Origin of the sequence: Streptomyces sp. NPDC048258 (genome assembly GCF_043201995.1) — a bacterium.
Taxonomy (GTDB): Bacteria; Actinomycetota; Actinomycetes; order Streptomycetales; family Streptomycetaceae; genus Streptomyces.
Genome location: NZ_JBICZH010000025.1, coordinates 1 through 57671 on the forward strand (window position 1 = coordinate 1; position 57671 = coordinate 57671).

General features: G+C 72.7%; 49 protein-coding genes (1 of these 49 running past the window's edge). 25 read left to right on the forward strand and 24 right to left on the reverse strand.

The window, feature by feature from the left end; genetic code table 11:
• A partial coding sequence (locus ACGFYQ_RS36115; RefSeq protein ID WP_393750557.1) for an AMP-binding protein occupies nucleotides 1-1085 on the reverse strand: 1085 nt, incomplete at its 3' end.
• 109 nt (nucleotides 1086-1194) lie between these two features.
• Nucleotides 1195-2595: a serine hydrolase domain-containing protein gene (locus tag ACGFYQ_RS36120; RefSeq protein ID WP_393750559.1), complete on the reverse strand. Its 1401-nt coding sequence runs from the start codon at nucleotides 2593-2595 to the stop codon at nucleotides 1195-1197.
• A 233-nt stretch (nucleotides 2596-2828) separates the two neighbouring features.
• On the opposite strand from ACGFYQ_RS36120, the gene ACGFYQ_RS36125 reads away from it, so the two are divergent.
• Both ACGFYQ_RS36125 and ACGFYQ_RS36130 read left to right on the forward strand, forming a co-directional pair.
• On the forward strand, nucleotides 2829-3608 hold the full coding sequence (locus ACGFYQ_RS36125; protein ID WP_393750561.1) for an ABC transporter ATP-binding protein: 780 nt from the start codon (nucleotides 2829-2831) through the stop codon (nucleotides 3606-3608).
• Between the two features lie 11 nt (nucleotides 3609-3619).
• Nucleotides 3620-6178: an FtsX-like permease family protein gene (locus ACGFYQ_RS36130; RefSeq protein ID WP_393750563.1), complete on the forward strand. Its 2559-nt coding sequence runs from the start codon at nucleotides 3620-3622 to the stop codon at nucleotides 6176-6178.
• A 129-nt stretch (nucleotides 6179-6307) separates the two neighbouring features.
• On the opposite strand, the gene ACGFYQ_RS36135 is transcribed toward ACGFYQ_RS36130, so the two are convergent.
• On the reverse strand, nucleotides 6308-6535 hold the full coding sequence (locus ACGFYQ_RS36135; protein ID WP_393750565.1) for an MbtH family protein: 228 nt from the start codon (nucleotides 6533-6535) through the stop codon (nucleotides 6308-6310).
• 153 nt (nucleotides 6536-6688) lie between these two features.
• On the opposite strand from ACGFYQ_RS36135, the gene ACGFYQ_RS36140 reads away from it, so the two are divergent.
• The 6 genes from ACGFYQ_RS36140 to ACGFYQ_RS36165 all read left to right on the forward strand — a co-directional run bounded on the left by ACGFYQ_RS36140 (nucleotide 6689) and on the right by ACGFYQ_RS36165 (nucleotide 12776).
• Nucleotides 6689-7495, forward strand: a complete 807-nt coding sequence (locus ACGFYQ_RS36140; RefSeq protein ID WP_393750567.1) for an alpha/beta fold hydrolase — start codon at nucleotides 6689-6691, stop codon at nucleotides 7493-7495.
• Nucleotides 7496-7508: 13 nt separating this feature from the next.
• Entirely contained in the window at nucleotides 7509-8150 is a 642-nt protein-coding gene (locus ACGFYQ_RS36145; protein ID WP_393750569.1) for a hypothetical protein, read from the forward strand.
• Nucleotides 8151-8306: 156 nt separating this feature from the next.
• Nucleotides 8307-8501 (forward strand): hypothetical protein, encoded by a 195-nt coding sequence (locus tag ACGFYQ_RS36150; protein WP_393750571.1) that lies wholly within the window; start codon nucleotides 8307-8309, stop codon nucleotides 8499-8501.
• Between the two features lie 28 nt (nucleotides 8502-8529).
• Nucleotides 8530-10830 (forward strand): TOMM precursor leader peptide-binding protein, encoded by a 2301-nt coding sequence (locus ACGFYQ_RS36155; RefSeq protein WP_393750573.1) that lies wholly within the window; start codon nucleotides 8530-8532, stop codon nucleotides 10828-10830.
• Nucleotides 10831-10900: 70 nt separating this feature from the next.
• Nucleotides 10901-12145 carry a sensor histidine kinase gene (locus ACGFYQ_RS36160; protein WP_393750575.1) on the forward strand — a complete coding sequence of 415 codons (1245 nt, stop codon included), beginning with the start codon at nucleotides 10901-10903 and terminating at the stop codon, nucleotides 12143-12145.
• Between the two features lie 19 nt (nucleotides 12146-12164).
• A complete protein-coding gene (locus tag ACGFYQ_RS36165; protein WP_328928121.1) occupies nucleotides 12165-12776 on the forward strand; it encodes a response regulator transcription factor in 612 nt (203 codons plus the stop codon).
• 105 nt (nucleotides 12777-12881) lie between these two features.
• Here the strand turns inward: ACGFYQ_RS36165 and ACGFYQ_RS36170 are convergent, their stop codons facing one another.
• Nucleotides 12882-13535, reverse strand: a complete 654-nt coding sequence (locus tag ACGFYQ_RS36170; RefSeq protein WP_393750578.1) for a response regulator — start codon at nucleotides 13533-13535, stop codon at nucleotides 12882-12884.
• A complete protein-coding gene (locus tag ACGFYQ_RS36175) occupies nucleotides 13523-14689 on the reverse strand; it encodes a sensor histidine kinase (RefSeq protein ID WP_393750580.1) in 1167 nt (388 codons plus the stop codon). Before ACGFYQ_RS36175 ends, ACGFYQ_RS36170 begins: the two co-directional genes overlap by 13 nt.
• Before the next feature lie 178 nt (nucleotides 14690-14867).
• On the opposite strand from ACGFYQ_RS36175, the gene ACGFYQ_RS36180 reads away from it, so the two are divergent.
• From ACGFYQ_RS36180 to ACGFYQ_RS36195, 4 genes are all read left to right on the forward strand, one after another.
• Nucleotides 14868-15041 carry a hypothetical protein gene (locus tag ACGFYQ_RS36180; RefSeq protein WP_393750582.1) on the forward strand — a complete coding sequence of 58 codons (174 nt, stop codon included), beginning with the start codon at nucleotides 14868-14870 and terminating at the stop codon, nucleotides 15039-15041.
• Nucleotides 15042-15361: 320 nt separating this feature from the next.
• Nucleotides 15362-15556, forward strand: a complete 195-nt coding sequence (locus ACGFYQ_RS36185; protein ID WP_393750584.1) for a hypothetical protein — start codon at nucleotides 15362-15364, stop codon at nucleotides 15554-15556.
• Complete coding sequence (locus ACGFYQ_RS36190) at nucleotides 15547-16479, forward strand: Gfo/Idh/MocA family protein (protein ID WP_393750586.1); 933 nt, start codon at nucleotides 15547-15549, stop codon at nucleotides 16477-16479. Before ACGFYQ_RS36185 ends, ACGFYQ_RS36190 begins: the two co-directional genes overlap by 10 nt.
• Nucleotides 16480-16526: 47 nt before the next feature.
• Nucleotides 16527-17096: a response regulator transcription factor gene (locus tag ACGFYQ_RS36195; RefSeq protein ID WP_393750588.1), complete on the forward strand. Its 570-nt coding sequence runs from the start codon at nucleotides 16527-16529 to the stop codon at nucleotides 17094-17096.
• A 40-nt stretch (nucleotides 17097-17136) separates the two neighbouring features.
• Here ACGFYQ_RS36195 and metK read toward each other — a convergent pair whose 3' ends face one another.
• From metK to ACGFYQ_RS36210, 3 genes are all read right to left on the reverse strand, one after another.
• Entirely contained in the window at nucleotides 17137-18351 is a 1215-nt protein-coding gene (metK, locus tag ACGFYQ_RS36200; protein ID WP_393750590.1) for a methionine adenosyltransferase, read from the reverse strand.
• Between the two features lie 130 nt (nucleotides 18352-18481).
• Nucleotides 18482-18877 carry a hypothetical protein gene (locus tag ACGFYQ_RS36205; protein WP_393750592.1) on the reverse strand — a complete coding sequence of 132 codons (396 nt, stop codon included), beginning with the start codon at nucleotides 18875-18877 and terminating at the stop codon, nucleotides 18482-18484.
• Between the two features lie 71 nt (nucleotides 18878-18948).
• Nucleotides 18949-20487, reverse strand: coding sequence for an amino acid adenylation domain-containing protein (locus tag ACGFYQ_RS36210; protein ID WP_393750594.1), 1539 nt, complete (start codon nucleotides 20485-20487; stop codon nucleotides 18949-18951).
• Nucleotides 20488-20709: 222 nt separating this feature from the next.
• Here ACGFYQ_RS36210 and ACGFYQ_RS36215 point away from each other — a divergent pair, with 222 nt between their 5' ends.
• The 11 genes from ACGFYQ_RS36215 (at nucleotide 20710) to ACGFYQ_RS36265 (ending at nucleotide 32050) form a co-directional block, all read left to right on the forward strand.
• Nucleotides 20710-21459, forward strand: coding sequence for an alpha/beta fold hydrolase (locus ACGFYQ_RS36215; RefSeq protein WP_393750596.1), 750 nt, complete (start codon nucleotides 20710-20712; stop codon nucleotides 21457-21459).
• Complete coding sequence (locus tag ACGFYQ_RS36220) at nucleotides 21456-22694, forward strand: MFS transporter (RefSeq protein ID WP_393750598.1); 1239 nt, start codon at nucleotides 21456-21458, stop codon at nucleotides 22692-22694. Before ACGFYQ_RS36215 ends, ACGFYQ_RS36220 begins: the two co-directional genes overlap by 4 nt.
• Nucleotides 22695-22767: 73 nt before the next feature.
• The gene (locus tag ACGFYQ_RS36225) at nucleotides 22768-23865 is read left to right on the forward strand and encodes a thioesterase domain-containing protein (RefSeq protein WP_393750600.1); all 1098 of its coding nucleotides are present in this window, start codon (nucleotides 22768-22770) and stop codon (nucleotides 23863-23865) included.
• Nucleotides 23866-23892: 27 nt separating this feature from the next.
• The gene (locus ACGFYQ_RS36230; protein ID WP_393750602.1) at nucleotides 23893-24393 is read left to right on the forward strand and encodes an SAM-dependent methyltransferase; all 501 of its coding nucleotides are present in this window, start codon (nucleotides 23893-23895) and stop codon (nucleotides 24391-24393) included.
• A gap of 59 nt (nucleotides 24394-24452) precedes the next feature.
• Nucleotides 24453-25925, forward strand: coding sequence for a radical SAM protein (locus ACGFYQ_RS36235; protein ID WP_393750604.1), 1473 nt, complete (start codon nucleotides 24453-24455; stop codon nucleotides 25923-25925).
• A complete protein-coding gene (locus tag ACGFYQ_RS36240; protein WP_393750607.1) occupies nucleotides 25922-26992 on the forward strand; it encodes a PLP-dependent transferase in 1071 nt (356 codons plus the stop codon). The genes ACGFYQ_RS36235 and ACGFYQ_RS36240 overlap by 4 nt, the downstream gene beginning before the upstream one ends.
• Nucleotides 26986-28134: a hypothetical protein gene (locus ACGFYQ_RS36245; protein ID WP_393750609.1), complete on the forward strand. Its 1149-nt coding sequence runs from the start codon at nucleotides 26986-26988 to the stop codon at nucleotides 28132-28134. Before ACGFYQ_RS36240 ends, ACGFYQ_RS36245 begins: the two co-directional genes overlap by 7 nt.
• Nucleotides 28124-28873 (forward strand): class I SAM-dependent methyltransferase, encoded by a 750-nt coding sequence (locus ACGFYQ_RS36250; protein ID WP_393750611.1) that lies wholly within the window; start codon nucleotides 28124-28126, stop codon nucleotides 28871-28873. The genes ACGFYQ_RS36245 and ACGFYQ_RS36250 overlap by 11 nt, the downstream gene beginning before the upstream one ends.
• Before the next feature lie 185 nt (nucleotides 28874-29058).
• Entirely contained in the window at nucleotides 29059-30333 is a 1275-nt protein-coding gene (locus ACGFYQ_RS36255; RefSeq protein ID WP_393750705.1) for an ATP-grasp domain-containing protein, read from the forward strand.
• 74 nt (nucleotides 30334-30407) lie between these two features.
• Nucleotides 30408-30890, forward strand: a complete 483-nt coding sequence (locus ACGFYQ_RS36260; RefSeq protein WP_393750613.1) for an SAM-dependent methyltransferase — start codon at nucleotides 30408-30410, stop codon at nucleotides 30888-30890.
• Between the two features lie 161 nt (nucleotides 30891-31051).
• Nucleotides 31052-32050 carry a helix-turn-helix domain-containing protein gene (locus ACGFYQ_RS36265; RefSeq protein WP_393750615.1) on the forward strand — a complete coding sequence of 333 codons (999 nt, stop codon included), beginning with the start codon at nucleotides 31052-31054 and terminating at the stop codon, nucleotides 32048-32050.
• Nucleotides 32051-32254: 204 nt separating this feature from the next.
• Here ACGFYQ_RS36265 and ACGFYQ_RS36270 read toward each other — a convergent pair whose 3' ends face one another.
• From ACGFYQ_RS36270 to ACGFYQ_RS36345, 16 genes are all read right to left on the reverse strand, one after another.
• Nucleotides 32255-33805 (reverse strand): hypothetical protein, encoded by a 1551-nt coding sequence (locus ACGFYQ_RS36270; protein ID WP_393750617.1) that lies wholly within the window; start codon nucleotides 33803-33805, stop codon nucleotides 32255-32257.
• Nucleotides 33806-33811: 6 nt separating this feature from the next.
• Nucleotides 33812-36298, reverse strand: a complete 2487-nt coding sequence (locus ACGFYQ_RS36275; protein ID WP_393750619.1) for a GTPase-associated protein 1-related protein — start codon at nucleotides 36296-36298, stop codon at nucleotides 33812-33814.
• Nucleotides 36295-37485 (reverse strand): hypothetical protein, encoded by a 1191-nt coding sequence (locus ACGFYQ_RS36280; RefSeq protein ID WP_393750621.1) that lies wholly within the window; start codon nucleotides 37483-37485, stop codon nucleotides 36295-36297. Before ACGFYQ_RS36280 ends, ACGFYQ_RS36275 begins: the two co-directional genes overlap by 4 nt.
• Nucleotides 37485-39575 (reverse strand): Hsp70 family protein, encoded by a 2091-nt coding sequence (locus tag ACGFYQ_RS36285; RefSeq protein ID WP_393750623.1) that lies wholly within the window; start codon nucleotides 39573-39575, stop codon nucleotides 37485-37487. The genes ACGFYQ_RS36280 and ACGFYQ_RS36285 overlap by 1 nt, the downstream gene beginning before the upstream one ends.
• A complete protein-coding gene (locus ACGFYQ_RS36290) occupies nucleotides 39572-41671 on the reverse strand; it encodes an AAA family ATPase (protein ID WP_393750625.1) in 2100 nt (699 codons plus the stop codon). Before ACGFYQ_RS36290 ends, ACGFYQ_RS36285 begins: the two co-directional genes overlap by 4 nt.
• Nucleotides 41668-43107 carry a hypothetical protein gene (locus ACGFYQ_RS36295; protein ID WP_393750627.1) on the reverse strand — a complete coding sequence of 480 codons (1440 nt, stop codon included), beginning with the start codon at nucleotides 43105-43107 and terminating at the stop codon, nucleotides 41668-41670. Before ACGFYQ_RS36295 ends, ACGFYQ_RS36290 begins: the two co-directional genes overlap by 4 nt.
• The gene (locus ACGFYQ_RS36300; protein WP_393750629.1) at nucleotides 43104-43754 is read right to left on the reverse strand and encodes a 4Fe-4S single cluster domain-containing protein; all 651 of its coding nucleotides are present in this window, start codon (nucleotides 43752-43754) and stop codon (nucleotides 43104-43106) included. The genes ACGFYQ_RS36295 and ACGFYQ_RS36300 overlap by 4 nt, the downstream gene beginning before the upstream one ends.
• Entirely contained in the window at nucleotides 43742-44842 is a 1101-nt protein-coding gene (locus tag ACGFYQ_RS36305; RefSeq protein ID WP_393750707.1) for a hypothetical protein, read from the reverse strand. Before ACGFYQ_RS36305 ends, ACGFYQ_RS36300 begins: the two co-directional genes overlap by 13 nt.
• 2 nt (nucleotides 44843-44844) lie before the next feature.
• A complete protein-coding gene (locus tag ACGFYQ_RS36310) occupies nucleotides 44845-45666 on the reverse strand; it encodes a protein phosphatase 2C domain-containing protein (protein ID WP_393750631.1) in 822 nt (273 codons plus the stop codon).
• Complete coding sequence (locus tag ACGFYQ_RS36315; protein WP_393750633.1) at nucleotides 45663-46433, reverse strand: hypothetical protein; 771 nt, start codon at nucleotides 46431-46433, stop codon at nucleotides 45663-45665. The genes ACGFYQ_RS36310 and ACGFYQ_RS36315 overlap by 4 nt, the downstream gene beginning before the upstream one ends.
• Complete coding sequence (locus ACGFYQ_RS36320; protein WP_393750635.1) at nucleotides 46430-46678, reverse strand: hypothetical protein; 249 nt, start codon at nucleotides 46676-46678, stop codon at nucleotides 46430-46432. Before ACGFYQ_RS36320 ends, ACGFYQ_RS36315 begins: the two co-directional genes overlap by 4 nt.
• A gap of 135 nt (nucleotides 46679-46813) precedes the next feature.
• Nucleotides 46814-47926, reverse strand: coding sequence for a hypothetical protein (locus ACGFYQ_RS36325; RefSeq protein ID WP_393750637.1), 1113 nt, complete (start codon nucleotides 47924-47926; stop codon nucleotides 46814-46816).
• A gap of 75 nt (nucleotides 47927-48001) precedes the next feature.
• Entirely contained in the window at nucleotides 48002-48673 is a 672-nt protein-coding gene (locus ACGFYQ_RS36330) for an RES family NAD+ phosphorylase (protein WP_393750639.1), read from the reverse strand.
• A gap of 14 nt (nucleotides 48674-48687) precedes the next feature.
• Nucleotides 48688-49410, reverse strand: coding sequence for a hypothetical protein (locus ACGFYQ_RS36335; protein WP_393750641.1), 723 nt, complete (start codon nucleotides 49408-49410; stop codon nucleotides 48688-48690).
• A complete protein-coding gene (locus tag ACGFYQ_RS36340; protein WP_393750643.1) occupies nucleotides 49407-52829 on the reverse strand; it encodes a CHAT domain-containing protein in 3423 nt (1140 codons plus the stop codon). Before ACGFYQ_RS36340 ends, ACGFYQ_RS36335 begins: the two co-directional genes overlap by 4 nt.
• A gap of 106 nt (nucleotides 52830-52935) precedes the next feature.
• On the reverse strand, nucleotides 52936-53496 hold the full coding sequence (locus ACGFYQ_RS36345; RefSeq protein WP_393750645.1) for a hypothetical protein: 561 nt from the start codon (nucleotides 53494-53496) through the stop codon (nucleotides 52936-52938).
• Between the two features lie 279 nt (nucleotides 53497-53775).
• On the opposite strand from ACGFYQ_RS36345, the gene ACGFYQ_RS36350 reads away from it, so the two are divergent.
• Together ACGFYQ_RS36350 and ACGFYQ_RS36355 are read left to right on the forward strand one after the other, a co-directional pair.
• A complete protein-coding gene (locus ACGFYQ_RS36350) occupies nucleotides 53776-57147 on the forward strand; it encodes a CHAT domain-containing protein (protein ID WP_393750647.1) in 3372 nt (1123 codons plus the stop codon).
• Between the two features lie 138 nt (nucleotides 57148-57285).
• Nucleotides 57286-57671, forward strand: the 5' portion of a protein-coding gene (locus ACGFYQ_RS36355; protein WP_393750649.1) for an ASCH domain-containing protein. It continues 367 nt past the right edge of the window; the window shows 386 of its 753 coding nt (coding positions 1-386); its start codon is at nucleotides 57286-57288; its stop codon lies off the right edge, out of view.

Sequence of the window (57671 nt, forward strand, 5' to 3'; positions counted from 1 at the left end):
CGGCCGCCATACCCATGCGCCAGCCCGATGCCCGACACGTACAACTCACCCTCGACCCCCACACCCACCGGCCGCAGCCCGCCATCCAGCACGCGAAGCCGCGTATCCGGCGTCGGACCACCCAACAGCACCGGACCCTCGATCACATGCGAAGAGGCCGTGATGGACACCTCGGTCGGTCCGTACGCGTTCACCAGCCGCACGCCCGGCACCTCGTCCAGGACCTTCCGGCAGTGCCGCGGCGACAGCGCGTCGCCCCCCGACATCACCAGCCGCAGCCCGGACAGCACGCTCACATCGGCGTCGACGACCTCGTGGAACAGCCCCGCCGTCAGCCACAGCACACTCACCCCGTGCGCCCGCACAAACGCACCCAGCTCGTCCACCGACAGCATCCGCTCGACGGAAACCGCCAACGCCGCACCATTCAGCAGCGCATTCCACATCTCCAACGCACCCGCGTCAAAAGACAGCGTGCTCAGCTGCGAAACCACATCCTCCGGACCCACACCGAAATTCGGATCACGCACCACCCGCACAAAACCCTCATGCGGCAGCACCACACCCTTCGGACGACCCGTCGAACCCGACGTGTAGAACACATACGCCGCACTCTGCGGAAACACCCCCACCACCGGCGCCGTCCCCGGCCGGGTGTCCAGGTCCAGGTCCTCCCGGAGCAGCACCCGGCCGCCTGCGGCGGCTGCCGCCACCGGGCCCGTCCCGGCGGAGGCCAGCACCACGGCGGCGTCCGAGTCGTCCACCATGAACCGCAGTCGCTCCACCGGGTATTCGGGGTCCAGCGGCACGGCGGCCGCGCCCGCCTTCAGGACGGCGAGCAGGGCCACGACCGGCTCCACGCCGCGCGGCAGGCAGACACCCACGCGTGATCCGGGCGCGACCCCGTGCGCGCGCAGCGCGTGCGCGAGCCGGTTCGCCCGGGCGTCGAGCTCCGCGTACGACACCCGCTCGCCGGCGCACACCACGGCGAGCGCGTCGGGCGTCCGCGCCACCCACTCGCCGAACACCTCGGGAAGCACCGCATCCCCGAAGCCGCCACCCTGCGAAGCCCACGACCCCAGCACCCGAACCACTCCCCCACGCATCGAAACCACAACCATCCAGACGAACGAAAAGACAACCCGGGCGCGCAAAACGCATACGCACCGGAAACCGGAAACCGGTACGGGGAAATCAGCCGAGCAGGCCGATTCCCTCCCGCACCTGGAGCCGTCCACCGCTCATGTACATGCCGCCGACCTGTCCGGTACGGGAATCCCGCACGAAGCGGTACAGGTCCTTTGATTCATCACTGCCGTGTCCGCCCTCGGCGGCACCGCTTTTCAAACGGAATTCCAGGCCCTGGTGGATTTCCAGCCGGACCGGCACGAGTCCGCCCCGCTCCAGGAGGAGTTCCCCGTCTCCGCCGGAGCGGCGCACGGTGTGCAGATCCGCACCCGCCCGGTAAACCCCGCACACTTCGTCGGCGACGGCGGTCAGTGCGTCACCGGAAAGCGGGCTGCCGAGTTCGGGCTCGCGGTGGCGGCCGATGTCCCAGCCCTTTGCGGCCAGCGCCTCGAAGAAGGCGTTGCCCATCTGCCGGCCGGACGTGGCGTTCGCCATCAGGGCGACGGCGATCCGCCGCTCCGGGTCCAGGCGCAGCGCGCAGCTCGCCCCTCCGGTGTTGCCGTCGTGGCCCAGCCAGCGCCGCCCCTCGCCGTCGGTGTGGACGGCGAGTCCCAGGCCCCAGCCGTCGGCCAGTCCGAAGGCCTGCGAGCCGGGCACCGGGGTGCGAAGTTCCGCGAGCAGACGCGGTTCCAGCACCGCAGTGCCGTCCGCCGCCAGGTGCACCTCGGCGTAGCGCAGCAGGCCGGCGGCGCTGGAGGTCAGCGCCCCGGCCGGTACGAGCGCCTTGGGCAGTCCCGGTTCGTCGACCACGTGCACCGACCCGGTCGGCAGGTGCACGGCGTGCTGGCCCGCGACGGGCCCCGGGGAGGTGGCGCCGAGGAAGCCGGCCGCCACGCCGAGCGGGCTCAGCGCGAAGTCCCGTACCGCCTCCCACCAGGTCACTCCCGTGACGGCTTCGAGGATCCGGCCGGCCAGGACGTAGCCGAGGTTGGAGTACGAGAACAGCCGCCCGGGCTCGCACAGTGCCGCCGCCCCGGCCGACGCGGCCACGCAGTCGCGCAGGGACAGGTCGTCCTCGACCGGCGGCATGTCGGGCAGGCCGGCGGTGTGGCTGAGCAGCCCGCGCAGCGTGGCGGTGTGGAGGGGGCTGTCGGGTGTCCGCGCCAGTTCCGGCAGCAGCGGCCCGACCGGCTCGTCCAGTTCCACGTCGCCGTCGCTGACGAGCTGTGCCAGCAGCAGCGCGGTCGCGGACTTCGTCACCGATCCCCACGGGAAGACCGTGTCGGCCGTCACCGGCCGGCCCGACCCGCGGGTCTCTTCTCCGTACGTGAAGGTCGTGATCTCACCGCGGTCGTAGACGGCGAATTGCACACCGGGTACGAGGTATTCACGGGCGAGTGTTTCCAGCAGGCCGGCCACTTCGCCGTGCGCGGGCAGCCCCATGGGAAAGTCAGCGGATTCCGTCATCAAGTCCACCCAGGTCAATGAATAACGGCCAGCGTAGTGATGCCCCTATGTCAGGACCAAAGAGCTAAAGTCTGGGGTTAAACGGCCAGGTGGAAAGGGGGGCCCGCGCAGTGGACCGAACGGAACCGGCCATGGTGTAGCTGGCTCCACCTTCAATACGGGATTCTGGGGGTTCGCCGCACATCATCTCTTCCCATAGTCTGATCCGGCTGACGAACGGGAGGGCGAGAAATATGACATCGGTTTGGCGCCGGTCGGCGACGGCCAAGGAGCAGAGTCAGGGAACGGCTGCCGCCATGCGGCTGGCCTCGGTGAGCAAGACCTACGGTGAAGGAACGGGCGCTGTCACCGCTCTGGACGACGTCTCGTTCGATGTGCCGCGGGGTTCCTTCACCGCCGTCATGGGCCCTTCCGGCTCGGGCAAGAGCACGTTCCTGCACTGCCTGGCCGGGCTCGATCGCCCGTCCTCCGGTCATGTCTACCTCGGGGACACCGAGTTGGGCGGCCTGAAGGAGTCCGCGCTGACGGCCGTGCGCCGCGAGCGCATCGGCTACGTCTTCCAGGCGTACAACCTGATGTCGGCGCTGACGGTGAAGCAGAACGTGACGCTGGTGCCGCGGCTGTCCAACACGGCGGTGGACGAGTCCTGGCTGCGCGAGATCCTGGAGCGCGTCGGCATGCTCCAGTACGCCGACCGGCGGCCCAACCAGCTCTCCGGCGGCCAGCAGCAGCGGGTGGCCATCGCCCGCGCGCTGGTGACCCGGCCGGACGCGGTGCTCGCCGACGAGCCGACGGGGGCCCTGGACACCCGGAGCAGCCAGGAAGTCCTGCGCCTGTTCCGGCAGATCGTCGACGAGACGGGCCAGACCGTGGTGATGGTGACCCACGACCCGGTGGCGGCCTCGTTCGCCGACTCGGTGGTCTTCCTGGCGGACGGCCGGCTGGCGGGGCAGTTGCAGCGGCCGACCCCCGACCAGGTGGCCGACCGTATGACGCACCTCGGCAACTGGTAGGGCGGCCGGACATGTTCGACATCGCGTGGAGCACCATCAAGAACCGCAAGGGCGGTTTCATCGCGGCGTTCATCGCCGTCTTCTGCGGATCGGCGGTCGTGACCGCCTGTGGCGTCCTGCTCATGTCCGGGCTGCTGTCCGGGGTTTCGCCGGAACGCTACGCGGGCGCCGCGGTGATGGTCGGCGGCAACCAGACCAAGCCCGTCAAGGAGAACTTCGACCCGCACTTCGCCGAGCGCGTCACCCTGCCCGCCGGCCTGGCCGGCGAGATCGCCGAGGTGCCCGGCGTCCGTTCGGTGGTCGGCGACCGCACCGTGGAGATGAGCGTCACCGGTCCGCAGGGCGGCACGGTGGCCCTCGACCACCCGCTGTTCGGGCACGGCTGGGCCTCGGCGGCCCTCGGTCCGTTCCCGCTGGCCGAGGGCCACGAGCCGCGGTCCGCCGAGGACGTGGTCCTGGACTCCGCCGTGGCCCGGCGGGCCGGGGTGAAGACCGGCGACACCGTCCGGTTGTCGGTGGGCACCACGCCCGCCTCGTACCGGGTCTCCGGCCTCGCCGCGCAGCCCCCCGGCGGTCTGGACCGGCAGTCGGCGGCGTTCTTCACCGACGAGCGGGCCGCGCAGCTGTCGCAGCGCCCGGACCGGCTCACGGCGATCGGCGTGCTCGCCGAGCCGGGTACGGACGCCGGCGCGCTGGCCACGCGGATCGAGAAGGCACTCGCCGACTCCCCCGAGGCGGTCGCCGTGTACACGGGCAAGCAGGTCGGCGACCTGGAGTTCCTGGACATGGGGCAGTCGCGCGGCTTCCTGGTGGCGCTCTCCGCATCCTTCGGCGGCACCGCGCTCGCCGTCGTCATCTTCGTGGTCTCCTCCACGCTCGGCCTGACGGTCCACCAGCGCCGGCGCGAACTGGCCATGCTGCGCGCGATCGCCGCCTCGCCCCGCCAGATCCACTCGCTGATCGGCAGCGAGATCCTGATGGTCGCCGCCGCGGGCGCGCTGCTGGGCGCCGCGCCCGGCTTCCTGATCGCCGGGGCGCTGCGCGACGCGTTCGCCGCGGTCGGGGTGCTGCCGGGTGACTTCGAGCTGTCGTACAACCCGGCGCCGGCGGGCGCGGCCGTGGTGCTGTGCGTCCTGGGCGCGCGGCTGGCGGGCTACGTCGCGGCGTTCCGCACCGCGCGGATCCAGCCGGTGGAGGCGCTGCGCGAGTCGCAGGCGGAGCCGCCGCGGCTGGGCCGGCCCCGGCTGATCGCCGGCCGGGTGCTGATCGTGCTCGGCCTCGCGGCGGCGGTCGTCCTGCCGATGGTGATCCCCGGGCAGCTGGCGATCGCGGGCGCCGCCGGCTCGCTGCTGATCCTCATGTTCGGCTGCGCGCTGATCGGTCCGCAGCTGGTGAAGATCACCACCCGGGTGATGGCCCCGCTGCTGCGCCGCTTCCGGGTCAGCGGTTACCTGGCCGCCGCCAACAGCAGCGCGAACTCGCGCCGGCTCAGCAGCGCCGTCGTCCCGCTCGCGCTGGGCGCCGCCCTGGCCCTGATGCAGCTGTCCACCCTCTCGACCGTCGAGGCCACGGCCGAGCAGCAGGCGGCGACGGGGGTCGTCGCGGACTACGTCCTGACCAGCGACGCCACCGGGCTGTCCCAGGACCTGACCGGCACCGTCCGCGCCGTGCCCGGTGTCGGCGCCGCCACCCCGGTGGCCCGCTCCCAGGTGATGCTCACGTACGTGGAGATCGACAAGCAGGCCTCGCGGCCCTTCAGCGCCCAGGGCGTCGACCCGCGCGGACTCGGCCGTACGCTCGACCTGGACGTGCGCGAGGGCAGCCTGGACGAGCTGACCGGGGACACCGTGGCGCTCAGCTGGATGGCCGCGGGCACGGCCGGACTGGGCGTGGGCGACACGGCCGACGTCAGCCTCGGCGACGGGACCGGGCAGAAGCTCAAGGTCGTGGCCGTCTACGGCAACGGCCTCGGCTTCGGCGACGTCACGCTCCCCCACGACGTGCTGGCCGCGCACACCACCCAGGGCCTCGACTCGGCCCTGCTGGTGACGGCTTCGGGCCCCGGGGACCGCGACCGGGTGGGGACGGCGCTGGCCGAGCTCGCCCAGCGCACCCCGACGCTCCAGGTGCAGGAGCCGGACCGGTTCGCGGCGGTTCAGCAGGGGCAGTTCGCCCAGCAGTCCTGGACCAACCTGATCGCCAACTCGCTGCTCCTGCTCTACGTGCTGATCGCCGTGGTGAACACCCTGGTGATGGCGACCATGGCGCGCAGCCGCGAGTTCGCCATGCTGCGCCTGATCGGCACCAGCCGCCGCCAGACCCGCCGGATGATGTTCATGGAGTCCTGGGTCGTGGTGGTCACGGCGATCGCCGTCGGCGTCTTCATCGCCATCCCGCCCACCGTGGGCAGCAGTCTGGCGATGACCGGCCAGGCCGTCCCGCACCTGGAGCCGGCCGTCTGGCTTGGCATCGCGGGCTTCATCGCGCTGCTGGGCTGGCTGTCCATCGCCCTGTCCACGCGCTCGGCGCTGCGCACCAAGCCGATCGACGCGGTGTACACGGGCGAGTAGCCGGTCCGGCCTGCCGGTCCCGGCGCCTGCCGGTCCCGGCGCCTGCCGGACACACGTCAGGGCGGGTGCCCCGGATCTCTCCGGGGCACCCGCCCTGACGCTGTGGGGGGGGTGGGGGGTTCCTGACGGTCAGGCAGCTGCCCGGGCCGTCTGCTCCATCGCCTCGATGAGGCTGGCGGGCCGCATGTCGGTCCAGTTCTTCTCCACGTAGTCCAGGCAGGCCTGGCGGCTTTCCTGGCCGAACACGACGGTCCAGCCTTCCGGGACCTCGGCGAAGACGGGCCACAGCGAATGCTGGTTCTCGTCGTTCACCAGTACGTAGAAAGTGCCGTTGTCGTCGTCGAACGGATTGTCCATGAGTCTCCCCTTCGGTCGTGCCGATCGTGACCCGCCCCCGCGGCCCGGCGCAACGATTTAAGGCAGGGCCGAAACTCCTGGTCCACCGGTATCGGGCCGACTAATTTCCGAGCCGGAGCCAGCCGGTTCCACCGTGCAGAGGAGGACAGGGCCGTGCCGGTCAGCACAATCAACGGAATCAGCCTCGGCTATGACGTCACCGGCCGCGGGGAACCCGTGGTGATGGTCATGGGGACCGGAGCGAGCGGCCGCGCCTGGCATCTGCACCAGGTACCGGCGCTCGTCGCGGCGGGGTACCAGGTCGTCACCTTCAACAACCGCGGGATCCCGCCCACCGACGCCTGCGCGGACGGGTTCACGATCGACGACCTGGTCGCGGACACCGCGGCCCTGGTCGAGCACCTGGGCCTGGGCCCGTGCCGCTTCGTCGGCACCTCGCTCGGCGCGCACATCACGCAGGAGCTGTGCCTGGCCCGCCCCGACCTGGTGACCGAGGCCGCGCTGATCGCGACCCGCGGCCGCAAGGACGTGATGCGGCGCTTCCGCGACCTCGCGGAGCGGGAACTGCACGACAGCGGGGTCAGCCTGCCGCCGCGCTACGCCGCGACCGTGCGGGCGATGGAGTTCCTCTCCCCGGCCACGCTGAACGAGGACAAGGAGATACAGGACTGGCTGGAGCTGTTCGAGGTGTCCCCGGCGAGCGCGGCACCGGGATACCGGGCGCAGCTCGGAGTCGAAATGGCGGCGGACCGGCTCACCGCCTATCGGGGTATCCGGGCGCGCTGTCTGGTCATCGGTTTCGCCGACGACCTGGTGCTGCCGCCGCATTTGAGCCGGGAAATCGCCGACGTCATTCCGGACTCCCGGTACGTGGAGATCGAGAATGCCGGTCACTACGGCTACATGGAACGCCCGGACCGTGTGAACGCCGAACTCCTGAGTTTCTTCGGGCAGAACTGACCGCGGAGGAACCGTGATTGTCCGAACGACCGGTGGAGCCCGATCCCTGGGCCTGCGCCACCCTCGCGTCTGGCGGCTGACCGCCGGCCGGCCGCTGTTGTCGGCCGAGGGGCTGACGGCAGAGGAGGCGCACTCCCGGTACGCCGCGCAGCAGCCGATTCCGGACGGATACCGAAAACTTCTGGCCGAATTGGGATACCCGTCGGTGATCCCGGCGGGCGAACGTCTGCGTGAACTCGTGGCCACGCGCGGCTGGAAGTCCCACGGCGCCGTCGTGGACGCCGTGACCGTCACAACGCTGCGACACGGTGCGGGAATCGGCCTCCACCAGGCCCCACCCCCGGGTGACGGCCGGGACCTGGTCGTCACCCGGGCCGCCGGCGGCGAACGGATCGTCCCGGCCTTCTCCACCAAGTCCCGGCCGATTCCCGCCGGAGACCTCGTCTACGGCCTGGCACGGGCCGGCGAGCCCCTCGACCCCCTCGCCTGGCTGGGAAAACGCGACTGTGACGCGGCCGACCACCAGCTCGCGCCGGACAGCCGCGAGGCCCTGCTCGTGGTCCTCGGCTGCCCGGCGAGGACGCCGGGCACAGTGAGGAGATCGGGGCGACGGTCGCCCGGATACTGGCGGAAGCGCGTTTCGAAGTGGTCATGACACCTGTTCCACTCGCACCGACACCGTGAATCACGCTTCCCGGTTCATGAGAAGTTCACGTCTTCACGGTGATTGCGGCACTGCCTGTAGGGTGCTGGCGCCGTGCAGAATTATCAGAGAATCAATCGAGTTCAATCCTTGGGGGAATGAAGCACCATGACGAACACCGTTGCCTCGCACAGCCGATTCGGTGAGCAGTCCGCCGCGGACACCATGCGCTCCGCCGCCCGCGCCCTCGTGATCGAGGACCTCGACGTGTCCGGCGACGTGGGCGCCGCACTGCTCTCCGTGTGCGTCGTCGCCGTCCCGGCGGGCACCGCCGTCGCGTCGGCTCCCATACGGTTCGAGTAGGAAAAGAGACGGGGGGGAACGCATGTCCATGGGGGACGCAGACCACAGAGCACCGTCCGACGGCGAGGACGAGGCGCGGCTCGGCTTCAAGAGCCACCTGCGCGCCACGCTCGTCCCCGGGGAAGCCGCCTACCTCGTCTCGCACCGCGGCGTCACGGCCCTGCACGGCCCGCCCGCCGAGGTACTCGTCCCGCTCCTGGACGGCAGCCGCACCCCGGCCGCCGTCGTACGGGACGCGGCCCCGTCGCTGACCCCGGCGGAGGCCGACGCGTCCCTGCGCGCCCTCGACGCCTCGGGCCTGCTCCGGCTGCGCGCGCCCGGGGCGCCCGACGGCCCGCGCCCCGACCCGGCGGCCGAGGCCTACTGGGACCTGGCCGGCCTCGACGGCGGCCAGGTCCACGGCGCGCTGGCGCGGCGCACCGTGCGGGTGGTCACCCCGGCCGGCGTGGACCCGGCCGAGGTCCGCGCCGCCTGCCGGGCCTCCGGCCTCGTCCTCGCCGCGCCCGGCGAGGACGCCGACCTCACCCTCGTCCTGTGCGAGGACTACCTCTCCCCGCTGCTGGCGGAGATCGACGCCGAGCACCGCGAGTCCAAGCGGCCCTGGATGCTCGCCGGACTCGGCTCCACCGCCTCCTGGGTGGGGCCGGTGTTCCAGCCGTACGAGGGCCCGTGCTGGCACTGCCTGGCGACCCGGCTGCGCGGTCACCGGCACTCGGAGGAGCCGCTGCGGCGGGCGCTCGGCCTGGCCGGTCCGCCGCCCCGGCCGCAGGCCACGCTGCCCGCGGGCCGCGCGCTGACCGTGCAGCTGGCCGTACTGGAGGCCGCCAAGTGGCTGGCCGGCGTACGCAACGACGCCCAGCACGCCGTACACGTCCTGGACACCCTCGGGTGGCAGAGCGCGGCGCATCCGGTCGCGCGGCTGCCGCAGTGCGCGGCGTGCGGGGATCCCGGCCTGGTGGCCCAGCGGGTCACCCGGCCCTTCGTACCGCGCTCGCGCCCCAAGGCCGTACAGGACCTCAACGGCCACCGGGCGCTCACCCCCGCCGAGATGCTGCGGCGGTACGCCCCGCTGGTCGATCCCGTCACCGGGATCGTCCGCGAGATCCGCCGGGCACCGGGCAGTCCCGACTTCGTCGACGCGTTCGTCGCGGGCGAGAACCTCGCCATGCGCAGCCCCACCCTGGCGGGGCTGCGCGCCGGTCTGCGCTCGCTCAGCGGCGGCAAGGGCCTCAGTGCGGAGGAGGCCCGTACCAGTGCCCTCGGCGAGGCGGTGGAACGGTACAGCGCGACCCGGCAGGGCGACGAGCCGGTGGTCCGCGGCACCTACCGCGCGCTGGGGTCCGCCGCACTGCACCCCAACACCGTCCAGCTGTACGCCGACCGGCAGTTCGCCGACCGCGACCGGATCAACGCGCGCGGCGACCGGCTGCAGTACGTGCCGCCGCGGTTCGACGAGGACCGGCCCACCGACTGGACGCCGGTCTGGTCGCTCACCGAAGGCACCCAGCGGCTGCTGCCCACCGCCCTGCTGTACTTCAGCGAAGAGCCGTCACCGGACGGCCTGTTCGCCGACTCCAACGGCAACGCGGCCGGCAGCAGCCCCGAAGACGCCCTGGTGCAGGGATTCCTGGAGCTGGTCGAGCGGGACGCGGTGGCCCTGTGGTGGTACAACCGCACCCGCCGGTCCGCCGTCGACCTCGACGCCTTCGCGGAGCCGTACATCGACCGGCTTCGCGATGGCTACCTTTCGGTAAGCCGCGAAGTGTGGGCGCTGGACCTCACCTCGGACTTCGGGATCCCGGTGGTCGCGGCGCTGTCGCGGCGCACGGACAAGCCCGCCGAGGACATCGTCTTCGGCTTCGGCGCGCACTTCGACCCGCGCCTCGCGCTGCGCCGCGCGCTGACCGAGATGGGCCAGCTGCTGCCCCTGGTGGCCGGGGCCACCGCGCGGGGCACGGGCTACCGGGTGGCCGATCCCGAGCCCCTCGACTGGTGGCTGCGCGCCACCGCCGCCAACCAGACCCACCTACGGCCGGACGCCAACCGGCCGCGCGGGCCCCGGGACTGGGCCTACGCCCCGACCTCCGACCTGCTCGACGACGTGGCCCTGATCACCGAGGCCGTCCGGTCGCGGGGCATGGAGCTACTGGTCCTGGACCAGACCCGGCCCGACCTGAAACTGCCGGTGGTCAAAGTGCTGGTGCCGGGGCTGCGGCACTTCTGGCCGCGGTTCGCCCCGGGCCGCCTCTTCGACGTTCCTGTGGCTTCGGGGCACTGTCCGGCCCCGACTCCGTACGAACACCTGAACCCCGTCCCTCTGTTCGTCTAGCCCGTATGATCTTTACGAACGCACCGGGGTTCGACGGACGAGACAGACAAGGCTGCAGACCCAGACGACCATGCCACGCCATGACGAGAACGATCCCTTGCATTCAGCTCCCGAGACGGGCGGTGGCAACAGCCAGCCGCCCGACGTGCCGGACCTGCCCGCACCCCGGCTGGCCCGCATCATCCTCACGGTCGCGCTGATCAGTTACCTGGGCATCACGGTCCTCAACCTGCTGGGCACGAAGCTGCCCACGCCGTCACTGCTGACCTCGCTCGTCTGCCTGGGCCTCATCTTCGTTCTCCAGCTGCGGCATTCGGGTGTCGCCGCGCGCCGGGCCCCGGTCTGGCAGCGAAGTGCGACGCTCGGCGCGCAGGCCCTGCTGACGTACCTGCCGATCGCCGTCTTCCACTCCCAGTGGGGCGCGATGGCCGGCTTCCTGGCCGGTTCGCTGCTGCTCCTGCTGCCGGCCCGCTGGGCCTGGCCGGCGTACGGCCTGGTGGGCTTGAGCATGTTGATCCCGCCGACCCTGGACAACCTCTCCATCCAGGAGACGGTCTACCTGTGCCAGTCGACGCTGCTGACCGGTCTGGTGGTCTTCGGACTGTCCCGGCTGGCCTCGCTCGTACAGGCCCTGCACGACACCCGCAGCCAGCTCGCGGGCCTGGCCGTCACCAGGGAACGGCTGCGCTTCGCGCGGGACCTCCACGACCTGCTGGGCTACAGCCTGTCGGCGATCACCCTCAAGGGCGAGCTGATCCACCGGCTGATCCCCTCCCATCCGGGGCGCGCCCTGGAGGAGGTCGGCGAAGTGCTCGCCATATCCCGGCAGTCGCTCGCCGACGTGCGCGTGGTCTCCAGCGGCCTGCGCAGCATGTCCCTGGAACAGGAGATGCGCTCGGCCCAGTCCCTGCTGGAGGCCGCGGACGTCGAGGTGCGGGTGGAGATCCGGCTGGACGGCACCGTGGACCGGCAGGTCGACTCCGTACTGGCCGCCGTCCTGCGCGAGGCGGTCACCAACCTGCTGCGGCATTCCCGCGCCACCACCTGCACGATGACGGCGACCCAGGACGACCACTGGGTGCGCCTGTCCGTTTCCAACGACGGTGTGGATCCCTCCTACCGTGATGTGTCGCCCCACAGCGGCAGCGGTCTGGGCAACCTGCGCGAACGGCTGCTGTCGGCCTCCGGCGTGCTCACCGTCACCCGCGGCTCCGGCGACACCTTCGAGCTGGTCGCCCAGGCCCCGGCGCGGCCGCTGCGCAGACTCGCCGACCCCGACGACACCGAGCTCGGCGTCCGGGACCCCGCCGCCTGAACCGGGAGGACCCTTCCCCATGACGATCCGCATCCTGCTGGCCGAAGACATGAACATGGTGCGCGGGGCCCTGGTGGCCCTGCTGAACCTGGAGGACGACCTGGAGGTCGTCTGCGAGGTGGAGCGCGGCGACCAGATCCTCGACGCCGCCGTCCTGCACGAGCCGGACGTCGCCATCATCGACATCGACCTCCCCGGTATCGACGGGCTGACCGCCGCCGAGCGGCTGCGCAAGCGGCTCCCGGAGTGCCGTGCGCTCATCCTCACGAGCCTCGGGCGGCCCGGCGCCCTGCGCCGCGCCCTTGCCGCGCAGGTCTCCGGCTTTCTGCTCAAGGACGCCCCTCCCCGCGAACTGGCCGCCGCCGTAAGGAACGTCGCCGCGGGGAAGCGGGTGATCGACTCCCAGCTCGCCCTCTCCGCGTGGAACAGTACGGAGAGCCCGCTGACCAGCCGCGAGACCGAAGTGCTGCGACTGGCCGCGGACGGACTGGAGCCGGTCGAGATAGCCAGACACCTCCAGCTCTCCCTCGGCACCGTTCGCAATTACCTGACCACCACGGTGACCAAGCTGCAGGCCCGGAACCGGGTGGACGCCATCAAGATCGCGCGTGACGCCGACTGGTTGCTGTAGTCGCTGCCCGCGGTGGTCGCCGTACCGCGCGATCATCAAGAACGAGTATGGGGGCGTGACTTCAGCGGGCGGTAGCGCCAGACTCACGTTTCCGGCATGAATATTTCACGTACGGAACCTCTTGTTCAGGTAGGCGAGGACCGCCAGGACCCGACGGTGGCCGCTGTCGCTCGGCGGGAGCCCGAGCTTCAGGAACACGTTCCCGATGTGCTTGCTCACCGCCCGCTCCGTGACCACCAGGTGCGCGGCGATCGTGGCGTTGTCCCGCCCCTCCGCCATCAGCTGCAGGACCTCGCGCTCGCGCGGGGTGAGGGAGTCGATCGGATCGTCCCTGCGCTTCGCGAGGAGTTCCGCCACCACCTCCGGGTCCAGCGCGGTACCGCCGGCGGAGACCCGGTCCAGGGCGTCGAGGAACTCGTCGACCCGGCCGATCCGGTCCTTGAGCAGATAGCCCACGCCGCTCGCGCCGCCGCCCAGCAGTTCGGCCGCGTAGGTCTCCTCGACGTACTGCGACAGCACGAGCACCGGGAGCCCCGGAATCTCCGCCCGCGCCGCGAGCGCCGCGCGCAGTCCCTCGTCCCGGAAGCCGGGCGGCATCCGCACGTCCAGCACGGCCACGTCCGGCCGGTGTTCGAGCAGGGCAGGGAGCACCTCGGGGCCACTGGCCGCGACGGCGACCACCTCGTGGCCCGCGGAGGTGAGCAGCAGCACGAGTCCTTCCCGCAGCAAGGCGTTGTCCTCGGCGATCACCACACGCACGGAAGCTCCACTTCGATCACGGTCGGCCCCCCGACGGGACTCGACACCTGGACGATGCCGTCGAGCGCCGCGATCCGCCGCCGCATGCCGAGCAGCCCGCTGCCGCCCGCCTCGTCGGCGCCCCCGTGCCCTTCGTCGCGCACCAGGATCTTCAACGCGCGGGGGGCCCGGGACAGTTCCACCCGGGCCCGCTGGGATCCGCTGTGCTTGGCCGCGTTGGTCAGCGCCTCGGCGACCGCGAAGTACGCCGCCGCCTCGACCGCGGCCGGCGGGCGCGAGCCGCCCTCCAGGCCCTCCTCGGCCACCTCGACCTCCAGCGCGCTGCCCGCGGCCAGCGCCCGTACGGCGCCGGTGAGGCCGCGGTCGGTGAGGATCGGCGGATGGATGCCGCGCACCACGTGGCGCAGTTCGGTGAGCGCTTCCTGGACCTGGTCCTGCGCGTCGTCGAGCAGTTTGCGGGCGGCGTCCGGGTTGTTGTCGTACGCCCTCCTGGCCAGCCCCACCCGCATCGACAGGGCCACCAGGCGGGCCTGGGTCCCGTCGTGCAGGTCACGCTCGATGCGCCGCAGTTCGGCGCCGTGCGCGGCGACCGCGCCGGCCCGGGTGGCCGTCAGCTCCTCGACGCGCTCGGCGAGTTCCGCACTGCGCCGGGCGTCCGGGGAGGGTTCCAGCAGGGTGCGGGACCAGGCGGCGTCCAGGGCGGCCAGCCGCCCGATGTGGGGCAGCAGCACGGCCCGGTGGCCCAGCACCCCGCACCAGATCCCGTCGACCATCAGGCCGAAGATCCAGACGAGCAGGGCGGCGTAGGCCAGCAGCCAGCCGTAGAGGAAGTGCGCGGCCAGCCAGCGCAGATCCCGGTAGGTTCCAGGATCTGCGATCGCCGTCCGTACGCGTACGGAGAGCCCGCCGACGATCGGTACGTACGCCTCCGGGACCGGCTCACCCGTCCAGTTCTCCACCTCGCGGCGCTTGATCCCGGCGACCCTGCGCAACAGCAGGACCGTTTCGGGCAGTACGCCGGCGCCGATCACCAGCAAGGTGGCGACCGCGGTGAACCCCGCGACGGGCAGGAACAGGAGCGAGGCCAGGGCGAGGCCGGCCGATCGCAGCAGCTGCCTCGTCGCCCGCCATTCGAGCCACAGCCTCTCTTTCATGGGCTTCAGGTTAGGCGAACGCCCTGGCCGGCGAAGGCGTGCGCACCACCCGGCCCTTGGTGTAGCGGGCTACACCAAGGGTCCGGTAGACCGCCCCCTCGCTCCCCCGCCCGGCGGGCGGGCATCGTGGTGTCCACCAGGGGCACACCGGCCCCGCCCCCCGACGAAAGGAACGGCCATGAAGGCCCTGCTCTGGATCCTGCTCGTGGCAGCCGTCGCCGTGAACGTCTCCACCAGCTTCGCCTTCGACGGCGGCAAGCAGATCGCCATCAGCGTCAGCACGGGCACGGTGGCCCTCGCCTCGGCCCTGGCCCTCTTCCTCCTCCGCACCAAGCGCTCGAAGAACGCCTGAGCGCCGCTCCCGCTCAGGACGTCGACCCCCGACGCGGTCACACCGGCGAAGCCGGGTGGCCGCGTTTCCGGTGCCCCGGGCACGGACAGGGACGTCCGGATTCCGCGCACCCCCGAGCGGTGTGCAAAGAGGTGCGGAGCGTGAGATTCCCCAACAGAACAACAGGGAAATCTCAACAGGTGAGACACCACATGGGTGTGGCAACGATCCGTCATGGCCACTGACCGCCATCCCGAGGAGTTGATCAACGCACTTCCGGCCAACACCATGGACCACGTACCTCGCGGTACCGCGTCACTCCACACTTCCGGGGGAACACCATGGGGAAAGCCCTGCGCGTACGCGCATTCACCGCCGCCGCATGTCTGATGCTGGCCACTGAAGCCGTGGCGGCGGCCCACGCCGTCGCCTCACCGCCGCCGGCGGCCGCCGCGTCCGCCGCCCACCACACCGTGGCCGACGGAGCCGCCGCCACGGTCGTCACCTCACCCGGGGACGACAACGGGTGGTGGTAGCCGCCCCGGATGTGAACGTCGGCCTCGTCGGCTTCGGAGTGGCGGGGCGCCAGCACGCCGCGGCCCTGGCCGGCGCGACCGGGCTCCGGGTCGCCGCGGTGGTCGAGGCGAACGCGCGGCTGACGACCGGCTCCCTGCGGCGCCTGCCTTCGTGGGAGGTGCTGCTCGCCGATCCGGGAATCAACCTGGTGGGGCTGTGCCTGCCGCCCGGCGGTCGGGCGGGCCTCGCCCTGGAGGCGCTGAAGGCGGGCAAGGCCGTACTGCTGGAGGCGCCTCCCGCCCTCTGCGAGCGGGAGGTCGACCTGATGGTGGCGACGGCCGAGCAGGTCGGCAGACCCATCGGCGTCATGCTCCAGCACCGGCATCGGCTGCCGGACGTCGTCTGCTCGGCCGACTGGTCCGACCCCTCGCTGACGGGGACGCTCGAAGTGTCCCGGTTCCGGCCGCCGGCCCACTTCCGCCGGGCCGGGTGGCGGTCGGATCCCACCGCCGCCCTGGGCGGCGCCGCCGCCCACCTCGCGGTCCACTACCTGGATCTCGCCTGCCAACTGCTCGGCGACCCCTCCGGGATGTGGATCGCCCCTCTCCGAGAACTGTCACGGGGCATCGACACCCGCGCCACCGGCGTGGTCGAGTTCGGCAGCGGTGCCACGCTCTCCTTCACCGCGACCTCCGAGGCCGCGGCCTCGTCCGAGCGGCTGCGGGTGCTCGGCCCCGACCGCAGCCTGTCCGTCGACAACGGAACCGTCAGCGCGCGGATCGGCGACGCCGAGGACGTGTGGCCCGCCCTGCGGGACCCCTCGCTGCGGCGGCTCGTCTACCAGGACATGGCCGAGGCCATGAGGTCGGGACGCCAGCCCCACCACAGCCATCTGGAAGGCGCGCGCCCCGTGACCCGGATCCTCGAGGCGCTGCGCGCGTGAGCCCGTCCGCGCCGGCACCCCTGACAGCCCCACACTGCGAGGTTTCGTTGTTCGAGATCGGTCTCATCCACGACCACCCGCTCATCGAGTGGGCCGTGAGCCAAGCCCTCACGGAGGCACCGGACATGCGGGTGCACGTACTGAACGCGGACTGCGCCGGTCCGGCCGCCCCCAACGGCCTGCCGGACCGTCTGGACGTACTCCTGATGGACCGGCCGCCCGAACGGTCGCCGCTGACCGAAGCGGCGGCGACCCGGGCGTCCTGCGTACTCCTCATGTCCTCCACGGGCCTTGAGGGCGCCTACCCGGGGGTCAGCGGCTGCCTCTCCGAGAGGTCCGACCCGGTGGCCCTGGCCGCCGCGGTCCGCGCGGCGGCCAGCCGGTCGCGCGGGGCGCCGCGGGCTTCGGAGCCGGCGGACGACTCCTCGCTGTTGTCCGCCCGCGAACACCAGGTGCTCCGCATGCTGGTCCAGGGCCTCACGCACGACCAGACCGCGCGCCGGCTCGGCATCAGCTGCCACACCGTGGACACCTACGTCAAGCGGGCGCGGGGCAAACTCGGCGTCGGCAACAAGGCGGAGCTGGTCAGGGCGGCGATGGCGTACGGGTGGGACTGACGCCCCGCCACCCGGCCGGCCCACGCTGGCGGCCGGTGCCTCACGCGGTCCCGGCCGCCAGCCGCAGCCGGTCGGCGCGGTCCGTGCGCTCCCAGGTGAAGTCGGGCAGCTCACGCCCGAAGTGCCCGTAGGCGGCGGTCTGCGCGTAGATCGGACGCAGCAGGTCCAGGTCCCTGATGATGGCGGCCGGGCGCAGGTCGAAGACCTCCGTCACCGCGTCCTGGATCCTCGCGACGGGCACGGTCTCGGTGCCGAAGGTCTCCACGAACAGGCCGACCGGCTCGGCCTTGCCGATCGCGTACGCGACCTGCACCTCGGCCCGTCGCGCCAGCCCCGCCGCCACGATGTTCTTGGCGACCCAGCGCATCGCGTACGCGGCGGAGCGGTCGACCTTGGACGGGTCCTTGCCCGAGAAGGCGCCGCCGCCGTGACGGGCCATGCCGCCGTACGTGTCGATGATGATCTTGCGGCCGGTCAGGCCGGCGTCGCCCATCGGGCCGCCGATCTCGAAGCGGCCGGTCGGGTTCACCAGCAGCCGGTAGCCCTCGGTGTCGATGCCGAGCGAGGCCAGTTCGGGCTCCACCACGCACTCGTAGATGTCCGGGACCAGCACGGAGTCGAGATCGAGGTCGGGAGAGTGCTGCGCGGACACGACGACGGTGTCCAGGCGGACCGGCCGGTCGCCGTCGTACTCGATGGTGACCTGCGTCTTGCCGTCCGGGCGCAGGTAGGGAAGCGTGCCGTCCTTGCGGACGGCGGCCAGGCGCCGGGCCAGCCGGTGGGCAAGCATGATCGGCAGCGGCATCAGCTCGGGGGTCTCGTCGCAGGCGTAGCCGAACATCAGGCCCTGGTCGCCGGCGCCCTGCCGGCCGAGCTCGTCCACGGCCCCGGCCTCGCCCGGGCCGTCCGCCGTACGCGACTCGTAGGCGCTGTCGACGCCTTGGGCGATGTCCGGCGACTGCGCCCCGATGGACACGGACACTCCGCAGGAGGCGCCGTCGAAGCCCTGGAGGGAGCTGTCGTAGCCGATGTCCAGGATCCGGTCCCGCACGAGGGAGGCTATCGGCGCGAACGCGGAGGTGGTCACCTCGCCCGCGACGTGCACCAGACCCGTGGTGATGAGGGTCTCCACGGCGACCCGCGACGACGGGTCCTCCTTGAGCAGTGCGTCGAGGATCGTGTCGCTGATCTGGTCGGCGATCTTGTCGGGGTGTCCTTCGGTGACGGATTCCGAAGTGAACAGGCGTCGGGACACGGAGCTCCTATGGAGGGGTGGGTGGGTCGGTGGAGTGGCGTGCGAGGGGTGCGGCCCCGAGGCCGCCGCGGGCGCACGCGGCCGGGCCGGCCCGGGTCATGAGCCGGCCCGGGTCAGGAGCGGGTCCGGGTCAGGAGCCGGCCAGGTCGGGGGCCGGTGCGTCTCCCTGCCACACGTCCCCGCGGATGAGCAGTTCCCCCGGGACGGCCCGCCGTACGACGAGGTAGACCTCGTCGGCCGGCACGGCCAGCAGCGCGCTCAACTCGTCGCGCAGCAACCGCAGCAACCGCTCCACGCTCTCGCGCGGGTACGTCTCCTTGCAGGTGACGAAGCCGATGGGGGCGTGGCGCCCGACGGAGCCGGCCTGCCACTCCGGCCGGTGCGCCGAGTCGGCGTCGAGCCGCTGCCAGAGCACCCAGCAGTGCTCCGCCGGGATGCCCAGCAGGCCGGTGACCGCCTTGGCGACCTGGGCGAGAGCCGGGCGGCCGGGACTGGGGTCGGGCGACAGGAGGGTGATGACGGGCATGGGGCGGGAACCTCTCGGAGGGGCGGGTGCGGTGAAGGTGGCGGCGGGACGGTGCGGGGCGGCGGAAGCGGTCAGCCCGCGAGGGTGGCCAGCAGCCGCGAGCGGTCGATCTTGCCGTTGGCGGTGACCGGCAGCCGGTCCACCCGCTGTACGACGTCGGGAACCGCGTGCGGAGGCAGTCGGCGCCCGAGCGACCGGCGCAACAGCTCGGGGGGGCCGGCGTCTTCACCGTCGGCGGTGTAGAAGAGCGCGAGCCGGTCGTAGTTCCCCAGCTCGCCGGGGACGGGTACGGCCACGCAGCCGGCGACGCCGGGCAGCCCGGCCGCATGGGCCTCGATCTCCTCGGGTTCGATGCGGTGGCCGCGGATCTTGACCTGCCGGTCGGTGCGCCCGGTGAAGTGGAGGACTCCCTCGGCGTCCCGGAACCCGCGGTCGCCGGTCCGGTAGTAGCGCAGCGGCGACCCGTCGACGGGGCCTTCGTGGAAGCGGGCTGCCGTCAGCTCCGGGTCCCCGAGGTACTCGCGGGCCAAGCCGGCCCCGCTGATGCACAGTTCACCGACCTCGCCCGGGTCGCATGCGCGGCCTTCGCCGTCCAGTACGTGCACCTCGGTGCCGGGGACCGGCCGGCCGATGGGGACGCCGTGCTGCCGGTCGCAGTCCTCGGGGGTGATCGGGTGGACGGTGGCGAAGACGCAGCTCTCCACCGGGCCGTAGCCGTTGAGGAGCCGTATGCCGGGGTGCCGGTCGAGGAACCGGGTGACATGCGCGGTGGACAGCCGCTCACCGCCGATGTACAGCCGCCGCAGCCCCTCGAAGCAGTCCACGTCGATCTCGGTGAACAGGTTGAAGAGGGAGGCGGTCAGCCAGGCGTTGTCGACCCCGCAGGTGTCGGCGAGCCGCCGCAGGGTGTCCGGGAGCAGGTAGTCCTCGGCCGCGGTGACGCAGGTGCCGCCGGTGGTGAGCATGCCCCACAGTTCCAGGGAGAACGCGTCCCAGGGCGCCGGTGCCGCCTGCATCATGGCGGTGCCCGGCCCGAAAGCGAGCGGGCCGTCCGCTGCGAAGAGGCGCGTGGTGGCCGCGTGCGGTGACACCACGCCCTTGGGAGCGCCGCTGGTGCCGGAGGTGAAGAAGACGGCGGCGGGCGTGTCGACCGGCCCGTCGTACGGGACGAAGGCACCGGCGGCGGCCGGCCCGCCGGTCGACGCTCCGGTGGCCGACGCTCCGTCAGTGGCCGTGCCGACGGCCGGGGGACGCCATACCGGCCCGTCACCGGGCGGCTCCTCCGCGTCCGTCACCAACACCGGCGAGTCCAGCTGCCGGAGCACGCCCTCGATCCGCTCGCCGGGCCAGCGCGGGTCCAGAGCCGCGTACCCGGCGCCGCATTTGAGGACCGCGAGCAGCGCCACGTACAGTCCGGCCGATCGCGGCAGCAGCACGGGGACCAGCGTGCCCGGTCCGACTCCCGTCCGCGCCAGCTGTCCGGCCCAGTCGTCGGCCAGGGCGTCGAGGGCCCCGTACGCGAGACGCGTGTCACCGTCCACCACCGCGACCGCGTCGGGCGTCAGGCGCGCCTGACGGGTGACGGCCTGATGAATGAGCGCATTCCCCACGGAACATCCCTCCGGATCTTGCGGATGATAAAGCCTAGGCAGATGAGCGGCCCCCTCGCACCCGGCGCCGCGTCCCCTGTTCTGGGGACACCTGAAGGCGTTGACACCGAAGCCCCTGACCGGGAAATTTATGCGGGACCCCGGCGAGTGACGCTCTTACGGGGACGGCGGTCCGCCGGCCTTCCGCCACCGCATTCGGCCTTTCCCAAGGGGGTTTATTCGATGGGCACTCTCGATCCGGAAGCGCGCATTCTTCCCGGTCCGGCCCTGGCGGGACACGTCAGCGGTATCGAGCTGCTGGACTACGACGCCGTGCCCGGCCGACCGCAGGCCGGCGGAGCCCCGGGAAACATGCTTCTGCTGCACGGGTTCGGCGGCGACAAGGGGCAGCTGCGGCCGGTCGGGGACGCCCTGTGCGCGGCGGACTCCGTCGCCGTCTACCCGTCCCTGCGCGCCCACGGCGACAGCCACAAGCCCGCGTGGGGCTACTCGGTCATGGACTTCTCGGCCGACCTGCACCGCTTCGCCGACGCGCTCCCGGACGAGCTGCACCTGGTCGGATACTCGTACGGAGGTCTGGTGGCGGCGGTCTCCGCGGTCACCTGGGGGGCGTCCCGGGTGCGCAGCCTGGTGGTCGTCGACCAGTCCTTCGACCCCCACCCCGACTGGCACGTGGCGGACGAGTGGGCCGAGGGAAGCCTGCTGCGCTGGCACTACGACTTCAGCCATCTTCCGGATCTGCTGGAGCGCCTGGGAATTCCCGTACTGGCTCTGGCCGCCGAGGAGAGCCCCAACATTCCGCCTGACGAGCGCGAGCGCCTGTCCCGTCGTGACAGCGCGTCGTTCTCCCTAAAATTCATCGAGGGTACGCACGCCGACTGCCATCGCAACACGGACGAGATCACCTCCGCCATGCGTGATTTCTATCGGAACCATTTCGGCGGGACGAGCGAAAAGGAAAGCGCCGCATGAAGGTCGGCCTCATCGAGCAGGGGCCCGGGCGCACCCTGCTTCTGGGAACTCTCGCCAATTCCCTCGGAAACGGCGTGTTCCTGACGGTTTCCGCGCTCTATTTCACCCGGATCGCGGGCTTCTCGGCGTCGCAGCTGGGTCTGGGGCTGAGCATCGCCGGCATCGCCGGCCTGTTCGCCGGAGTTCCCTTCGGCCACCTCGCGGACCGCAAGGGTGCGCGCGGCACGGCCGCGGCGCTCCTCGTCCTGGCGGGACTGGCCACCGCCGCGTACCTCACTACGGACTCGTTCATCCTGTTCGTTCTGATCGCCTTCTTCTACGCGATGTTCGAGCGCGGCGCGCACGCCGCCCGGCAGGCGCTGATACCGGCGGTGCTGAGCGGCGAGAGCCTGGTACGCGTCCGTGCCAAGATCCGCGTGGTCACCAATGTCGGCGTATCGGCGGGCGCGGGCCTGGGCGGCCTGGCCCTCCTGTGGGACACGAGGACGGCCTACCACCTCACCTTCGCGCTCAACGCGCTGAGCTTCGTGGTGTGCGGACTGCTGTTCCTGCGGCTGCCCGCCGTGCCCCCCTCCGCACGGCGTGCGCCCGGTGAGCCGCGCCTCGCGGTGCTCCGCGACCGTCCGTACGCGCTGCTGGCCCTGATCAACATGGTGATGCTGCTGCACATCCCCATCCTGGAAGTGGTCCTTCCGCTCTGGATCGCCCTGCACACCGGCGCACCCCGCTCGCTGACCGCGGTCCTGCTCCTCCTCAACACCCTCGCCGTCGTCGCACTCCAGGTCCGGGTCACCAAGAAGATCGACGCCTTGGAACCGGCCGTCCGCGCCTTCCGGGTGGCCGGAGTGGTGCTCCTCGCCTCCTGCGCGGCGTTCGCCCTGTCGGCCGGCCGCGGCGCGGTGACGGCGACGGCGGTCCTGGTCGCCGCCACGGCCCTGCACGTGTACGGCGAGATGGTGCAGTCGGCGGGCTCCTGGCTGATCGGCTACGAGCTCGCCCCCGAGGACAAGCAGGGCCAGTACCAAGGCCTGTTCAACACGGGAGTCGCGGCGGTCCAGATGTTCGGCCCGGTCTCGCTGACCCTGCTCCTGATCGAATGGGGCACGCCCGGATGGCTGGTGCTCGGCGCGGTGTTCCTGGCCGGCGGACTGCTGATGGCCCCGGCCGTCCGGTGGGCGGAGAGCCGCCGCGCCGGCGCCGGCGAAGCCGACCCGACTCCGCTCACAGCCGTCTGAGACGTCCGAGCGCGCCACCTACGAACAGACCCGCGCGGCCGTCCGGGCCGACGCGGGGGATGGGGGAAAAATCATGGTCACCCAGGAAGCCGCCACCACCGCGCCCGCACCCGCGGGCACCGGCCGGGACGGTGTGGAACTCCAGCTGTGCGACGTCTGGCGCAAGCTGCTCGGACGCACCGACGTCGGGATCCACGACGACTTCTTCTCGCTGGGCGGCCACTCGCTGCTCGCGATCCGGCTCACGGTGGAGGTTCGCCGGCTCTTCCAGGTCGATCTCACCGCCGCGGACCTGCTCGCCGCGGCCACCGTCGCGGAACTCGCCGAGATCATCCGCCGGGGTTCGGCAGGCGGCCAGGGCCAGCTGGTGCGGATCCAGGCCGGTTCCGGCGGCAGCCCCGTCTACGCCCTGCCGCCGGTCTCCGGAACCGTGCTGCTGTACCCGCCCATCGCCCGCGCCATGGGGACCGACCAGCCCTTCTGGGCCGTGCAGTCGGTCGGCCTGCTGCCCGGCGAGACCCCTCTCTCCTCGATCGAGGAGATCTCCGAAACCTTCATCGAGCAGCTGCGGACCGTCCACCCGGAGGGCGCCGAGTGGAACCTGATCGGCTACTCCATGGGCGGTCTGCTGGCCTACGAGACCGCCCGCAGGCTGAAGGAGCGCGGTGAGCGGGTCGGGCTCGTCGGACTGCTCGACACCCGGATCGTCGTAGAGGCCGGCGGCGACCCCGACTTCGCCCTGCGGGCCCTGCTCTGGCGCGGACTCAAGCTGGAGGTGGACATCGACCGGCTCCGCGCCCTCACCCCGGAGGAACGGGCGGCGGAGCTGGTGGAGCGGGCCGTAGCCGCCGGCACGATGCCCGCCGACTTCGACGCGGACCGGCTGCGCCGCATGATCGACATGTACCAGTTCAACCTGGACGCCCTCGCCGCGTACCGGATCAAGCCGTACGACGGCACGGTCACCGTCTTCCGCGTGACGGACCGCTCCATGGAGGACGGCACGCTGCCCGAGGACCTGGGCTGGAGCGAGGTCGCCGCCCGCGCCGTGGTGTGTGACGTACCGGGCGACCACTTCACGATGGTCGAGCCCGGCCAGGTCGAAGTACTGGGCCGGCGCCTCAAGGAGCAGCTCGCCCTCGGCAGCGCACCGGCCGTACCGCTCGTCTGACGCTCCCACAGGAGGGAAGACCCCCACATGAAGCAGGACCAGAAGTCCGGCACGACGCCGGACGCGTACCTCGTCCGCCCGATCGGCATCGTCCGCTCACCCCGTAGCGTGCCCAGCCACGACCACTGGGGTGCGGTGAGCGCGGTCATCGAACTGGACCCCGCACAGCTGCTGCCCGACGCGGTGACCGGTCTGGAGCAGTTCTCCCACCTCGAAGTGGTCTTCCACTTCCATCTCGTTCCCGAGTCCGACACCGTCACGGGATCGTGCCACCCGCGCGGCCGTACGGACCTCCCGCGCCTGGGAATCCTCGCCCAGCGGCTCAAGGAGCGACCCAACCGGCTCGGCGTCTCCCGCTGCGAGCTGGTCGGCGTCGACGGGCTCACGCTCCACGTACGGGGACTCGACGCGCTGGAAGGCACGCCCGTCCTCGATGTGAAGCCCCACCAGCAGATCTTCCAGCCGGCACCGGAAGCAGTACGCGAGCCGACCTGGCTTCAGGCGGCCATGTCCGCCTACTACTTCTGACCGCTTCCGCCCCGTCCGGCCACGAGCCGGCCGCGGACGTCCACAACAAGGAGACCACCTTGTCCAGCAACACCACCGGCGGCAACGCCGGCACCGTCGACCTCGAACTGAACCTCGGCCGCCTCCTCGACCGCAACCCGCAGCTGCAGATCCCCCGTGACGAGTACAACATCAACGTCACCTCGAACGAGGGCGACCGGCTCGACAGCGAGGAACTCGCCAAGGAGTACGGCGCTTTCCCCGGCGCGGGCCACCCCGCCCACCTGTACTTCCACCTGCCGCTGTGCAACTACATCTGTCACTTCTGCAATTACGTCAAGCGGCTGGTACCGCGGGGCAAGGAGGACCCCTCGCTGCGCCTGTGGTCCGACCTCCTCATCGAGGAGTCGCGCCGCTACCTGGACCGTTTCGACTGGATACCCCAGGCCCGCATCGAGTCCTTCTACATCGGCGGCGGCACCGCCGCGCTGCTGCTCAACAGCCCCGAGTACATCGAGCCTCTGGTACGCCACGCCCGCGAGAACTACAACCTGTCCGACAACGTCGAGTTCAACATCGAGGGCAACCCCGAGAACTTCCAGCGCCACCACCTGGAGACGGCGCAGGAGCTGGGCTTCAACCGGTTCAGCCTCGGCGTCCAGTCGCTCCAGGACGAGGTGAACGACTTCACCAAGCGCCGCCACTCCGCGGCCCAGTCCATCGAGGCCATCGAGAACCTGCTGGCCACCGGCAGCCCGTTCAACGTCGACATGATGTTCGGCCTGCCGTACCAGACCCCGGAATCCGTGCGCCGCGACATGACGATCCTCACCGATCTCGGCGTCCCGACCATCACCATCTACCGGCTGCGCAACGCGGACCGCGAGGAGATGGGCATCGGCAACCGGGCGGTCTGGAACAACCCGGCGGTGCGCGAACGCCTCATCAGCGAGGGCCGCTTCCCCGACCTGGAGTCGACGTACGCGATGCGCCAGGAGGCCGTCGAGGTCCTGCTGGAGAAGGGCTACTACCCGAGCCCCTGCGGCTGGTGGAGCCGCCCCGGCACCTACGAGGGCGGGAACATCCCGCAGACCTCGAAGAACAAGTGGGAGCACTACAACACCATGATCGCGTACGGTCCCGGCGCCTACGGCTGGCTGACCGGCGACCAGGAGGAGTTCCTCCAGACGCACAACATCACCGACATCAGCAAGTACGTGTCCTTCATGCAGAAGAACGAGGGCCTGCCCCTCAACTTCGGCCGCCGGCTGTCCGGACACAAGGCCATCGGCACCGCGCTGGGCTTCAACTTCAAGGCGAACCAGCCGATCGTCCTCGACCGCTACCGGGACCGCTTCGGCGCCGACCTGATGGAGATGGAGCCCTTCGCCTCCGCCTTCGCGGAACTGCTGGAGCGCGGACTGGTCGAGATGGTCGACAACGGCGCCGCCCTGAAGCCGACCCTGGACGGCGAAGCGCTGCACGAGGAGATCATCTTCCACTACTTCCACCAGCGCATCGGCCTGTCCGACGCCCCCGTGTGCCGGCGGTGACCGTGCACGACGTCACCGTGGCGGCCCCGGCCGCCCCCGCCGCCGCCGCTCCGTCCCGCACGTCCGCGCAGCGGGTCGAGGACGCGTTCGCGGCCCTGCACGGCGCGGACGCCGCGCTGCTGGTCCCCAGCGCGGTGACCGCCACCACCGCCGTGCTGCTCGCCCTCACCAATCCGGGCGGCCACATCATCGCCTCCGACCAGACCTGCGACCCGCTGCGCGCGGCCCTGCTCGCGGAGCTCACCGGGGCCAGGCGTACGGTCACCTTCGTCGACTGCACGGAGGTGGACGCGGTCGTCGCGGCCGTGCGGCCCGCGACCCAGGTGGTGTACACCCCGTCCCTGAGCGACCCGCTGATGCGCCTGTCCCCGCTGGGCGACCTCGCCACCTACGCCCAGATGAACGACCTGCTGCTGGTCGTGGACAACACCGCGCTGTCGCCCGCCGAGCTGCGGCCCCTGGAGACGGGCGCGGTGGTCGTCATCGAGGACTCCTCGCCCTGCCTGGACGAGTGGGGCGATGTCAGCGCCGCCCTGGTGACCTGCGCCGGCAGGTACCTGGCGCCCATCCGCGAACAGGCCGCGCGCTTCGGCGGCCACGTGGATCCGTGGCCGGCCCATCTGCTGGAACGGTCCCTCTCCACCCTCGGCCTGAGGCTGTCGGCCCGTCGGCACAACGCGGAGAAGGTCGCCGACGCACTGCGTGAGCACCCCGCCGTACGCGTGGTGCACCGGCCGTCGTTCGACGAGGCGCCCTGGGCGCTGGAGACCCATCAGGGCTTCGGCGGGCTGCTCGCCTTCGAGGTCGCGCCGGAGGTCCGGGACCTCGGCGGAGTGCTGGGCGCGGGCGCCGGTGACGGCCGGGCGACGGGCAGCGCCCTGCGGCTCCCCGCGCTCACCACCCACGCCCACCTCAGCGAGCGGGTGCGCCGGGAGGCCGGCATCTCACGGCAGTTGGTGCGCGTGTCGGTGGGTACGGAGGACCCCGGTCCGCTGATCCGCGGACTGCGCCAGGCCCTGGACGCGGCCCTCGCGGCCAATCCCCAGACAGAAGGAGAGCGATGCTGAACGGGGTCGACCTGCTCGCCAGACACGCGCTGGCCGAGCAGATCCGGGAGGATTCCTGGGAGGCACAGCTGAGCATCGGGGTGCAGGCCCACCCCGAGCCCGGCGAGCGGTGCCGGGTGGACACCGAGCCCATGCGCCTGGGGTCCACCCGTGTCGCGCGATCCTTCAGCCTCTACCAGAGCCGCGGGGCCGGTTCCGGGTCCGCTTCCGAGTCGGCTTCCGGGTCCGCTTCAGGGTCCGCGGACTGCCTCGACCCGGTCGGGTCGGTGCTGGTCGGCCTCGGCGCCTCCGTCGCCGACAGCGTGGTCACCGGGCTGACCGGGGAGGGGTGCCACCTCACCCTCCTGGAGGTGGTGCCCGCCGTCGAGTTCGCGCAGGCCGGGGCCGGCGGACAGGCCCGGCTGTCGTACGGGATCCACATCGAGGGCGAGGTCTCCGCGGAGCAGGCCCGCCGCGCGGTCCGGGCGGCACGTGAGCGGAGCAGCGGCCACCGCACCCTCGAGGACCCGAACGAGATCCGGGTCGTGGTGCAGACCGAACAGGACGTGCACCTCACCGGCCGGCCGGCCGCGGCCGGTACGGACCCCTTCGCCCCGGCCCGGCGGCACACCGCCCGGGTGGCCTGGGAGGTGGGCGCGCACGTGATCGCCGAGGTGGACGGGGTGCGGGCCGAGTCCGACCAGCCGAAGCAGCTGTTCGGCGCCGACGTCGCGCCCAGTGCGCAGGAGTACTTCCTGTCCGCGCTGGCGGCCGAGGCCCTGCGGTTCGCGGCTCCGGCCGGGCGCGCGCCCTCCCCCACCGCGGACGCCGACCCGTCCCCCGCCCAGGATGCCGTCCACGCCTCCGGCCGCATCGACCTGCGCGGGCCGTACTCCGCCCTGGACGCCCCGGCCGGGCTGCGCAACATCCTCGTCCAGCTGCTGCCCGCCGATCCGTCCGCCGGGAGCGACGGCGGCGCCGCCGGCCCGGCCGAGGCCATGCGCGGCTGGCTCGCCGAGGGGGATTCCCTGCGGCTGGTCAGGGACGCGCACCCGATCCGGGTCGAGGTGGTCCTGAACGGCACACCGATCCCCGCCGACCCCGACGAGCCCCTCCCGCACACCGAGATGAACGACACGAAGGAGCAACACCGTGCCCCGTGAATGGGACGCCAAGACGTACGACTCGCTTCCCCTGCCGCACCAGCAGTGGGGCAAGCGGACGCTCGGCCGCCTGAACCTGCGCGGGACCGAGACCGTCCTGGACGCCGGGTGCGGGACGGGCCGTGACACCGCGGCGCTGCTCGACCTGGTGCCCGAGGGCCGGGTGATCGGAGTCGACGGATCCAGCCGGATGCTGGAGCAGCTGCGGGCGAAGCTGGCCGACCGGCTCGACCGGCTCGAAGTCGTCAACGCCGACCTCACCAAGCCGCTGGCCCTGGGGTCCCAGGTCGACGCGGTCTCCAGCGTGGCCACCTTCCACTGGATCACCGACCACACCGCGCTGTTCGCCAACCTGGCCCAGTCCCTCCGTACGGGCGGCCAGTTCGTCGCGGAATGCGGCGGCGAGGGCAACGTCGCGCGGATCAACGCGGCCGTCGAGGAGGTGCTGGGAGCCCCCGACGAGCGGGAGAAGGTCTGGTACTTCGCCGGCATCGAGGAGACCACCGAGCGGCTGAAGGCGGTGGGCTTCACGGACATCGAGGTCACGCTCCAGCCCGATCCGGCCCGCCTGGAGCCCGGCGAGCAGCTGTGGAGCTACCTCGCGACGGTGGTCCTCGGGTCGCACCTGGACCGGCTGCCCGAGTCCGACCACGAGGACTTCGTCCGCTCCGTCGCCGACCGGCTCCCGGAGCCGGTCGTGGACTACGTCCGGCTGAACATCACCGCCCGCCGGGCCTGAGGCGTGGTCACCCCGGGCGCGGTCGTGTCCGCGCCCGGGGTGACTGCCCCGGCCCCGGCCCCCTTCCCGTGAACTTCGACCGGAGGCGCCATCCCATGGGCCCTGCCCACCCCAGCCCCGCGCGGTCCGAACCGCCCGAGCCGCCCGTGCTGCTGGTCGTCCACGACCAGGGTTCCGCCGCCCCCATGCGCATCCTCGCGGCGGCCCGGGGCCTGTGCCGGGTCGTACTGCTCTGCGAGCCGCGGCATCCGCGGCTGGCGGACGGGCTGCGGAGTGTCGGGAAGCACGCCGAGATCGTGGACATCACCGGCCTCGACGACGAGGCCGTGTGCCGCCTGGCCGCCGGCCTCTCCCCGGCCGGCGTGGTCACCTTCAGCGAGAGCCGCCTGCGCCTCACGGCGTTGGTGGCCGAGGCGTGCCGGCTGCCCTTCCACTCCCCCGACACCGTGGACGCCCTCACCGACAAGTTCCGGCAGCGGCGGATCCTCGCCGACCGCGGAGTCCAGTACACCCGCTGCGCCCTGGTGCGGGACCCTGACGGCATCGCCGACGCGCTCGGCCTCGTGGGCCTGCCCGCCGTGCTCAAGCCGAGGTTCGGAGCGGGCAGCGTGGACACCTGCCTGGTCCGGTCGCCGGACGAGTGCCGGTCCCGGCTGGCGGAGTTCACCGAAGGCCCCGACCCCGCCGCGCGACGGGACTTCGTACTGGAGGAGTACCTGCCCGGGGATCCCGGACAGGCCGGTCCAGGGGTGGGCGACTACGTCTCCGTGGAGTCCGTGGTGGTCGACGGCGAGCCGCGGACCGTCGCGGTGACGGGGAAACCCCCGCTCGTCCCGCCCTTCCGGGAGACCGGGCACATCCTGCCCGCCCCGGTGACCCCCGCGCTCGAAGCGGACATCGTGCGACTGGAGAAGCAGGCGGTCCGCGCGCTCGGCGTGCGGCACGGCGTGACCCACACCGAGATCAAACTGACCCCCGCCGGACCGAGGATCATCGAGGTCAACGGACGCCTGGGCGGCCACATCGCCGAGATCGTGCAGCGCTCCCTGGGATACGACCTGGTGGCGGCGGCCCTGCGGCTGGCGCTGGGCCTTCCTGTCGCAGACCCCGAACCGGCGCAGTCCCAACCGGCGCAGTCCCAACCCGCGCCGTCCGAACCGGCGCCGTCGGGGCCGCGGCCGGGCCGGGTGGCGTTCCAGTACATGCTGGTCCCCCCGCCCGACTCGGTGCGGACGGGCCCGTGGTCGCTCGTCGAGGAGCTGGCCGGGATTCCCGGGGTGGACCTGGTCGACGTACCCGCGACGGACGGGCGGCCCGCCGACTGGCGTGCGGGTACGGCCGGCGCCCTCGGTGTCGTGTACGGGTCCGCCCCGGACCACGCCGGGCTGAGGGACGTGCTGCGCCAACTCCAGGACCGGCTGGACGTCTTCTGGCGGACGTCCGCCTCCGAACCCGTGTGACACCCCGGTCGCACACCTCCGTACCCGGCGTACGGTGGACCATGATCGCTCCCTTCCCGTGAAAGGCGCAGCACATGTCAGAGAGCAGTACCCCGGTCGAGGTCGTCTCGGATCCGGTCGGCCGGGTGGTCGGCGGTCGGGCCGAGGTCCGAGACGACGAATGGGGCGAGGTGTCCGCCGTGATCCGGCTGGACGAGGCGCGGTTCGGGCCGGACGCGCTCGCCGGCCTGGACTCCTTCTCCCACGTGGAGATCGTCTACCACTTCGACCGGGTCCCGGTGGAGAAGGTGGAGACCGGGGCCCGGCACCCGCGCGGCAACACCGACTGGCCGCTGGTCGGCATCTTCGCCCAGCGCGGCAAGAACCGGCCCAACCGGCTCGGGGTCTCCCGCTGCCGGCTGCTGCGCGTCGACGGACTCGAGGTCCACGTGCAGGGCCTGGACGCGGTGGACGGCACCCCCGTGCTCGACATCAAGCCCTACATGGCCGAGTTCGGCCCCCGCGGGGCCACCACCCAGCCCGACTGGGCCACCGAGATCATGCGCCAGTACTACTGACACGGCCGTGCGGCCGGGGCCTCCGTCGGCAACGACGGAGGCCCCGGCCGTTTGACGTTGATCACAGGTTTTCCCGCTCGCGTGGCCGAACGGCGACTGCGTAGGATCAGTGCATCTCGCTGGAGGGCGACCCCCATAAGGCCGGGACGAGGGGGATCCACATGCGCGCCAACGAAGACCGAAGCCGGCTGGACCGCACGGTGTACGGACTGATCTACCGGAATCCCGGGTGGTCTCTCGAAGAGGTCTGCGCCGCGGCCGACTGCTCGCCGGCCGAAGCGGAGGAGGCCTGCGACCGGCTGCTGGCCAAAGGGCTGCTGAGCCCCGCGCCGACCACGCGGTGCGGCTTCGCGACGGTGGAGCCGGAGACCGCGCTCACCCGCCTCTTCGCGTCCGAGGAACGGCAGGCCACGGCCCACGCGGAACGACTGACGGGGATCAGGGCCGCCATCGCCTCGCTCACCATGGACTACTCGGACCTGCGCAACGAACGGCGCGCGCCCGTCGAGGTCGAGACCCTGGCGACTCCGGCGCTGGTGAACTCGTTCCTCGAGGACGCGGGCAGCATGGTGCGCACCCGTATGAGGTCGATGCACCCCGGCGGCCCGCCGCCCGAGGGGGTCATCGACGAAATGCTGCTCCGGGACCAGGAGATGGCAGGCCGGAACATCGAGGTCGAGGTCCTCTACCAGCGCCGCACGGCCGAGGTCCCGTACGTGGCCGCCTATCTGATGGACGCCGCCCGCCCGGGCCGTGAGGCCCGCACGGCGGAGTTCCTGCCCATCCGCATGATCCTCTTCGACGACGACCTCGCGGTCCTTCCCATCAACCCGGCCGACAGCAGCGAAGGAGCGCTCGCCGTCCACGGCCGCGCCCTGATGAGCTCGCTGCACGCCTTCTACGACCACTGCTGGCACAACGCCACGCTGCCGCGCCAGTCCCAGGAAGGCCGCCCGGCATCCCGGCCGGTCCTGGACGACCAGGAGCTGATCGTCGTCCGCCTGCTGGCCGACGGCGTCAAGGACGAGGCGATCGCCCGCCACCTGGGCGTCTCCTCCCGCACCCTCAGCCGCCTCATCTCCGGCCTGCTCGACCGCCTGGGCGTCCAGACCCGCTTCCAGGCGGCCCTGCGCATCGCGGAACTGGACCTCATGGCCTAGCCCCTGTCGTCAAAGTAGCGCCTGGCCCGCGACGCCCGGCACCGCGCCTCGCCGCGTTGTCGGGGCACCCAAGTACGTCCAGTACTCGGGCGCCCCTCCGCCTTGCGATGCACGGCACCGGACGCCGCGGGCTTACCGGCGCTACTTTGACAACAGGGCCTAGCCCTGTCCGGTCCCGGCGGCCGCGGTGCCGTGGCCTGTCGCTCACCCCTGCAGACACCACTCGACGAACCCGGTGATGCTGCCGTCCACGTGGGCGTCCTCGTCCGCCACGGCGGCCGTACGGAAGAACCGGACCTCCTCGAAGTCGAGTTCCATGGTCCGGACGAGGCTGTGCAGGCCGAGCACGTCACAGAGCCAGGTACGGGCGTCGTCGCCGCCGTCGAGGCGGTCCGCACCCGGGCCGTGCCCGGCGAGCAGGTCCGTCTTGCTGATGGCGACCGCCAGGCGCGAGCGCTTCAGCGGGGCACCCATCGCGGCCACGGCCTGGACCGACCGGGCGAAGACCTCCTCCGGATCGACCGTGGAGCCGAGCGTGCGGTCCAGCGAGGGGCCGGGCGGAGGTTCCAGAGTGGTCCAGAACGCCTTCACCGCCATCGGGTCCAGGACGAAGATGAAGGTGCGCGCCGCCCGCGCGTAGCGCAGCGCGTCGGTGTCGTCGCGGTCGACGAATCGCTCACCGGCCGTGTCGAAGAGATGGACCAGCCGCTCGGAACGGCCGCTGCCGAGGACGAAGGAGTGCGCCCGGGGCAGCGTCTTCTGGGTCGCGCGGGTGTGCCCCCGCATCCGCAGGACCTGCCGGAGCACCTGGTAGTTGGCGTCGGACTCCCCGTCGGCCAGGGTGATCGCCGGGCCGCCGCGCGCCGCCGCGTTCTCCAGGGACAGCAGCATGGCCGCCATCAGCTGGGTCTTGCCCGCCGCCTGTCCGCCGATCAGCGGGAGCACCACCTCGGGCATGTGGCCGGCGTCCGCGTTCATCGGCTTCCCGCAGTGCGGGTATACGCAGTACGCCTGGAGCCGCGCGTCCCGGCTCATCAGCATCAGCAGCGTCGGCATGCGCTGTCCGCACTCGCAGCGGCGCCGGAAGATGCCGTACGTCCCCGGGCGGATGTCGGCGTGCCGGCGCCGGCAGGTCGGGCTGGGGCAGTCGTACGCCGGGTAGGGCACGCGCTCGAAGCAGTGCGGGCAGAGCATTCCGGTGCGCAGCCGTTTCATCCAGAGCACCGCCCGGTCGACGGCCCGGAGGGTTCCGGCGAGGAACCGGGCCCCGCCCGTCAGCAGTACGAGGCCGAGGGCGTGCAGTCCCAGCAGCAGGCCGAGCGGCGGCAGTGCCACCACCGCGCCCGCGCACAGGCCCACGTACAGCGTCAGGCCGTACGGCACGGTGAGGGCCCGGTGCTGCGTGGGTGCGGTGAACTGCCGCGAGGTCACGGTACGGAAGGAGTCGCCGACCGTTCTGGCATACGACCGCTGCTCCAGCGTGAGGAGTTGGCGCAGGTCGCGGAAGCCCGGTCCGAAGAAGTAGTTGCGGTACGCCTTCACCTCCTCGTCCTGCGGGCGGTACGGCGGCAGCGTCTGGAACTCGGGGGTGCGCCGGTACACGACGCCGACCAGCGTGCGTCCGTAGCCGGCGAGCACCTGCGTCACCAGGGCGAGGCCCCGGAGGGCAGCGATGACCGGGGCGAAGGGCAGGTAGGCCCCGAGCGCGGAGAAGTAGACGAGGGGGACAAGGACGAAAGCGACGATCTCGGCCACGACGCGTCACCGCCCCTTCTTCTTCTTCGAGTCCTCCGAATCGGCGCCGTCGGCCGGGCCCGTGGAGCCGGTCGCGGCGCGGCGGCCGAGGAGCGGGAACCTGCGGGCCAGCCTCCCCGGACCGCTCAGCCGGGCCTCGGCCCCCTCGCCGTAGCGGGCGGCGAGCTCGGCGTGGTGGGGCCGTACCGCGTGCTCCAGCCGCTTCAGGTCCGCGACGCGCCAGTGCGCGGCGGGATGTGCTCGGATCACGGTGACGGCCTCCTCCTGGGCCAGCGAGAGCCGGGCTCCCGCGGGCAGCGTGACGACGGCGGCGACATGACCGAGAAGGACGTCGTCGATCCGCTCCCCCCGCGTCACCCCGTGGTGCACGGCCGAGAGGTACCGGTCCAGGTCCCGATGGCCCAATTCCGGGAGCCGGCCGCGGAGCCGGCCGACATCGGCGGGCAGGCGCAGCATGGCGGGCACCAGGTGGTACAGCTTGAGAGCCCGTGGCGCCTCCCACAGGCCGGCCTCCCGGATCGTGAACGCGTCGACGAGTTCCGTGGCCTCGCGGGCATCACGGAGCGCGCCGGCCAGGTCGAGCGTGATCCGTACGCGCTCCCCGGCGATCGGGGGCAGCCAGGCGAAGCGGCCCGGGTCGGCGAGCACCCGGCACAGGTGGAGACATCCCATGAGTCCGTTCTCGTCCTCGATCCGCTGGCTCAGGGCGCGGTCGAACCACTGGCCGACCGCCTCGTCCACCGGGCCCGGGGCGGGCAGCTCCTCGGCGATGCGGACCGCCTCCCTGTGGGTCCAGGTCCGCGAGGGGTTCCGCCACAGGCCGCGCAGCAGGTCCTCGTCGGGCGAGGTCCGCCCGCGGATCTCCAGGATCTTGAACATGAGCGGGACGGTGTTCGAGGGCTCGCGTTCGGCCCTGGCCCGCAGGTGGTGCTCCATGAGCAGCGGGCGGCCCTTCAGGTCCCTTTCACCGAGCAGCTCGGCGGGGAACTGCGAGAAGAGCTGCTCCTGTCCCGCGCGTCGTTCCAGCGCCTCCTCCACCGCCACGGCCAGGGCTTGCCTCATCGCCGGCAGCGTGCCGACGAGTGCGGCCACCTCGCGCCGGTACCCGGGAGCGGGTGCGGAGGAGCCGAGCAGCGTACGGGCCAGGCTGAGCGTCTCGTGCGCCATGGCCTCCGGTGGCACCGGGAGTCCCGCACCGAGCGACCAGAGCAGCAGGCGCGTCCGCTCGCGCGCCGTCCGCGCCTCTGTCTCCAGCAGCCGCTCCCACAGGGCGGTGGCCCGCTCGCGTGCGGTCCGGTCGGTGATCGGCACGGGCTCGACGGCGTCCTCGGCGGCCGTCATGTAGGCGCGCATGCGGGACCCGTGCAGCTTCCCCTCGATCTCCTGGTGCACCTCGGTGTCACCACCGGCCTTCGCGGCCGCGCTGAGCGCGGCCAGCCGGCCGTCGTCCAGGTCCCGGTGCTCGCGGTGGATGTCCGCGGCGACGGCTGCCCGGCGCGGCCCCAGGTGGTCGGCCCCGCCCAGCCAGTCGATCACCTCGTGGACGTCGGCCGCGGTGAGCGTGATGCCGCCCGAAGCCGCCGCCGCGGCGACGGGGGCGTACCAGTGGTCCGGTGTCTCCTCCCCGCCCCGGACGTAGTCCGCCGTCCAGGACCAGACGGGGCGGACGGAGCCGACGCCGATCCTGGTGAGGAGGTGCACCAGATCGTGGACGGGGACCGAGGGGAAGAGGCCCCGCGAGAAGTCGAACACGGTGTAGGCCGCCTCGTCGTCCGGCCCGAAGTCGAGCTGCGCCTCGGGCACCGTGCCGATCAGGTGCAGCCGGCTGCGGGCCGGACGGAAGACGTAGGTGGCGAACGAGAGGCCACGGGCGAGCGGAGGCGGCAGCAGGTAGGAGATCGCGGCGAACCAGTGCGCGATCCGCTCGGTCGAACGGTCGATCACCACCACCGAGCCGTGTTCGGTGAGCGCGGCGAACACGGCGGCCAGCAGGTCCGGCAGCCGATCCGCGTGGGGATGGCCGCGCAGGAACTCGCGCACGGCCGGCACACCGAGCGGGCCGGGCGCGGGCGCCGCGAGCGCCGGGATCTCCGTGCTCGGGGACACCGTGCGGGTCCACACCGGCGAGTTCCACAGCTCGATCCCGAGCATCCCGCCCCCGGCCGCCCGGAAGTCCTCGCTGTGCAGGGCGTGGGCGAAGTAGTTCCCGAAGCGGCGGGCCGAGTCCCGGCCCACGTACCGCACGCACAGCGCGGTGGCCCTGCGCCCCTCACGGTCGTAGGGCCGGTAGCAGAGGTTGACCGGGCAGCGCTCCAGCAGCTCCGGAGTGTCCGACTCCACCAGGGAGCGGGGCGGCTCGTACCCGGCCAGCGCCTCCACGGCCTGCCGGGTCTCGACGGTGACGCCCGCGCTGACGGCGTTGAACTGGAATCCGGAGAACCCGCTGAGCCCGTGCTCGCAGGAGGTGTAGTAGAGCTGCTGGAAGTGCGTCATCCCCGTCCCGCCTTCGGCACCGAACCGAACTCGCTCAGCAGCCACAGCAGCGGGTCGGCGACCCGATAGGGCTGGATGCCGGTGGGGGCGACCCGCGCGTCGGGCGTGGGGTTGCGGCCGAGGGCGGAGACGCCGAAGTACCGGTAGCGGCCGTAGTGGTTGTCCAGCAGGTGGTCGATCGGCACTCCGTCCCAGTCCTTGAGGAGCCGGCGCACCTCCTCGTGGACGCTGAGGCTGTCGCCCACGTCGAAGCGGCCGCGCGGGGGCGCGTAGTCGCGCAGCGGACTGCCGGCATCGAGCAGGTGCCAGAAGGCGTCCATCTTCGAGAAGACGACGGCGATCGGAGTGTCGATCTTCTGCGCGGACCGGCCGGCGCGGGGGGCGAGCAGCATGCTGGTGACCCGGGAGAGGACGTTGATGGGGGTGTCCAGCCCCTCGGTGCCCGGCAGCGGCGTGCCGGGCAGCGCGTTGTCCCGGGCTCCCGGCATCTGCAGCGGGTCGAGCAGCAGCACTATGCCGTCGGCACCCGTCAGATAACGGGTGTTGAGCTCCACGCTCTCGCGGGAGCTGAAGTCCTCGCCGGCGGTGTCGAAGAACGACAGGACGGTGTGCTGCGGGCGTTCGCCGAGCAGCGTGCGCCGGCGCATGCCGAAGCGGAAGACCAGCGGGTCCACCCGGTTGAGGGTGGTGGAGGCGGTCTGGGTGCCGGGGAACATCTGGTTGTCGCGGTAGAGACGGTCCTCGTAGTCGGAGCTGTAGCGCCGCATCGTCGAGTCGTCCAAGCCCATCAGGGCGGCTCCGTACGCCTCGCCCACGCGGTTGCGCACCTCGTGGAGCAGCACGGTCATGTAGACGGTCTTGCCGGACGCCTTCGGGCCGACCAGGGCGATCAGGCGGTTGTCCACCATGCCGAACTGGACGGGTAGCTCGGAGTGGCACACCGGGCAGATCCGGTAGGTGGTCGTGCCGTCGCAGTCCGGGCAGACGGCCGTGGGCTTGCGGCCGTCCGCGGCGAAGTCCGGGCCGAGGTCGTGGCTGCGGCGCGGTCCCATCCGCTGGTCCAGCACCTGGTCGCGGCGGCGCTGGCACTGCTTCCCGGTCCGGCTCAGTCGGCTGTTGCAGCGGAAGCGGATCTCGCGCGGGGCGAAGCTCTCGTAGCAGTAGGGGCAGGCGAGGCGTTTGGCCATCAGGTCACTCGCAGTCTGTGCAGAGCCGTCGGGCGGATGTCGATACCGGAGTCGGTGCCCGCGTTCGCGTCCGCGGGGAAGCAGACCAGCCAGGACGGGCCCCGGGTGGCGGGCAGCGGGAACTCCACGGTCAGCGGGGCGCCTGCGGGCAGTCGCTGCGCGGGCACCTCGTGCAGGACGGTGCCCTCGGCCGTGTTGGTGGGGCGGAAGCGGCCGAGGCTGTGGACGATGCGGAGACCGGGCAGGTCGCAGCCGGCCTCGGAGGTGAAGGTGACCGATGCCACCCGGCCTTTGAGGCGGCGGCGCACGCTCGGCTCGTACGAGACGACCGTCGGGGCGGCCGGGACGAGCAGCGAGGACGCGCCTTCACAGTCCTCGCGGAGCTCCGCGACCAGGGCCTCCACGGTGAGGGTGACGGCCCCGGGGCCGACGGCCAGGTCGAATCCGCCGTCGTGCTCGTACACCCGGCGACGGCACACGACGTCCCCGTCGCCGGGGCCCGCCCCGACGGTGTTTCCCTCCCGGCGCCAGCGCACCCGCGCGCTCAGGGCGCCGTCGGGCCACGCCCACAGCACGAGGAGGTGGTCCCCGCGCCGCATGGCCTGGAGCTGGTCCACCGGGACCGCGAACAGGGTCCGCGGATCGTCGGGGGACTGCGCCGGAGCCGCGGCCGTGGTGTCGTACGGGTCGGCCCCGGGCCGCGCCGGCGACTCGGGCTCGGGCTCGGGGTGGGGAGCGCTCGGTGGGGGCGGTTCCGACGCCTCCGGGGAGCTGCGGGCGGTGGTGTACGGAGGTTCGGCGGTCGGTGGTTCGGCGGTCGGCGGCTCGGCGTACGAAGGCTCGGCGTACGGCGCGTGCGGAGCCTCCGCGTACGGCGGCTCGGCGTACGGCCGCCCGGCCGCTTCGGGCTCAGGGGGCGCGAAGGCACCGTGCTGCCCGGTCGGCCCGGCCTGCCCGGCCTGCCCGGAGTCCTGGTCGTCCGGGACGGCCGGCCCGCCGCCCTGCCGCGAGGCGGGCTCGGGGTCCTCCGGCCGGGGACGCCCGGTGCGGGGCTCCGGGTCCGTCAGGGCGCCGGGTTCGGGGTCCAGGAGGGTGTCCACGGCGTGCGGTCCGCCGGGGTGCCGGGTGTCCGCGCCGGGGTACCCGGCCTCCGTACGCGGGTAACCGGCGCCCAGGCCGGCGTACCCGGCCTCCGCCCGTGCCGGCCTCACGGCGGGCCCGGTGACGACGCGCAGCACATCGAAGTCCCGCAGCGCCAGCAGCCCGAGTACGACGGCGAGTTCGGGGCGGTCGCACCGCACCGTCAGACCCCGCGCGGCCGGGAGGGCCTCGATCTCGGTCCGCAGGCCGGGCGCGGCGCACATGCCGCCTGCCAGCAGCACCGTGTCCACGGCCGGTTCCGCGGTGGTGAGCTGCTCGGCGACGGCGGCGAGCAGGCGCTCCCGCAGGGGCGTCACCGCCCGCTCGAAGTCGGTCCGGTCCAGGGTCAGCGGATGCCGCCCGCCCGTGGCGTCCTCCACGGCCTCGGTGACGCCGTCCGAGTCGCCGAGCGCCTGGCGGAGGACCTCCGCCGCCCCGAGCGGGTCCACGCCGTCCGGCAGGCGCCCGGCGAGTCCGGCGGCGACCGCCGCGTCCCAGTCGTCGCCGCCGAGCGGGAGGCTGAGACCGCGGACCACGTGCACGGTGAGGTCGGGGGCGATGGCCAGGACGCTCAGGTCCAGCGTCGTCGCCCCTTGGTCGCAGACCAGCACCGTGTGGTCCACGCCCTCCGCGACGGCCCTGTAGTGCAGGGCCACGGCCACGGGGTCCGGTACGACGCGTCCGACGTCGAGCCCGGCGCGCTCCACCGCGTACCGCAGCTCCTCCTCCCGCCCGCCCGACACGGGGAGTCCGAGGACGGCCGTGCGGTCCGGCCCCGCCCCATGGGCACCCTCTCCCGCCGGGGCGGATCCGATCAGCAGGGGCAGCGCCCGGACCGGGTCGAGGACGCCGTCCACACCGGCGAGCCCCGTCGTGGTCACCTCCGGCCGGCCGTCGGGGCCGACCCGCGCGACCCGCCCGAAGCGGTGTCCCAGGTCGATGGCGATCATGCCCGTACGCTCCCTTCGCCCGCGAACGGCGCCGCGCCGTCGGCGGTGACCCACGCCGTGCCGTCGGCTCCGACGCCGACCCGGATCCGGCTGCCCGGCTCCGGACGGTGCGCCAGCAGATGGCCGACGACGGCCGAGCGCACCGGTTCCAGTTCGTTGCGGATCTGCCGCCCGCCGTACGCCTGGTGCTCGGGGTCCGACATCCGCTCCGTGATCCACGGGTGCAGGGTGTCCGGGTCGGGAACCAGCTCCACGCGGTGGCGTTCGCGGACCGACTCGGCGAGCTGTCCCAGCAGCCGGTCGGCGATCCTGACGACGTGTTCGTGACGCAGCATGTCGAAGACGACCACCCCCGGCTTGAGCCGGCCGTAGATCTCCGGCCTGCCGATCTGCCGGAACTTCTCCTCCACCGCCCGGGTGAAGTGCGCCTCCAACTGGGGGTACGCGAGCTCGTCACGCTCCTCGAGCAGGCTCCGGACCTGCTCCGCGCCCGTGTTGGAGGTGAAGATGATCAGGCACTGGGAGAAGTACGCCGTCTGGCCGCGCCCGTCGGTGAGCCGGCCGTCCTCCAGGATCTGCAGGAACTTGTCCAGCACCTTGGGGTGGGCCTTCTCGATCTCGTCGAAGAGCAGCACGCTGAAAGGGCGTTCCTGCACCCGGCGGGTCAGCTCGCCGCCCTGCTCGTGGCCGATGTAGCCGGGCGGCGCGCCGGCCAGGCGCTCGGCGGCGTGCTCCTGCTGGTACTCGCTCATGTCGAAGCGGGCGTAGGCGCTCTGGTCGCCGAACATCAACTCGGCGACCGCCTTGGCGAGTTCGGTCTTCCCGACGCCGGTGGGTCCGACGAAGAAGAAGGCACCCCGGGGACGGGCGGTCCCCGAACTTCCGAAGTCGACGCCCACGAAGGCGGACTGGAGGGCCGAGGCGACGGCGTTCACGGCAGCCGACTGGCCGACCACGCGGGCGCCGAGGACCCCGGCGGCGCCCGCGACGGTCTCCCGGTCGAGCTGGGTCCACGGGTCGACACTCACGTTGAGCCGGTGCAGTTCCAGCAGCTTGTCCGGTTTCCGCAAGGGCGCGTTGCGCAGCCACGAGGTCCTGGCCAGGGACTCGATGTCCCAGCCCGCCATGCCGTCGGTGGCTCCCACGAGGGCTTCGAGGTCGGCGCGCGAGGAGTCCTGCGCCCCGTTGAAGTGGCGCATCAGCCAGGTGAGCCACAGGCGCCGCTCGCTGGGGTCGGGCGGGCCGATGTGCAGTGCGGCGATCCTCGGGTCCTCCAGGTGGAACCAGCCGGGCAGCCGCCCGACGTCACCCACCGCGCACAGGACCGCGTTGCGCGCGTGCGGGGCCGGGCCTGCGGCGGAGCGCGGGGTCACGGCGTCCGTCATCGCGGCGCGCAGCCTCAGATAGCCCAGGTGCGATTCGGGCTGGCCGGACGGCAGGTGGTGGTCGACGTCCTCGAAAACGAAGGCGCAGGCCGCGTCGGGCGAGGCCGCCAAGCGGTGCACGGTGGCGACGACGTCCTCGAAGGCGCGGGGCCGGCCCGACTGCCGTGGCGCCAGCAGGCGCTCCCGGCCCCGGTCCCGCTCACCGCCGCGGCGGGCGCGTGCCGTCGCGTCCGGGGCGCCGTCGAGCGGTCCCTCCGTGTCCCCGTGGCCCCCCGGCGGCCGTGCCCCCGCGCCGTCCGGCGGCGTTCCGGTTCCGGCAGCCCCGCCGGGGGTCCCCGTCCGGTCGGAGGATCGCCCCTCGCGCAGCTCGTCGAAGCGCTCCGCGTGACCGGGCAGCGGAAAGGTGAGCCCGCCCACCGGGTCCCACCAGCCGACGACTTCCGCGCCGCGAGTCCCCAGCAGACGGGCGACCACCTCGCGGAAGGAGGCCGGCCGGTCCGCGAACCACCAGCGGTCCCTGATCTGCCCGTTGAGGATCACTTGGCGCCCACGCCTCAGCTCCCAGCCGAGGGACACCGCCCACAGCGGCATCATGCCGTCCGCGGCGGCCGGTTCCCCGTCCCCGGTGGGCCCGCTCCGGCGGTCCGTGTGCGGGGGGCGCTCCGCGCCACCGACGCCGTTCTCCCGCTTCGCCCAGTCGACCGTGCTCACCGGGTCCACCTCCAGTCTTCCGTGCCCGGCGTCTGCCTGCCCTGCCGCCCCGGCGGCTTGCCCTGCCAGGTGAGTTCACCGGGGACGAAACCGTCCCGGTCGACGATCGCCTCGTGGACCCGCTCCAGCAGGTCCTCGGTGCGGTCGCACACCGCGCCCTCCGGCTCCGGGCGGAGGGTGACATCGGGCTCGCCGTCGACCTGGTAGACGATGACGGGGGTGCCTCCGCCGTCCGTGGTGATCGTGGTCTGGTACGTCGCCCCGCTGGGGCGTTCGAAGCCGAGCAGCAGGCCCCCGTCCCGCTCCGTTCCGCCGGTGAAGGCGAAGCCCTCGCCGATCATGGCGTCCTGCAGCGCCTGCGCGAGGTCCATCCGGCGTGTGTACGCCAACTGCAGTTCGTCCAGCCGGGCTTCGGCTCCGGCGAGTAGCTCCTCCAGCGCCGCGACCGCCGCCAGCGCCTCCGCCGACGCGCCCGCCGCGAGCGGGCTCGTGACGGCGGTCAGCGCCGTCTCGATCCGCTCGGCGAGTTCGGGGTCGGCGAGCTCCCGGGCCTCGGCCGCCGCCTCCTCCACGGACCGCCGTACGACGCCGAGCCGGTCCGCCGCTTCGGCGAGCGCCGCCGCCCGGCGTTCCTGTTCGGCCTCCAGCGCCGCCTGCCGTGCCGCCTCCTGCTCGGCCGCGTGTTCCTCCGCCTGCCGCCGGGCCTCGCGCGCCCGCTCTGCCTGACGGCGCTCCTCGGCGGCCCGCTCCCCGGCGGTCGCGGAATGGCGGGCGAGTGCGTGTTCGGCGGTGCCGAGCAGCGCCTGGAAACGTGTCTCCCCGCCGGGTCCGGCCGTGGCACGCAGCTCGTCGAGCAGGTCGAGGCAGTTCCGGTGCCCCTGCGGGTCCTGTTCCCGGGCTTCCGGTCCGATCCGGGCGAGCCGTTCCTCCAGCCCGGCCAGGACGGCCCCGTGGTCGGCGTTCCGGCCGGGAGCCTCCCCCTCCCGGTCGAGCAGGACGACCCGGCCGCGCAGCTCCTCGATCGCCCCGCCGAGGTCCTCGGCGCGGTCGACGCGGGTCTGGAGCAGGTCCAGCCGCTGCCGCAGCACCCGCACCTCGGAGTCCTCCGCGCCGACGCGGCCCAGCAGCTGACGTACCTCTGCCAGCCGGCGTGCGTCGGCGCCGGCCTGCTCCTGACGTAACCGGGCGGCGTGGGCCTGCTGTTGCGCGGACCGGCGGTTCGCCAGCTCCGTCTCCCTGCGCTCGGCCTCCGCCCTGGCCCGCTCCCGGCGAACGGCCGCTTCCCGGGCCCGCCGGGCGGCGCGCTCGGCCCGTTCCCTGGCGCGCTGTGCCTCCAGTCGCCGGCGTGCCGCCTCCCGGGTACGGCGTCTTTCGGCCTCGATCCGCGCGTAGGCCGGCGCGACCGTGACGGTGCTGTACTTCGGTGATCCGCTCATGCTTCCCTCCGTGCCTCGGCGCGCAGGACGAAGCCCCGTGCCGCGAGTCGTTCCTCAAGCCCCTCCCGGAAGCCGGGAGTCGGCGGCACCCCCGCCCAGGACAGCGATCCGTCGGCCTCCACGGAGAGTTCGACGCCCGCGCTGGTGTCGGGCTCGGTCCCCAGGTGTGCGTAGCGGCCGGTGAGCGCGATGATGCGCTGGTTGGACGAGCCGCGCCAGCGCAGGCCGTGCTGCCGGGACGCCACGTAAGGCCCGTCGACGAGCAGGTCGAGGCGGCGCAGCAGCGCGTGCCGACCCCGGCCGCCCCGGCGCAGGGCCTCGTACCGGAATCCGGAGTAGGCCATCGCGCTGAAGTCGGGGCGCCGCGCCCGGACGGCGTCGAGCAGCGAGGCCAATTCCGCCGCCTGGCTGAAGGGCTCGCCACCGGAGAGGGTGACCCCTTCGATGTCGGGCAACCCGCAGAGCCAGTCGGTCAGTTCGTCCACGGTGTGGGCGGTGCCTCCTTCGAAGGGCAGCGTCTCCGCCGCCACGCAGCCCCGGCAGCGCAGCGGGCAGCCCTGCACCCAGATCACGGCTCGTTCCCCCGGGCCGAGGACGGTGCAGCGGTCGAGCCTCCTCGCCACCGAGAGCAGCGTCACCTCTGCCATAGGGCCTTCTCCTCCGTCTCCTTGAGGCCCTGCGCCGCACTGTCCGCACGCGGTCGCGGGTCCGGGGCCGGATAGCCGTCGGCGCCGCGTTCGGCCAGGTCGCACCAGGGGCACCAGGGCCGCTCCGCCGTGTGCACGTGCAGGGGATTCCTGCGGCAGGTCCTCAGCCGCGCCGGCTCCGACTCCGCGGCCAGCGCCTCGGCCCAGACCGATGCGGGGGGCCGGACCCCGCCGAACGCTGCCCGGAAGAGCGCCGCGAGCCGCCGCGGGAGCAGGTCGACGGGCGGCGCGGAACGGGGCAGGACCACCGAGGTCCGGTCGAGCAGGCGGCACCGGCCGTGCAGGACGTTGTCGTCGTACGACAGGTAGTCGCCGCCGGTCGAGGGATGCCCGGCGAAGGGGTGGAGCCCGCACATCAGCAACTGGTGGACCAGGACGGCGAGGACGAAGTCGTCGGAGGCCCGGTCCGGCGCGGTGCCGGCCGGCGCGCCGATCCGTTCGGGCGCCGTGTGGCCCGGGGTACCCATCCGTCCCGGGAACACCTCGCCGCCGTCCGTGAACTGCCAGGAGTCCACGTCCGCGATGCCGACCCTGCCGTGCGCGTCGACCCAGAGGTTGTCCGGCTTCAGGTCGCCCACCACGTAGCCCTCGGCGTGCAGGTCCGTGAGGAGCCGGGCGAGCGAGAGGGCGGCGGCGAGCGCGGTGGCCCACGTCGTGCGGGGCAGGAGCACCTGGCGGGCCTGCGGGGTCAGCAGGTGCGCGAACGGCTGGCGGGCGTGGCGCATGTCGGTCATCACGTAGCCGTCCACTCCGTCGGCGCCCGGGCCACCGGCCCGGACCCCGGCCATCGGCCAGGCGACCCGCGTGGGCGTCCCGGACAGCAGCCGGACGGCACGCGGCTGGCGGCGCTGCCGCACCAGCCGGGCGATGCGGCGCCGGTAGGCGGCGGGGTCGGGCGGGTCGAGGACGAGCTTGGCCACCAGAGGGCGCGCGTCGTCCACGGCGTAGACGACCCCTTCCGAGCCGCTGCCGATCCGCTGCGTGAGGTGCCATGTGCGTCCGCTGTCGGACACCACCGTGAGAGCCATCGTCACCTGCCGTCCGTGAGGGCGCAGAGCACGGTCAGGTCGTCGCCGGTCCGTGCCGCCCCGGGCCCGGAGAGCAGGGTGCGCAGGGGGGCGGCGTCACCGCCGTTGGCGCGGAGCGTGGCCGCGAGCCCGCAGAAGAACCGTTCGGAGGGCAATGGCCCTGCCTCGGCCGGGAGTTCGCGCACGGAGGGGTGGTCGAGCGTCAGGGCCGCACAGCCGTCCGTGGCGAGCACGACCCCGCTCAGCCGCGGCTCCCAGACCACGAACGTCCGTAATCGCAGCGCGGCCCCGGGTGACGAGAGGAAGAGCGTCTCCGGTGCGCCGGGAGCGGGCGGCGGCAGGACCAGGTGGCACCGCTCCCGCGCCTCGCGAGCCGGCCCGGACCCGTCGGGCTCGCGGGTCAGTACCGTCCCGAAGCAGTCGCCGACCGAGAGGAACGCCGTCCAGGGCGGCCGTACGACCGCAGCCGCCAGCGTGGCGGCCAGCGCGCCGGCGTCCACCGGCTCCGACGGGTCGCCCGCCGCCGACAACACGCCCTCCACCGCTCGCCGGTAGTCCCGGACCACCCGGGCGCCGGCCGTGGCGATCCACCCCGTCCACGCCTCCGGAGCGTCCCCCGCCTCCGGGATGTCCTCGACCAGGGTCCGGCAGGCGGCGTCCACGGCGATGTGCGCGCCGAGCGCGCTGCGCTCCCGGCCGCCGGCGCCGTCCGCCACGGCCAGCACCGCCGTCGCGCCCAGGTCGACCGCCTTGAAGGCGTCCTGGCATCCCTGCCCGCGGGCCAGGTGCGCGGTCCCCTGGACGGCGGCCCCCGCCACGATCACTGGTACCTCTCCTCAAGCAGTCGCAGGCGCCGCTGCCAGTCCACGAGGCCGGCCACCTGACCGTGGATCTCGTCGGCGGCCTGGACCGCCCCGATCCGGTCCGAGCTCTGGAACAGCAGATCGAGGATCTGCCCGAAGTCCAGCCCTTCCAGCATCAGCGCCCCCTTGGGCGCGAGGACCCGGAGGAGCTCCAGGTCGGCGCCGCGCACGCCGATCGCCTGGACCACGCATTCGCCCCGCTCCTCGCCGCGGCGCACCTTCTCCGCCGTACCGGCCAGGGCGGCGGGGTCCATCGCCTCCCCGTTCGCGTCGGTCGGCGCGCCGTCCGTCAGCACCCACAGGAACGGCCTGCGCACCTGGACCTGCCGTTCCTGCAGCGCCCGGTGGCGCGCCCGCGCCAGGTCGAGCGCCGTCTCGACGGCCTCCGTCATCCGGGTGAGTCCGGACGCCTCCAGGCGGGGCGGGCGCATCCTGTCCACGGGCACGAAGAGCCGGTCCGGCGCGGCCTCCTCGACCGGTACCAGACGCTCCCGGTCCGGGTCGAAGACCCGCACCCGCGAGTCGAAGGTGATCAGGCACACCTCCACCCGCGCACGCAGCCTCGGCTCCGCCCGTACCCCGTCGAACCAACGGACCAGCGCCGCGCTGAGTTCGTCGATCCGGGGGTTTCCGGCCGGGCGCCCCATGGAAGCCGAGGTGTCGAGGAGCAGGACGACGGGCTGCCGTTCGTCATAGCCCTCCGCGAGTCCGAAACCGTACTCACTCATCCGCGGGCGCCCCCGCCCTCGTCCACTCGGGCGGCTCCGTCCCCTCCGGCCGCCCCCTGTGCGACGAGGCGGCCCCGCGAGGCGTCGAAGCGCACGACGACCTCCGTCCCCGGCACCATCCCCGGGGAGTCCGGAAGCATGCGCAGCAGCACACCCTCGACCAGGACGTACGCGTCGGGAGCCGGCCAGGTGATGATCCGGCCCGGTGCCCCATGACCACCCCACTCTTCCATCCCACCACTCATGCGCCCACGCTAGGTGACACGACATCAACTACGCCTGCCACAGCCGAAATTTGCCACACGAAGATCCCCCTGCGCCTCCGTGCGCCCCCCTCGTGCGTCCTCACGCGGACCGGGGCACCCTTCCATTCCAGCGGGTCAGCCGGTCGGCCTCCGGTCGCGGGCCGGGCGAATTCCGGCAGGGATCCGCTCCACCAGCTCCGCCGCTTCGGCCGTGCGCACCACGAAGTGGACGTCCCAGCGCGCCCCGCGCGCCAGCTCCGCCTCCACGGCCGCCCACACGGCTCCCAGACTGACGTGGTACGGCAGTCCGCCACGACCCGAGCCGAGCAGCGGGAAGCACACCGAGCGCAGCGGTGGGGCGTGGCGATCGTGCTCGTCGGCGAGCACGGCCAGGGCCCGGGACACCGCCCGGGTGACGTCGGCCGGCAGCACGTCGTAGTCGTTGGTCCCGGCCCGGGGTACGGCGATCGCCGCGTGGTAGATGCGCCGTATGCCCTGCGCGGTCAGGGCCCCCGCTCCGGTGGCCGCCACGGTGCCGGGCCGCACCGCTCGCCCGTACGTCCCGTGTCGATCGGCCCACTTGCGCAACTCCGCCGGGAGCGGGTCCGCCAGCACCTCACCGGTCACGCCGTGCACGGCCGCCGCCCGGCGCAGCGACGCGGCGATGGACGACTTGTACGGCTCGGGCAGCGCGAAGTAGACGTTGGACGGGGAGACGACCACGTCCACGTCGCGCAGCAGGTCCACGGGGTGCACGTGCACGGTGAGCCTGACGGGCCGGCCGGCGGTCCGGACCTCCACGGCCCGATGGGTGCCCGCGCCGCCCCTGTCGTCCGCGGCCGCGCCGGAGTCCGCCCCGGCCGCGTCGGCCGCCAACCGCACGATGTGCTCGGCGACCTGGCCGAGGACCATCACCTCCTGGTCCTTGCGGAACCGCTCGACGCTCACCCCGTAGACCGAGGCCGCCCGGGCACGGCGGGAGGACGCCGGCCAGTCGCGGGTCCCCTGCGCCAGCCCCAGGGTGTACTCGGCTGCGGTGCGCAGCGTTCCCGCGTCCAGACGGGCCACCGCACGCCGCAGCAACGCCTCGACGGCCGCGCCCGGTGTCCGGGCGGCGACCGCGGTCACCGCCTCGGCCGCCGCCTCCAGCGCGGGCAGCGCACGCCCGCGCAGCCGGACCAGTCCGGCGCGCCGAACTTCCTTCAGTTCCAGGAGAAGTGAGGCGTAATCAGGAAGGGGTAAGACCATGGGCTCACCATGGCATCACCCTTCACAGGCGGACAAGCCGGGGCCCGACGCCCGGTGGGGCGTCCGGGCGGGGCGTCACCAGCCCACGGGCTCCGACACCTCCGCCCACAACGGGTCGAGGAGCCGGTTCACTTCCTTGACACCTTCCGGGGAGCCGAGATCCGCGATCCCCCGTTCCGGCAGCATGTCCAGGGCCCTGCCGTGGCGGTCGTCGAAGCGATCATGGAAGAGCACCATGGCGTGCTCGGGCCGGTTCCGGCGGGACTGCCAGACGAGCCCCATGGCGTCGGGCGCCTGAGCCCGGATCTCGCTCGCCCAGCGTCGAGCCTTCGCGTAGCTCCTCTCGTCGTCCAGGAGGTCGGCGTTCTGGCGGACGGCGGCCAGGTCCTTCTCCTTGAGCAGCGAGACCACGGTCAGCTCGCACGTGGTGCGCAGCACGCTCAGCGACCTCCCCTGGACGAGGGCGTAGGGGATCACCCTCTTCTCGCCGGTCCAGGGCACGGAGCGCAGCACGCTCTCCGCGACGGCCGTCAGGGCGCTGTCGGCCACGTACAGGCTGTGATACGGGTCCAGCGGGGTGCCTTCGAAGCGGCCGCCATTGAAATGGATGTCCGCGAGGGTCGGGTTGAACTGACCCGGCCTGTAGGTGGACTTGTGCACCCGCCACAGCTCCGTGCCGGCCGGGATCACCATGAAATTGGGGCGCAGTTCCTCCTTGATCATGGGGAAGAACTTGATCAAGGGCATGGAGTTGCTCATCATCACTCTCCCTCCACGAGTGCGGTGGCCGCACCGACGAGCTCGTGGTCGGGCAGCCGTCCCAGCAGCGACACCGGGGGCCCGCCCAGCCAGCTGTTGCCGCCGAGCCACCACGACGCGGCGCCCCGGGGATCGATGTCCGCCAGGAGCAGCCGGTTGACCTCGAGCACCACCTCGTGCGGGGTGCCGCCGCCCGCGGGGAACTGGAACTCCGGGTAGCGGTCGCCGTTCGGTGGGTCCGGCAGTCTGATCAGTTCGGGCGGTGGCGCGCCACCGCAGCGGGCCGTCGCCTCGGCTGCCGAGAGGGCCGGCTCCCGGAGCAGCGGGTCGGGTGCGCGGTCGTCGCGGAACGCCGCGTCGGGCGTCGGGTCGGGCGTCGGGTCGGGCTCCGGGACCGGTTCCGGGACCGGTTCCGCCAGCAGGTTGATCAGCGCCAGCGCCTCCGTCACGGCCTCCGGCCCGGGAGGCGCGGCAACCAGCCGTACCCCGTCCAGAGCGTCGCGCACCGGATGGTCGAACGGCAGCGGCCGCAGGGCCAGTCTGACGCCCTGCAGCGCCCTGCGGACCGCCATGTCATCGTCCGGTGGAGCTTCGGCGAGCGCGCTCAGCCGGGTGAGCAGCAGCGCGTGCTGTTCCTCGTCGAGCGCCGTACGGATGGATTCCCGGTGCTCGCCGATCAGGGCGAGCAGCGGCTCCGCGGATGGTCCGCGGCCCTCCTCGTTCATGCTGTCCCTTCTCCTGTGTTCGTCGCGCTCGGGCCCGGATGCCCCTGATGGATGAAGGCGGCCCAGAGCGCGGTCCGTTCCCGTCCCGGTCGTCCCATCTCCCTGAGCAGGTCGCCCTGGAGGGAGCCCGGGTTCTCGCGGTGGGGGTCGAGCATCCACAGCTGCGCGGCCCTCAGGGCGTCCACGGGGCTGAGCCCGTCGACGACCAGGTAGTGGTGGAACACCGCCATCAGCAGCGCCGACGCACTGTCCTGGGCCAGCCACCGCGATCCCACGACGTCCCGCGCTCCGGCGGCGACGAACGCCGTGGTCAGGGTCAGCGCCTCGTCGTGGTCACGTTTGCTCAGGTCGGTCTGGCAAGCGCTCAGTACGACCAACGGCCCGTCGGCGAGGTCCTGTTGCCCCTCGCGGTCGAGCAGCCGGGTCAGCGTCAACGGGGCCGGCGTGCCCTTGTCGTCGGCCGCGAGGTCCAAGGCCGAGACCGTGGGGCGGGTGCCCGCCGAACCGTGCGAGACCACGTGCAGCAGGGAGGTGCCGTCGGCGAGGAACCCGAGGACGGCGTCGGGCGTGCCGGGCGGCAGTGCCTCGCCGTAGAGCGCGCCGCACAGCCGGGCATTGGGATAGAAGACGTCCCGCAGGGTGGTGACCTCGGTATCGGCGTAGTCCAGGCACATCATCGGGTCGGCCACCAGCACAGGAGCGGCGGCCGGGTCCCGCGGCGCGCGTCGTGCCGTCCGCAGGAACTGGCTGCCGGACGCCGCGTAGCTGATGACCGCCGCCTGGCAGAGCCGGTCGTGGGCCGCCTCGGCCGGGAGCCGCGCGGCGTGCCACGGGACGATGCCCAGCCGCCCGCAGGGCACCAGGACGACGCGGAGCGGCCGGTCCTCCCGCCCTTCGCCGGCCGCCGCCAGGCGCTCCTCGATGCCGCCGAGGACCGGGCCCAGCGCCTGGAACGCCCAGTCGCACAACTCCTCCAGGGCTTCCTCCCACGCCTGGGCGACGGACCGGTCGCGTGGGCTGCGGTCCCGCGCCGCTGCTGCCTCGACGTACCGCGCCAGCGGGCCGTCCTCGACGTCGGAGAGGTCCGGCAGGGCGCCCGCACCGGCCCCGAGCTCCGGCCCCACCGCGATCGCCAGGCCCGGGCCCGCGTTGTCGCCGGCCACCAGGTAGAGGAGTACGTCAGCACCCGCGTCGGCGAGCCCGTCCGCGAGCTCGCTCAGCGTGGGAGTGCCCAAGAGGCCCCCCTCTCGGCGGTAGCCGAGCGCATCGAGGGCTTCGCGACGCAACGTGCTCGGCAGCAGCCCGGGAACCTCTGCCGCGTCGCCGGTGCCGTCGCCCGGGCCGTCGCCCCCGCCGGCCGCCCGCCAGGCCTCGGCGAGGTCGTGGCGTCCGGCGGCCTCCAGCAGTTCCGGCACGGCCGACGCGGTGGAGGCCGCCTGCAGGACCAGGGCACGGCCCAGCTCCAGGGCGGCCACGGCCTCGTGCAACCTGCCGTACGAAGCCGCCATCCGGGCCGCCCGTACGCCTCTGCTCGCCCCGGTGCGGGCGGCCAGCAGCCCGTGCTCGGCGCCCGCCTGGAGGAGGACGTCGGCGGCGAGCGCCATCAGCGCCTCCTCGGCGGCTTCCACGACGCGGGTGTCCTCCGGGTCCGGCGCGTCTTTCGTGAGCAGGTGGCGCAGATGGTACGACTCGGCCAACTGCCACAGTGCCTCGGCGGCGATCCGCGGCGCCTTGCCCTCCCGTACGCCGACCCGGAGCCGTTCGAGTTCCTCGATCCAGGCGTCGAGCACGGCCGGGTCACCGTCGAGGTCGAAGCGCACGCCCAGGGAGAGCGCGGAGGTGTAGAGGTCCTCCATCGAGGCGTCCGGGGGCGGGGGAACATGGTCGGGGACCGAGGCCGCCGGCTCGCCGGTGAGGGCGGCGCGGATCATGTCGAAGTCCTGCATCCACGGCACGGGCAGCTCGTCGGCGAACGGCAGACCGCTCTCCTTGACGCGGGTCATCCCCTGCTCCATGTAGGGCAGGGCCCGCAGCAGTGTCTCCTTGTCCCGGGTCACGATGCCGAGCGAGGCGATGACCGAGCCGATCGCCCCGTCGACCGCGAACCGGAGCGGATCACCCTCGGGAACGGCCGCTCCCAGGGCTTCGGCCTCGTCCAGGAGCCCTTCGAGTGCGGTGGTGTCCTCCGTCTCCCTCGCCGCCATCGCCCGGGAAGCGATGTCCATCGCGCGGCCCAGGACGGCAGGGTCACCCACGCCCGGGGGCAGCAGTCGGCCGATCCCCTCCATGTGGCCGACGATCGCGTCCATGTGGGCGCGGCCGGCCGACAGGTCCTGGTAGCTGCCGCCCACGGCCGGACTGATGCCGAGCAGCAGTGCCCTCAAGCTCTCCAGGGTCGACGACGCCGACTCCAGGCCCGGCATGGGCAGGTCCTGTGCCGAACGGAGCCTTCCGAGAAGGTCGTTGAGCGCCTGCGGGTCACCGCTCCGCAGGACGGAGTCCAGCCCGTGGCTGGTCGCGTTCACGGCGTCCAGGGCGGTGACCATGTTCCGGAGGGCGTCGGGAGTGGGCGCGGGCCGCGGCTCGGGCTCCGGGGCCGGCTCGGGCTCCGGGGCGGGCTCGGGCTCCGGGTCCGGGTCCGGGGCCGGCTTCAGCTCGTTGTCCGGCTTCGGCTCGGGGTCCGGGTCCTGTTCCCACACCGGTCCCGAGGACGAGGCGGGAGGCGGGCCCGGAGACGCCATCGCCCCGAACATCCCGTCCATCATCTGACGTAACTGATCCGCGAACGGTGAACCGGGCGGCACCATGCCCGCCAGCAGATCGGAGAGCCCCTGTGGAGAAGGGGCCGAGAAGAGCCCCTGTGCCTGGCGCACAGGACCGAGCAGTTCCGGCGGCAGCGGCAGCTCCGCCACGTCGTCCATCAGCGTGCCGAGCTCGGTCGCCTTGGCCATCATCCCGGCGGGGCCCGCCTGCCGGAGCCAGTCGACATAGCCGGAGAGGTCGGGCGCCGCCGCGAAGAGCCCCTGCTGTGGCTGGACCGGAGAGACATGGCTCATGAGGAACAGCGCGGCCCACCGCCGGTCCTCCTCGGTCACCGCCGCCCCCAGCCCTGTCGTACGGTCCCGGGCGTCCCGCAGCAGCCGTTCGGCCCGGTCCCGGTCCGCGGCCGAGCCGGCCCCGGCCGCGTCCCTCAGGGTCAGCGCACCCGCCAGCCACACGTTCACCGAGCCACGCAGACCCTCGTCGTGGTCCAGCAGTCGGGCCAGCTGGTCGAGTTCGGCGACCGAAGCCGTGTGGGCCTGCGGCGACAGCGGACCACCCCCCATGCCGGGGAGCTGCCGCTTCACCCGCTCGATGGCGTCCGACACCCAGGCGCGCAGGCCCTGAACGCCACCGCTCTCCTCCCGACTCACCGGCATCCCGCCTCTCCGGGCTCCCACACACAGCCCTCAACAGCCTCAGCAGCCCTCAACAGCTCTTGGATCACTCCCACTATGCCGATCCGCCGCGGGCGCCGCCGCGACTTCACCCGCTTCTCCCCGCCGGCGACCCGACTCCGCCCCGGAAGGCACCCAGATCGGCCCTCATCTCCCGCCGCATCTCCCGCAGTCGGGCCCACAGGGCCTGGATGCCCTCGTGTGCCGCGCCCGGTGAGTCCCCCGGTCGCGGCATGCCGTCATCCAGCCGTCGGACCATGCCGTAGACCGCCCCCAGACCGTGGCTGACGGCCCCCGCGTGGTCGAGCACCCGCTCCGGCAGCCGCATCTGCGCCTCCGCGTAGACCTCCCGGTGGTGGTCGCGAGCGTCGGTGAGCCGCTGCCGTACGTGCGGCAGCTCCGCGTCGCGGCCCAGCGCGTACAACTGGTCGGTGAGCGCGGCCAGATAGTGCCGGCCGGAGGTGTTGAGCGCCACGTAGCACTCCCACAGCTCTTGCGCCTCGGTGCGCCGGTCCCACACCTCCTCGGCCCGCTCCCGTTCGCGCCGCCGACTCCGGTCGGCCGCCCGCTGGGTCAGCAGCGCGGACATCAGCGTCCCGACGACGCCCACGACCGCCACCAGCGGAGCGGTCACCACACCGATGTCCACGCTGCCCCCTCCCCCTCGTCCCCCCGCACGATCAGCGAAGCACCGGATGGCGCACCGGTGAAGGCCGCACCCGGACCTCGCCCGCTGTTCGCCCCGTTGCCGCCCACCGAGGCCGGAAACGGCGACGCCGGTGGGGTACCCGGGGGCGGCGCCCGGTCGAATTCCGGTCGGGTCGAGGGAAGTTGGTGACGATCAGGTACGGCGGAAGCCACCCTGCGGCCATCATGGGCCGCGGGAACGACCGGATGGATTCACCGCGGCGGACGGGGGCGTGGAGACATGGTGGACGAAGGGGAGAGCGGCGGGGTCCGGGCACTGCGGGCCTGGGCCACCGAGGCGACCGAACGTGCCGCCCGGCTGGTCGGGCGGGGAGGCGAGAACCACCCGGTGTCCGCCGAGGAGTTCGAGGGGTCGGTCGCCGAACTCTCACGGCTGCGGCACCTCCTGGATCACGACCGGCTGCTGCTCGGCAAGGTCACCCTGGTACTCGGCGGCCTGCTCGCCACCCGCCACGCCTCCGGGCGCGGCACACCCGACGACCCGGAACGGGCCCGGCGCCTGCTGGACGAGGTGCGGGATCCGACGGCGGCCGCCGGGGAGCGGATGACGGACGAGGACCGGCAGTGGGCGGCGATGTTCCTGCTGATGGTGTCCGATCCCGCGCAGCCGGGCCGCCCGGCCGGGTCACCCCCGGACATCTGGTCCGTCCTCGACCGTGCCATGGCGGCGGAGCCCGGACAGGCCGCCGCCGAGGCGGCTCAGGTCGCGGAACTGGCCGCCGAGGTCGGCAAGATGCCGATGCTGCCACCGGAACTCCGGGACCGGTTGCAGCAGGCGCAGGACATCTTGTTGTACATGGAACAGACCGACCTCTCCGACCCCGAGACGCTGTTGACCATGCTGCCCCCCGGCTTCCCGCTGGGTGACCAACTGCGGACGATAGTGGGCATGATGTCGTCGATACCCGACTCATCTGACTCACCTAACTCACCTGCCGCACCTGAATCACCGGCACTGGGGGCCGCCGTCCCGGAGCCGGAGCCGGAGCCGGATCCGAAGCCGTCGGACCAGGTCGACACCGCTGTCACCGGCGCGTGGCTCACCGCCGCGCTCGGCCTGTCGGAGGCCCTGGACACCGGCGATCCCGAGTCCCTCAACCGGCTTCTCCAGCGGCTGGGCGGGCAGCTCGACCGCCTGCCGGCGGGGCACGGCCAGACCTCCGAGATCCAGAACCTGATGCGCATGGTGCTGCAGACGGCCGGGCCCCTCGGGAACAGCCGGGTCGACAGCGGCGAGGCCCTCCGGCACATGAGGTCGGTCGTCGAGCACTTCGCGCAGTGGGCGGCCGACGATCCCGGAGCGGCCCACCTCGCCGTCGCGGCCCGGGCGGCCGATCTGTTCATCAGCATGCGGGCCGCGGAGGAGGCGGAGAGCGAGGACGAGTTCCTGCGGCTGATGGCCGAACTGGACGCGCTCGAAGGTTCCGTGGCCGCCGAGCATCCGTTCCGCTGGATGGTGATGCTCGTCCACGGCTCCGCACTCGTATCGCTCGGCGAGCACAACCGCGACAACGAGACCGTCGTACGCGGCCTGGCACGACAGGAGGCCGCCCTCGCGGCCCGGCCTGCGGGGGAGGCCGGGTTTCCCGAGGCGCAACTCGCGGCGCTCGTCGAAGGGCTCCGGGCCACGCGGGCCGTGGTGAGCCGCACACCGGACCTCATGCCCAGCCCCCCTCCGCCGGCCCCGGACGCCGCGACGGGTACCCGGTACCTCACCGCCATGACGGCAGGCCTCCGGTACTCCACCACCGAGGACCCCGCCGACCTGGACTCCGCCATCAGCGGACTGGAGCACGTCCGCGACGAGGTCCGGCAGGGCCGGTCGCAGCATGTGGCCTTCCCCGCCCTGTGGCAGCTCGCGGAGAACTACCGCCTCCGTCTGCGCCACACCCAGGACCCGGCGGACCGGGACGCCGCCACGGACGCGGCGCTGGAATCCCTGCAGGCGCTCGCCGGTGACGTCGTCCTGCAATCCGGCTCCGACCACGGCCTGCTGGCCGCCCGGTCCGGGGCCGAACGCGGGGTGCAGGCCGCCATCTGGGCCGCCTCCCAGGGCCGGGTCGAGGAGGCGGTGGCCGCACTGGAACTGGGCCGGGCCCTGGTGCTGCAAGCCGCGTCCGCCTCACGGGCCGTGCCCGACCTGCTGGAGGCCCGCGGCCACCACGACCTCGCGGAGGAGTGGCGCGCGGCGGAACCGGGACGAGACGGGTCCGCACCCGGAGCCGGAAGCGGAGCGGCACCCGACGCGCTCCCCCGGGAACTGCCCAGCTCCCTGCGGCGCCGCGCCCTGGAGGCCCTGGGCCACCGCGAGCGGGACGGTGCCCTCTTCCGCACCCCCACGGTCGACGAGCTCAAGGCCGGGGTGGCCGAGGGCGACGCGGACGCGCTGGTCTACCTGCTCGCCGGCGAGGGCACCATGCCGGGCATGGCGGTCGTGCTGGGCCCGGACACCGGCACCGGCGTACGGGCCCTGCCCTTCCTGTCCGGCGAGAAGAGCGGCCCCCTGGAGCGGTTCCTCGACGCCTCGGCCGCGTATCAGGTCCGGCCCGCCGCGCCCGGGGCCGCGCAGACCTGGGAGGACGCGCTGTCCGAGCTCTGCGACTGGGCGACGGACGCGGTGATCATCCCGGTGATGTCCGGCATCGCGGAGCGGCTCGCCGCGAACGAGGACCGGCGCAGGGACCGCCCCGGCCCGCCCAGGATCGTGCTGGTGCCCTGCGGCCGCCTCGGCATCGTGCCCTGGCACGCGGCCCGCCTGCCGGCCGCGGCGCCCCGCGACTACGTGTGCCAGATCATGGTCATCAGCTATGCGGCGTCCGGCCGTCAGTTCCTGAACACGGTCCGGCGCGCCCGGCGCGTCCCGGCCGCCGCTCCCGTCCTGGTGGCGGACCCCACCATGAGCCTGCCGTACGCGGAACTGGAGGTGGCGGCGCTCCAGCAGACCCTGTACCCGCAGGCGCGCCTGTACGGGGAGTTCTACGAGCCTCCCGTCGAACCCGCGGCGGCCGGCACCCCGAACGACCTCCTCGACGCCCTCGACGGGGCCCCGTCCCTGCTCCACGTGGCGTGTCACGGTTCGGCCGGCACCAACCCGACCACGTCGGCACTGCGCCTGGCCCCCGACACGGACGGACCGGAGGGACGCCGGACCACCGACCTGCTGACCGTCTCGCGGCTACTCGACCGGCGCAACGGCGAACAGAACGCCTCCGACGGCCCGTTGGTCGTACTGAGTGCCTGCGAGACGGACCTGAGCAAACGCGACCACGACGAGGCGCTCACCCTGACGACCGCCTTCGTGGCGAGCGGCGCGCGGGACGTGGTGGGCTCCCGGTGGGCGACCCAGGACTCGGCTGCGGCCCTGATGATGGCCGTGTTCCACCACTACCTGACCGTCGGGGGGCTGAGCCCCGTGGACGCGCTCCGCGTAGCCCAGATGTGGATGCTCGACCCGGACCGCAAGAACCCGGGGTCCCTCAGCGACACCCTGCTCGACGAACTGGCCGGCGGCCGCCCGCTGCACCACCCGGCAGCCTGGGCCGCCTTCATCCACCAGGGCCACCCGGGCCCGTCCGCGACGAAACAAAACTGACGCTGCACCGGGCACCCGCAACGTCACCCCTCGGCCGGGCAGAGGAAGTTCACCACGCGCCCTCCCCACCTAGTGCTCTGACCGCGAACGTTCACCGGGTTACATGGCTTGGGGACGTGTATGAGTAGTGTCTGTTGGATGGACAGCACGATGAATCTGCCGACGGAAGAAGATCTGGAGCTGGTCGAGTTCGCCCAGCGCGTTGTTGAGACCAACGGTGACGGTGAGGTGCACACCGTCGGGGCAGCCGTGCGAGACGCACAGGGCCGGATGTTCGGTGGTATCAACCTCTATCACTTCACTGGCGGACCTTGCGCGGAGTTAGTGGCGCTCGGGCATGCGCGTGCTGCGGGAGCACGTGACCTAACGGCGATTGTTGCCGTCGGTGACACGGGGCGCGGCGTGCTCGCGCCGTGTGGCCGGGACCGGCAGGTCCTGCTGGACTACCACCCAGGTATCCGCGTCCTCGTGTCGGCAGCTGGTGGCATTCGCAGTGTCGCGATCACCGATCTCCTGCCTCATGC

Coding starts and splice junctions, on each gene's coding strand:
- ACGFYQ_RS36120 (WP_393750559.1), bottom strand. CDS start 2,595: ATGACGGAATCCGCTGACTTTCCCATGGGGCTGCCCGCGCACGGCGAA.
- ACGFYQ_RS36125 (WP_393750561.1), top strand. CDS start 2,829: ATGACATCGGTTTGGCGCCGGTCGGCGACGGCCAAGGAGCAGAGTCAG.
- ACGFYQ_RS36130 (WP_393750563.1), top strand. CDS start 3,620: ATGTTCGACATCGCGTGGAGCACCATCAAGAACCGCAAGGGCGGTTTC.
- ACGFYQ_RS36135 (WP_393750565.1), bottom strand. CDS start 6,535: ATGGACAATCCGTTCGACGACGACAACGGCACTTTCTACGTACTGGTG.
- ACGFYQ_RS36150 (WP_393750571.1), top strand. CDS start 8,307: ATGACGAACACCGTTGCCTCGCACAGCCGATTCGGTGAGCAGTCCGCC.
- ACGFYQ_RS36155 (WP_393750573.1), top strand. CDS start 8,530: ATGGGGGACGCAGACCACAGAGCACCGTCCGACGGCGAGGACGAGGCG.
- ACGFYQ_RS36160 (WP_393750575.1), top strand. CDS start 10,901: ATGCCACGCCATGACGAGAACGATCCCTTGCATTCAGCTCCCGAGACG.
- ACGFYQ_RS36165 (WP_328928121.1), top strand. CDS start 12,165: ATGACGATCCGCATCCTGCTGGCCGAAGACATGAACATGGTGCGCGGG.
- ACGFYQ_RS36175 (WP_393750580.1), bottom strand. CDS start 14,689: ATGAAAGAGAGGCTGTGGCTCGAATGGCGGGCGACGAGGCAGCTGCTG.
- ACGFYQ_RS36180 (WP_393750582.1), top strand. CDS start 14,868: ATGAAGGCCCTGCTCTGGATCCTGCTCGTGGCAGCCGTCGCCGTGAAC.
- ACGFYQ_RS36185 (WP_393750584.1), top strand. CDS start 15,362: ATGGGGAAAGCCCTGCGCGTACGCGCATTCACCGCCGCCGCATGTCTG.
- ACGFYQ_RS36205 (WP_393750592.1), bottom strand. CDS start 18,877: ATGCCCGTCATCACCCTCCTGTCGCCCGACCCCAGTCCCGGCCGCCCG.
- ACGFYQ_RS36215 (WP_393750596.1), top strand. CDS start 20,710: ATGGGCACTCTCGATCCGGAAGCGCGCATTCTTCCCGGTCCGGCCCTG.
- ACGFYQ_RS36220 (WP_393750598.1), top strand. CDS start 21,456: ATGAAGGTCGGCCTCATCGAGCAGGGGCCCGGGCGCACCCTGCTTCTG.
- ACGFYQ_RS36225 (WP_393750600.1), top strand. CDS start 22,768: ATGGTCACCCAGGAAGCCGCCACCACCGCGCCCGCACCCGCGGGCACC.
- ACGFYQ_RS36230 (WP_393750602.1), top strand. CDS start 23,893: ATGAAGCAGGACCAGAAGTCCGGCACGACGCCGGACGCGTACCTCGTC.
- ACGFYQ_RS36245 (WP_393750609.1), top strand. CDS start 26,986: ATGCTGAACGGGGTCGACCTGCTCGCCAGACACGCGCTGGCCGAGCAG.
- ACGFYQ_RS36255 (WP_393750705.1), top strand. CDS start 29,059: ATGCGCATCCTCGCGGCGGCCCGGGGCCTGTGCCGGGTCGTACTGCTC.
- ACGFYQ_RS36260 (WP_393750613.1), top strand. CDS start 30,408: ATGTCAGAGAGCAGTACCCCGGTCGAGGTCGTCTCGGATCCGGTCGGC.
- ACGFYQ_RS36265 (WP_393750615.1), top strand. CDS start 31,052: ATGCGCGCCAACGAAGACCGAAGCCGGCTGGACCGCACGGTGTACGGA.
- ACGFYQ_RS36275 (WP_393750619.1), bottom strand. CDS start 36,298: ATGACGCACTTCCAGCAGCTCTACTACACCTCCTGCGAGCACGGGCTC.
- ACGFYQ_RS36280 (WP_393750621.1), bottom strand. CDS start 37,485: ATGGCCAAACGCCTCGCCTGCCCCTACTGCTACGAGAGCTTCGCCCCG.
- ACGFYQ_RS36285 (WP_393750623.1), bottom strand. CDS start 39,575: ATGATCGCCATCGACCTGGGACACCGCTTCGGGCGGGTCGCGCGGGTC.
- ACGFYQ_RS36295 (WP_393750627.1), bottom strand. CDS start 43,107: ATGAGCGGATCACCGAAGTACAGCACCGTCACGGTCGCGCCGGCCTAC.
- ACGFYQ_RS36300 (WP_393750629.1), bottom strand. CDS start 43,754: ATGGCAGAGGTGACGCTGCTCTCGGTGGCGAGGAGGCTCGACCGCTGC.
- ACGFYQ_RS36305 (WP_393750707.1), bottom strand. CDS start 44,842: ATGGCTCTCACGGTGGTGTCCGACAGCGGACGCACATGGCACCTCACG.
- ACGFYQ_RS36315 (WP_393750633.1), bottom strand. CDS start 46,433: ATGAGTGAGTACGGTTTCGGACTCGCGGAGGGCTATGACGAACGGCAG.
- ACGFYQ_RS36320 (WP_393750635.1), bottom strand. CDS start 46,678: ATGAGTGGTGGGATGGAAGAGTGGGGTGGTCATGGGGCACCGGGCCGG.
- ACGFYQ_RS36325 (WP_393750637.1), bottom strand. CDS start 47,926: ATGGTCTTACCCCTTCCTGATTACGCCTCACTTCTCCTGGAACTGAAG.
- ACGFYQ_RS36330 (WP_393750639.1), bottom strand. CDS start 48,673: ATGCCCTTGATCAAGTTCTTCCCCATGATCAAGGAGGAACTGCGCCCC.
- ACGFYQ_RS36335 (WP_393750641.1), bottom strand. CDS start 49,410: ATGAACGAGGAGGGCCGCGGACCATCCGCGGAGCCGCTGCTCGCCCTG.
- ACGFYQ_RS36340 (WP_393750643.1), bottom strand. CDS start 52,829: ATGCCGGTGAGTCGGGAGGAGAGCGGTGGCGTTCAGGGCCTGCGCGCC.
- ACGFYQ_RS36350 (WP_393750647.1), top strand. CDS start 53,776: ATGGTGGACGAAGGGGAGAGCGGCGGGGTCCGGGCACTGCGGGCCTGG.